The 54,436-nt window shown below is 66.1% G+C and carries 58 protein-coding genes, 5 tRNA genes and 1 pseudogene (3 of these 64 running past the window's edge); 31 read left to right on the forward strand and 33 right to left on the reverse strand.

The genetic code is table 11. From position 1 onward, the window contains the following. Together BM013_RS31500 and BM013_RS31505 are read right to left on the reverse strand one after the other, a co-directional pair. A protein-coding gene (locus BM013_RS31500) for a tetratricopeptide repeat protein (RefSeq protein ID WP_093132477.1) crosses the window boundary here: on the reverse strand, positions 1–769 show its 5' portion. The gene continues 620 nt to the left of window position 1, outside the view; 769 of the gene's 1,389 nt are visible here — the first part of the coding sequence; it begins with the start codon at positions 767–769; the stop codon falls past the left edge of the window. A 65-nt stretch (positions 770–834) separates the two neighbouring features. Continuing rightward, complete coding sequence (locus BM013_RS31505) at positions 835–1,233, reverse strand: tautomerase family protein (protein ID WP_093132479.1); 399 nt, start codon at positions 1,231–1,233, stop codon at positions 835–837. Positions 1,234–1,344: 111 nt separating this feature from the next. Between BM013_RS31505 and BM013_RS31510 the strand changes: the two genes are divergently transcribed. Further along, the gene (locus BM013_RS31510; RefSeq protein ID WP_093132481.1) at positions 1,345–2,208 is read left to right on the forward strand and encodes a LysR substrate-binding domain-containing protein; all 864 of its coding nucleotides are present in this window, start codon (positions 1,345–1,347) and stop codon (positions 2,206–2,208) included. Between the two features lie 76 nt (positions 2,209–2,284). Beyond that, complete coding sequence (locus tag BM013_RS31515) at positions 2,285–2,911, forward strand: YitT family protein (protein ID WP_093132483.1); 627 nt, start codon at positions 2,285–2,287, stop codon at positions 2,909–2,911. Between the two features lie 58 nt (positions 2,912–2,969). Here BM013_RS31515 and BM013_RS31520 read toward each other — a convergent pair whose 3' ends face one another. From BM013_RS31520 to BM013_RS31550, 7 genes are all read right to left on the reverse strand, one after another. Beyond that, entirely contained in the window at positions 2,970–4,364 is a 1,395-nt protein-coding gene (locus BM013_RS31520) for an amidase (protein WP_093132485.1), read from the reverse strand. After that, positions 4,355–5,842 carry an ABC transporter substrate-binding protein gene (locus BM013_RS31525; protein WP_093132487.1) on the reverse strand — a complete coding sequence of 496 codons (1,488 nt, stop codon included), beginning with the start codon at positions 5,840–5,842 and terminating at the stop codon, positions 4,355–4,357. Before BM013_RS31525 ends, BM013_RS31520 begins: the two co-directional genes overlap by 10 nt. A gap of 252 nt (positions 5,843–6,094) precedes the next feature. After that, positions 6,095–7,588 (reverse strand): ABC transporter substrate-binding protein, encoded by a 1,494-nt coding sequence (locus BM013_RS31530; RefSeq protein WP_093132489.1) that lies wholly within the window; start codon positions 7,586–7,588, stop codon positions 6,095–6,097. Positions 7,589–7,708: 120 nt separating this feature from the next. Beyond that, positions 7,709–8,539, reverse strand: a complete 831-nt coding sequence (locus tag BM013_RS31535) for an ATP-binding cassette domain-containing protein (RefSeq protein WP_093132491.1) — start codon at positions 8,537–8,539, stop codon at positions 7,709–7,711. Beyond that, complete coding sequence (locus tag BM013_RS31540; protein ID WP_093132493.1) at positions 8,536–9,525, reverse strand: ABC transporter ATP-binding protein; 990 nt, start codon at positions 9,523–9,525, stop codon at positions 8,536–8,538. The genes BM013_RS31535 and BM013_RS31540 overlap by 4 nt, the downstream gene beginning before the upstream one ends. A gap of 5 nt (positions 9,526–9,530) precedes the next feature. Continuing rightward, positions 9,531–10,406 carry an ABC transporter permease gene (locus BM013_RS31545; RefSeq protein WP_093132495.1) on the reverse strand — a complete coding sequence of 292 codons (876 nt, stop codon included), beginning with the start codon at positions 10,404–10,406 and terminating at the stop codon, positions 9,531–9,533. Next, positions 10,403–11,353, reverse strand: coding sequence for an ABC transporter permease (locus BM013_RS31550; protein WP_093132497.1), 951 nt, complete (start codon positions 11,351–11,353; stop codon positions 10,403–10,405). The genes BM013_RS31545 and BM013_RS31550 overlap by 4 nt, the downstream gene beginning before the upstream one ends. 103 nt (positions 11,354–11,456) lie before the next feature. On the opposite strand from BM013_RS31550, the gene BM013_RS31555 reads away from it, so the two are divergent. Then, positions 11,457–11,732 (forward strand): YfhL family 4Fe-4S dicluster ferredoxin, encoded by a 276-nt coding sequence (locus BM013_RS31555; RefSeq protein WP_093132499.1) that lies wholly within the window; start codon positions 11,457–11,459, stop codon positions 11,730–11,732. Positions 11,733–11,766: 34 nt separating this feature from the next. Here the strand turns inward: BM013_RS31555 and BM013_RS31560 are convergent, their stop codons facing one another. From BM013_RS31560 to BM013_RS31595, 8 genes are all read right to left on the reverse strand, one after another. Continuing rightward, complete coding sequence (locus BM013_RS31560; RefSeq protein ID WP_177225625.1) at positions 11,767–12,273, reverse strand: hypothetical protein; 507 nt, start codon at positions 12,271–12,273, stop codon at positions 11,767–11,769. Positions 12,274–12,309: 36 nt separating this feature from the next. Continuing rightward, positions 12,310–12,942: an aminoacyl-tRNA hydrolase gene (gene pth, locus BM013_RS31565; protein ID WP_093132503.1), complete on the reverse strand. Its 633-nt coding sequence runs from the start codon at positions 12,940–12,942 to the stop codon at positions 12,310–12,312. A gap of 80 nt (positions 12,943–13,022) precedes the next feature. Then, positions 13,023–13,703 carry a 50S ribosomal protein L25/general stress protein Ctc gene (locus BM013_RS31570; protein ID WP_093132505.1) on the reverse strand — a complete coding sequence of 227 codons (681 nt, stop codon included), beginning with the start codon at positions 13,701–13,703 and terminating at the stop codon, positions 13,023–13,025. Between the two features lie 95 nt (positions 13,704–13,798). Next, positions 13,799–14,773 (reverse strand): ribose-phosphate pyrophosphokinase, encoded by a 975-nt coding sequence (locus BM013_RS31575; RefSeq protein ID WP_093132507.1) that lies wholly within the window; start codon positions 14,771–14,773, stop codon positions 13,799–13,801. A gap of 139 nt (positions 14,774–14,912) precedes the next feature. Further along, positions 14,913–14,989 (reverse strand) — tRNA-Gln (locus tag BM013_RS31580). A 70-nt stretch (positions 14,990–15,059) separates the two neighbouring features. Further along, a complete protein-coding gene (gene ispE / locus BM013_RS31585; protein WP_093132509.1) occupies positions 15,060–15,956 on the reverse strand; it encodes a 4-(cytidine 5'-diphospho)-2-C-methyl-D-erythritol kinase in 897 nt (298 codons plus the stop codon). Beyond that, positions 15,953–16,489: a lipoprotein insertase outer membrane protein LolB gene (locus BM013_RS31590; protein WP_256221795.1), complete on the reverse strand. Its 537-nt coding sequence runs from the start codon at positions 16,487–16,489 to the stop codon at positions 15,953–15,955. Before BM013_RS31590 ends, ispE begins: the two co-directional genes overlap by 4 nt. Position 16,490: 1 nt before the next feature. Then, positions 16,491–18,347, reverse strand: a complete 1,857-nt coding sequence (locus BM013_RS31595) for a tetratricopeptide repeat protein (protein WP_093132511.1) — start codon at positions 18,345–18,347, stop codon at positions 16,491–16,493. Positions 18,348–18,430: 83 nt separating this feature from the next. Between BM013_RS31595 and mutM the strand changes: the two genes are divergently transcribed. The 3 genes from mutM (at position 18,431) to mutY (ending at position 22,374) form a co-directional block, all read left to right on the forward strand. Continuing rightward, positions 18,431–19,243 (forward strand): bifunctional DNA-formamidopyrimidine glycosylase/DNA-(apurinic or apyrimidinic site) lyase, encoded by an 813-nt coding sequence (gene mutM, locus BM013_RS31600; RefSeq protein ID WP_093132513.1) that lies wholly within the window; start codon positions 18,431–18,433, stop codon positions 19,241–19,243. 100 nt (positions 19,244–19,343) lie between these two features. Further along, positions 19,344–21,305, forward strand: coding sequence for a dynamin family protein (locus BM013_RS31605; protein WP_093132515.1), 1,962 nt, complete (start codon positions 19,344–19,346; stop codon positions 21,303–21,305). Between the two features lie 34 nt (positions 21,306–21,339). Beyond that, positions 21,340–22,374, forward strand: a complete 1,035-nt coding sequence (gene mutY / locus BM013_RS31610) for an A/G-specific adenine glycosylase (protein ID WP_093132517.1) — start codon at positions 21,340–21,342, stop codon at positions 22,372–22,374. Positions 22,375–22,401: 27 nt separating this feature from the next. Here mutY and rapZ read toward each other — a convergent pair whose 3' ends face one another. From rapZ to BM013_RS31630, 4 genes are read right to left on the reverse strand one after another with little or no spacing between them, the layout of a single operon-like run. Beyond that, positions 22,402–23,280 carry an RNase adapter RapZ gene (gene rapZ, locus BM013_RS31615; RefSeq protein WP_093132519.1) on the reverse strand — a complete coding sequence of 293 codons (879 nt, stop codon included), beginning with the start codon at positions 23,278–23,280 and terminating at the stop codon, positions 22,402–22,404. Beyond that, positions 23,277–24,959, reverse strand: a complete 1,683-nt coding sequence (gene recN / locus BM013_RS31620; protein ID WP_093132521.1) for a DNA repair protein RecN — start codon at positions 24,957–24,959, stop codon at positions 23,277–23,279. The genes rapZ and recN overlap by 4 nt, the downstream gene beginning before the upstream one ends. A gap of 1 nt (position 24,960) precedes the next feature. Then, positions 24,961–25,878, reverse strand: coding sequence for an NAD kinase (locus tag BM013_RS31625; RefSeq protein WP_093132523.1), 918 nt, complete (start codon positions 25,876–25,878; stop codon positions 24,961–24,963). 10 nt (positions 25,879–25,888) lie between these two features. Continuing rightward, positions 25,889–26,152, reverse strand: a complete 264-nt coding sequence (locus BM013_RS31630; protein ID WP_093132525.1) for a hypothetical protein — start codon at positions 26,150–26,152, stop codon at positions 25,889–25,891. 134 nt (positions 26,153–26,286) lie between these two features. On the opposite strand from BM013_RS31630, the gene BM013_RS31635 reads away from it, so the two are divergent. The 14 genes from BM013_RS31635 to greB all read left to right on the forward strand — a co-directional run bounded on the left by BM013_RS31635 (position 26,287) and on the right by greB (position 34,823). Continuing rightward, on the forward strand, positions 26,287–26,580 hold the full coding sequence (locus tag BM013_RS31635) for a single-stranded DNA-binding protein (RefSeq protein ID WP_093132526.1): 294 nt from the start codon (positions 26,287–26,289) through the stop codon (positions 26,578–26,580). Positions 26,581–26,591: 11 nt separating this feature from the next. Further along, positions 26,592–26,786, forward strand: coding sequence for a hypothetical protein (locus tag BM013_RS31640; RefSeq protein ID WP_093132527.1), 195 nt, complete (start codon positions 26,592–26,594; stop codon positions 26,784–26,786). A 133-nt stretch (positions 26,787–26,919) separates the two neighbouring features. Next, positions 26,920–27,069, forward strand: coding sequence for a hypothetical protein (locus BM013_RS41430; RefSeq protein ID WP_177225626.1), 150 nt, complete (start codon positions 26,920–26,922; stop codon positions 27,067–27,069). Between the two features lie 196 nt (positions 27,070–27,265). Further along, complete coding sequence (locus BM013_RS31645) at positions 27,266–28,201, forward strand: rolling circle replication-associated protein (protein ID WP_256221796.1); 936 nt, start codon at positions 27,266–27,268, stop codon at positions 28,199–28,201. A gap of 422 nt (positions 28,202–28,623) precedes the next feature. Further along, the gene (locus BM013_RS31650) at positions 28,624–28,842 is read left to right on the forward strand and encodes a major coat protein (protein ID WP_093132531.1); all 219 of its coding nucleotides are present in this window, start codon (positions 28,624–28,626) and stop codon (positions 28,840–28,842) included. A gap of 1,285 nt (positions 28,843–30,127) precedes the next feature. Next, entirely contained in the window at positions 30,128–30,445 is a 318-nt protein-coding gene (locus tag BM013_RS31655; protein ID WP_093132533.1) for a hypothetical protein, read from the forward strand. After that, the gene (locus tag BM013_RS31660; protein ID WP_093132535.1) at positions 30,445–30,804 is read left to right on the forward strand and encodes a hypothetical protein; all 360 of its coding nucleotides are present in this window, start codon (positions 30,445–30,447) and stop codon (positions 30,802–30,804) included. Before BM013_RS31655 ends, BM013_RS31660 begins: the two co-directional genes overlap by 1 nt. After that, positions 30,801–31,685 carry a zonular occludens toxin domain-containing protein gene (locus BM013_RS31665; RefSeq protein WP_093132537.1) on the forward strand — a complete coding sequence of 295 codons (885 nt, stop codon included), beginning with the start codon at positions 30,801–30,803 and terminating at the stop codon, positions 31,683–31,685. The genes BM013_RS31660 and BM013_RS31665 overlap by 4 nt, the downstream gene beginning before the upstream one ends. Before the next feature lie 353 nt (positions 31,686–32,038). Then, positions 32,039–32,668 (forward strand): recombinase family protein, encoded by a 630-nt coding sequence (locus BM013_RS31670; RefSeq protein WP_256221797.1) that lies wholly within the window; start codon positions 32,039–32,041, stop codon positions 32,666–32,668. 53 nt (positions 32,669–32,721) lie between these two features. Beyond that, entirely contained in the window at positions 32,722–33,729 is a 1,008-nt protein-coding gene (hrcA, locus tag BM013_RS31675) for a heat-inducible transcriptional repressor HrcA (RefSeq protein WP_093132541.1), read from the forward strand. 31 nt (positions 33,730–33,760) lie between these two features. After that, a tRNA-Ile gene (locus BM013_RS31680) sits at positions 33,761–33,837 on the forward strand. A gap of 83 nt (positions 33,838–33,920) precedes the next feature. After that, positions 33,921–33,997: transfer RNA gene (locus tag BM013_RS31685), tRNA-Arg, on the forward strand. A 116-nt stretch (positions 33,998–34,113) separates the two neighbouring features. Next, a tRNA-Arg gene (locus tag BM013_RS31690) sits at positions 34,114–34,190 on the forward strand. A 57-nt stretch (positions 34,191–34,247) separates the two neighbouring features. Next, positions 34,248–34,823, forward strand: coding sequence for a transcription elongation factor GreB (gene greB, locus BM013_RS31695; RefSeq protein ID WP_093132543.1), 576 nt, complete (start codon positions 34,248–34,250; stop codon positions 34,821–34,823). A 13-nt stretch (positions 34,824–34,836) separates the two neighbouring features. Here greB and BM013_RS31700 read toward each other — a convergent pair whose 3' ends face one another. The 4 genes from BM013_RS31700 to BM013_RS31715 form a co-directional block, all read right to left on the reverse strand. After that, positions 34,837–37,092, reverse strand: a complete 2,256-nt coding sequence (locus BM013_RS31700) for a RelA/SpoT family protein (protein WP_093132545.1) — start codon at positions 37,090–37,092, stop codon at positions 34,837–34,839. A 93-nt stretch (positions 37,093–37,185) separates the two neighbouring features. Continuing rightward, complete coding sequence (gene rpoZ, locus BM013_RS31705) at positions 37,186–37,389, reverse strand: DNA-directed RNA polymerase subunit omega (protein ID WP_007835875.1); 204 nt, start codon at positions 37,387–37,389, stop codon at positions 37,186–37,188. 39 nt (positions 37,390–37,428) lie between these two features. After that, complete coding sequence (gene gmk, locus BM013_RS31710) at positions 37,429–38,049, reverse strand: guanylate kinase (protein ID WP_093132547.1); 621 nt, start codon at positions 38,047–38,049, stop codon at positions 37,429–37,431. Between the two features lie 11 nt (positions 38,050–38,060). Further along, the gene (locus BM013_RS31715) at positions 38,061–38,984 is read right to left on the reverse strand and encodes a YicC/YloC family endoribonuclease (RefSeq protein WP_093132549.1); all 924 of its coding nucleotides are present in this window, start codon (positions 38,982–38,984) and stop codon (positions 38,061–38,063) included. Between the two features lie 91 nt (positions 38,985–39,075). Here BM013_RS31715 and BM013_RS31720 point away from each other — a divergent pair, with 91 nt between their 5' ends. The 6 genes from BM013_RS31720 (at position 39,076) to BM013_RS31745 (ending at position 43,821) form a co-directional block, all read left to right on the forward strand. Continuing rightward, a complete protein-coding gene (locus BM013_RS31720) occupies positions 39,076–40,083 on the forward strand; it encodes a serine/threonine protein kinase (RefSeq protein WP_093132551.1) in 1,008 nt (335 codons plus the stop codon). Positions 40,084–40,087: 4 nt separating this feature from the next. Then, a complete protein-coding gene (locus BM013_RS31725; RefSeq protein WP_093132552.1) occupies positions 40,088–40,993 on the forward strand; it encodes a PP2C family protein-serine/threonine phosphatase in 906 nt (301 codons plus the stop codon). A 56-nt stretch (positions 40,994–41,049) separates the two neighbouring features. Further along, positions 41,050–41,781, forward strand: coding sequence for a ribonuclease PH (gene rph / locus BM013_RS31730; RefSeq protein WP_093132554.1), 732 nt, complete (start codon positions 41,050–41,052; stop codon positions 41,779–41,781). 48 nt (positions 41,782–41,829) lie between these two features. After that, positions 41,830–42,429, forward strand: a complete 600-nt coding sequence (rdgB, locus tag BM013_RS31735; protein WP_093132555.1) for an RdgB/HAM1 family non-canonical purine NTP pyrophosphatase — start codon at positions 41,830–41,832, stop codon at positions 42,427–42,429. Beyond that, on the forward strand, positions 42,429–43,691 hold the full coding sequence (hemW, locus tag BM013_RS31740; protein ID WP_093132557.1) for a radical SAM family heme chaperone HemW: 1,263 nt from the start codon (positions 42,429–42,431) through the stop codon (positions 43,689–43,691). Before rdgB ends, hemW begins: the two co-directional genes overlap by 1 nt. A gap of 42 nt (positions 43,692–43,733) precedes the next feature. Continuing rightward, positions 43,734–43,821: transfer RNA gene (locus BM013_RS31745), tRNA-Ser, on the forward strand. 46 nt (positions 43,822–43,867) lie between these two features. On the opposite strand, the gene BM013_RS31750 is transcribed toward BM013_RS31745, so the two are convergent. Next, entirely contained in the window at positions 43,868–44,266 is a 399-nt protein-coding gene (locus tag BM013_RS31750) for a hypothetical protein (RefSeq protein ID WP_256221798.1), read from the reverse strand. A 2-nt stretch (positions 44,267–44,268) separates the two neighbouring features. Here BM013_RS31750 and BM013_RS31755 point away from each other — a divergent pair. Further along, positions 44,269–44,919, forward strand: a pseudogene (locus BM013_RS31755) (phage portal protein); the annotation flags it as partial. Positions 44,920–45,160: 241 nt separating this feature from the next. On the opposite strand, the gene BM013_RS31760 reads toward BM013_RS31755, so the two are convergent. Both BM013_RS31760 and BM013_RS31765 read right to left on the reverse strand, forming a co-directional pair. Further along, entirely contained in the window at positions 45,161–45,637 is a 477-nt protein-coding gene (locus BM013_RS31760; RefSeq protein WP_093132561.1) for a RidA family protein, read from the reverse strand. Between the two features lie 181 nt (positions 45,638–45,818). Continuing rightward, positions 45,819–46,784 carry an SDR family NAD(P)-dependent oxidoreductase gene (locus BM013_RS31765; RefSeq protein WP_093132563.1) on the reverse strand — a complete coding sequence of 322 codons (966 nt, stop codon included), beginning with the start codon at positions 46,782–46,784 and terminating at the stop codon, positions 45,819–45,821. 128 nt (positions 46,785–46,912) lie between these two features. Here BM013_RS31765 and BM013_RS31770 point away from each other — a divergent pair, with 128 nt between their 5' ends. Both BM013_RS31770 and BM013_RS31775 read left to right on the forward strand, forming a co-directional pair. Further along, entirely contained in the window at positions 46,913–47,539 is a 627-nt protein-coding gene (locus BM013_RS31770) for a TetR/AcrR family transcriptional regulator (RefSeq protein WP_093132565.1), read from the forward strand. A 961-nt stretch (positions 47,540–48,500) separates the two neighbouring features. Beyond that, the gene (locus BM013_RS31775; RefSeq protein ID WP_256221799.1) at positions 48,501–49,496 is read left to right on the forward strand and encodes a class I SAM-dependent methyltransferase; all 996 of its coding nucleotides are present in this window, start codon (positions 48,501–48,503) and stop codon (positions 49,494–49,496) included. 18 nt (positions 49,497–49,514) lie between these two features. Here the strand turns inward: BM013_RS31775 and BM013_RS31780 are convergent, their stop codons facing one another. Then, positions 49,515–50,123: a hypothetical protein gene (locus BM013_RS31780; protein ID WP_143098423.1), complete on the reverse strand. Its 609-nt coding sequence runs from the start codon at positions 50,121–50,123 to the stop codon at positions 49,515–49,517. A 115-nt stretch (positions 50,124–50,238) separates the two neighbouring features. On the opposite strand from BM013_RS31780, the gene BM013_RS31785 reads away from it, so the two are divergent. Next, on the forward strand, positions 50,239–50,598 hold the full coding sequence (locus BM013_RS31785) for a FlxA-like family protein (protein WP_093218651.1): 360 nt from the start codon (positions 50,239–50,241) through the stop codon (positions 50,596–50,598). 21 nt (positions 50,599–50,619) lie between these two features. Here BM013_RS31785 and BM013_RS31790 read toward each other — a convergent pair whose 3' ends face one another. Beyond that, positions 50,620–51,162, reverse strand: coding sequence for a MarR family winged helix-turn-helix transcriptional regulator (locus BM013_RS31790; RefSeq protein ID WP_093132571.1), 543 nt, complete (start codon positions 51,160–51,162; stop codon positions 50,620–50,622). A 203-nt stretch (positions 51,163–51,365) separates the two neighbouring features. Here BM013_RS31790 and BM013_RS31795 point away from each other — a divergent pair, with 203 nt between their 5' ends. Then, positions 51,366–52,352 (forward strand): tripartite tricarboxylate transporter substrate-binding protein, encoded by a 987-nt coding sequence (locus tag BM013_RS31795; RefSeq protein WP_093132573.1) that lies wholly within the window; start codon positions 51,366–51,368, stop codon positions 52,350–52,352. Between the two features lie 188 nt (positions 52,353–52,540). Here BM013_RS31795 and BM013_RS31800 read toward each other — a convergent pair whose 3' ends face one another. Then, positions 52,541–53,707: a mandelate racemase/muconate lactonizing enzyme family protein gene (locus BM013_RS31800; RefSeq protein ID WP_093132575.1), complete on the reverse strand. Its 1,167-nt coding sequence runs from the start codon at positions 53,705–53,707 to the stop codon at positions 52,541–52,543. Between the two features lie 36 nt (positions 53,708–53,743). Continuing rightward, positions 53,744–54,436, reverse strand: partial view of an SDR family NAD(P)-dependent oxidoreductase gene (locus BM013_RS31805; RefSeq protein ID WP_093132577.1) — the 3' portion only. Its footprint extends 9 nt past the window's final position; 693 of the gene's 702 nt are visible here — the last part of the coding sequence; its start codon lies beyond the right edge, outside the window — the gene reads right to left on this strand; its stop codon occupies positions 53,744–53,746. After that, a protein-coding gene (locus BM013_RS31810; protein ID WP_093132579.1) for a Bug family tripartite tricarboxylate transporter substrate binding protein crosses the window boundary here: on the reverse strand, positions 54,435–54,436 show a 2-nt sliver of it. 967 nt of this gene lie beyond the right edge of the window; only 2 of the gene's 969 nt are visible here; its start codon lies off the right edge, out of view; its stop codon straddles the right edge of the window (only 2 of its three bases are visible, at positions 54,435–54,436). The genes BM013_RS31805 and BM013_RS31810 overlap by 11 nt, the downstream gene beginning before the upstream one ends.

Genomic DNA, 54,436 nt, shown 5'->3' on the forward strand with positions numbered 1-54,436 from the left:
CGGCGTCGCGGCCCAGGTCGATCAGGAACAGCGCCACGTGCCACCAGTTGTGCGTGACCATGAAGGAGTTGAGCCCGGTCCACGTGTCGCTCACGCTTTGCATGAAGGCCAGCCCTTCGGCGAGCCGGCCTTCGGTGAGCATCACGTGCGCCAGCGCGTGGTGCGCCCACGGCTCCTTGCGGCACATGGCGACGGCGCAGCGCGCGCTGGCCTCGGCCTCGCGCATCAGGTGGCACTGCTCGTAGCCGAAGGCCGCCATGCCGTGCACGTAGGGCACGTCGGCCGCGTGCGGCAGCACGGCCAGTGCGAGGCGCAGCATGCCGGGGCAGTCGCCGGTGTTGAAGCAGTGGTACTGGCCGAGCTTGACCGACACCAGGTCGCGCGGATGTGCGCGCGCCTGCTCGGCGTGCAGCGCAATGGCGCGCGCGATGTCGCCGTCGGCCCAGGCCTCGATGGCCGCGATGTAGCGCTGCTCGCGCGGCGTGGCGCGTGCGGCGCCTGCCCGGGCCTTCTCAAGAAACGGCCGCGCGTTGGCCACGGCCTCGCGCGACTCGGCGAACAGGTGCAGCGTGGCGCAATAGGCCTGCACGATGGGGCTCGCATCGGTGGCGGCCACCGCGAGCAGGTTGACCGCGCGCGCCTCGGTCGAGATGAAGCCCATGACGAAATCGTCGACCAGCGGCAAGCTGGCGGGGTCGTCGAGGGTGAGCGGATTGCCGAGGCTGTCGGCGGCGTGTGGGGTGTTGTTCGAAGGGGTTCCGGCGGGCATGGCGCATGGTGCCATGCCCCCGGCGTTGCTTCAACGGCGCCGGTCGCACGCCGATCGGAGGCCGGTCAGACCCCGGCCTGCTGGTGGCGGTACTCCTGCGTCTTGCCGCCGTAGCCGTACGCAGCGCCGCGCGCGTCGATCACGTGGATGTACGACACCTCGTGCAGGTCCGGCCGGATCCTGGCCATGGCCGCATGCACCTCGCGCAGGTAGCGCGCCTTCTCGGCCTTGGTGTTGGTCTCGTCGGTGATGCTGATGTCCAGGTGAAAGGCCGACTTGCCGAGCGAGGCCAGCGTCTGCCCGCCGATGAACCAGGCGTCGGCGGCGATGTACTGCACGGTGATGGCGATCACCGGCAGCTGCTTGCCGAGCACGCTCTGCGTGAGTTCGGCGACCGTGTCGACGGTCTTGCGGGTGAGGGCGGCGTCGGGTTGGCCGGAGAGGTGGACGACGATGTGGGGCATGGCGGACTCCTGGGTGAATGAGTGGTCGATGGGGTGATTGTGGGAACTCGCTGGTCATCGGAAAAGCGGGAAGATATGATGGATTCCATCGGATTAACGGATGGATGTGCCATGCAAGGTTTCGATCTGGAGCAGCTGCGCACGCTGGCCGCGGTTGTCGATGCGGGCAGCCTCACGGCCGCTGCGCCGCGCGTCTTCCTGTCGCAGTCGTCGGTGAGCGAGCAGATCCGCAAGCTGGAAGAGCGCGCCGGCCAGTCTCTGCTCACGCGCAGCAAGGCGGGCGTGTCGCCCACCGAGGCGGGCCTGCGGCTGCTGGGCTATGCCCGGCGCATCCTGGCGATGAGCGACGAGGCGTTTCGCGACCTGCACGGCGAAACGCTGGAGGGCGAGCTGCACCTGGCCGTCACCGACTATTTCCGGCCCGGCGACCTGACGCAGCTGCTGGCGCGGCTGGGCGAGAGCTATCCGCGGGTGCGGCTGCACGTGAGCATCCTGAAGAGCGACGCGATGCGCGCGGCCTATGCGCAGGACGAGTTCGATGTCGGGCTGGCGATGAACATCGCGGGCGTGTCCGCCGCCGAGCCGCGGGCGTCCGCGGTGATCCGCCGCGAGTCGCTGGCCTGGCTCGGCGCGGCCGGCATGAAGGTGGTGCGCGGGGAGCCCGTGCGGCTGCTGGTGTTGCCCGACACATGTTCGCTGCACCAGTTCACCGTGGCCCTGCTGCGGCGCCGGCGCGTGCCGTACGTGCTGGCGCATGTGGCCTCGGGCGTGGCGGGGTTGCAGTCGGCACTGGCCGCGGGGCTGGGCGTGGCCTGCCTCAACGAGTCGGCCATCAGCGACGGCGTGGCGCGGCTGGCCACGCCGCACGGGCTGCCGGCCTTGCCGCGCGTGGCGTTCCAGTTCATGCCGGGGCGCCGGGGGGAAACGGCCTTCGTCACGCGGGCGCGCGAGATGCTGGCCACGCAGCTGGGATGATTTCCGAGGGAAAGAGGCGAAGAAGCGAAGAAGCGAAGAAGGGGCGGGGTGGCGCGGGATTTGCGTCTGCCATGCCATGGACGCGCCACCTCCCACGACCCCGCAGAACCTGCTGCGCCATTCGCACTTCGACGACGCGCAGGCGATCTTCTCGGGCACGCTCTTCGTCGCCATCGCCATGATGCTGTTCGGCCAGGCGGGCCTGCTCACGGGCGGCACGGCGGGCATCGCGTTCCTGCTGCACTACGCCACGGGCATGAGCTTCGGCAAGCTGTTCTTCCTGATCAACCTGCCGTTCTACTGGTTCGCATGGCGCCACATGGGGCGCGCGTTCACCGTCAAGACCTTCTCGGCGATCGCGCTGCTGTCGGTCATGACCGACTGGGCGCCGCGCTACCTGTCGATCGGCCTGCTGCACCCGGCCTTCGCGGCCGTGCTCGGCGGGCTGATGCTGGGCACGGGCTGCCTGTTTCTCGCGCGCCACCGCGCGAGCCTGGGCGGCGCGACGGTGCTGACCCTCTACCTGCAGGAAAAGCGCGGCTGGCCGGCCGGCAAGGTGCAGATCGCCATCGACTGCACGGTGGTGCTGCTCGCGCTGTTCGTGATTCCGCCGCAGCGCGTGGGCTGGTCGGTGATGGCGGCGGTGGTGATGGGGCTCTTTCTCTGGATCAACCACAAGCCGGGGCGGTACGCGGCGACCTGAGTTCGGGGCGTGTGCACAGGGCCCGCCGTGGGCGGGATCGTGCCCTGAACGACGCGTTCTAGGCCGGCACGGGCCAGGGCCTCTGCGGCTCCCGGATCTGCTCGAACGCACGCGCCACGCGCAGCACGCCCAGGTCGTCGAAACGCTGCCCTGCGATCTGCAACCCGATCGGCAGGCCCGACGCCGAGTACCCGCAGTTCACCGAAGCGGCAGGCTGCTCCGACATGTTGAACGGCACCGTGAACCCGATGTGTTCCAGCGCACGCAACGGATCGTTGGTGGGCGAGGGCGCCTCCGCGGCCGCCGGCATGTTCGGCGACACGGGCGAAATCACGTAGTCATAGCGCGCGCATGCCGCCACCGTGGTCACGCGCGTGGTGTGGAACTGGCTGAAGCTGCGAAACACATGCTCGCCGCTGAACTCGGCCGCGCTCTCCGCCCATTCGCGGATGTACGGCAGCACCTTCGCGCGCTGGTCCGCGCGCAGGCCCTTCATGTCCACCAGCGAGCGCATGCGCCAGAGGTGGTCCATGCCGTCGAGCATGGCTTGCGACATGAACGGCTGCATCGGCTCGATGACCGCGCCGGCTTTCTCCAGCCAGCGCGCGGCGTCTTCCACCGCGGCCTGGATCTCGGGCTCGACGGCCAGGCCGCAGCCCGCGTCGAGCAGCAGCCCGATGCGCACGCCGCGCAGGTGGTCGGGCGACACGTCGAAGCCGGCCCAGTCGATGTCCTGCGGCGGCAGGTTCATGCTGTCGCGCGCGTCGGGCTTGGACAGCGCCTGCATCAGCAGCGCCGCATCGCCCACGGTGCGCGTCATCGGCCCGGCCGCGCGGCCCATGTAGGGCGGATCGATCGGAACGCGCCCCAGGCTCGGCTTCAGCGTGAACACGCCGCACCAGCTCGCGGGCAGGCGCAGCGAACCGCCGATGTCGGTGCCCAGGTGCAGCGGGCCGTAGCCTGCCGCCGTTGCGGCGCCGGCACCCGCGCTGGAACCGCCCGGCGTCAGCCGCAGGTCCCAGGGGTTGCGCGCCAGCGTGTGAAAGCTGGAGAGGCCCGACGACAACATGCCGTAGTCGGGCATGGTCGTCTTGCTGACGATGACCGCGCCGGCTTCCCTCAGACGCGCGGCCGGCGGCGCGTCGGCCGTGGCGGGCCGCAGGTCGACCGCGGCGGTGCCGGCGGGCATCGGGTCGCCGCGCGTGGCGATGTTTTCCTTGATCGTCGCCGGCACGCCGTCGAGCGGGCCGAGCGCATCGCCGCGCTGCCAGCGTGCCTGCGATGCGCGCGCCTGGTCGAGCGCGGCTTCGGGGCGGAACAGCCAGGTCGCCTGCAGGTGCGGCTCCCAGCGTTCGATCTGCGCGATGACCGCCTGCGTGACCTCCACCGGCGAGAGCTTGCGGTCGCGGTAGGCGGCGGCAAGCTCCTGCGCGGAAAGGTCGTTCAGCCCCACGACAGGGCCGACAGGTCGTTCACGAAGATCGGGTTTTCCTTCCAGATGCCCTTGACGTTCTTCTTCGCCACGGTCGGGAACTGCGGCTGGTACAGGAAGCCGTTGGCCGCGTCGGTGGCCAGCATCTTCTGCGCGTCGCCCAGCAGCTTGTTGCGCTCGGTGGCGTTGCCGGTGCTCTTGATCTTGTCGAACAGCGTGTCGAAGGCCTTCGACTGGTAGCCCCAGTAGTAGTCCGACTTGGCGTAGTTGCCGAGGTCGAAGGGCTCCACGTGCGACACGATCGACAGGTCGTAGTCCTTGTTGCCGTAGGTGCCGCTGAGCCACTGCGCCCACTCGACGTTCTGCACCTTCACCACGATGCCGATCTTGGCGAGCTGGGCCACGATCACCTCGCCGCCCTGGCGCGCGTACGGCGGCGGGGGCAGGGTCATCTTGAGCTCGAGCGGTGTCTTCACGCCGGCCTCGGCCAGCAGCTTCTTGGCCTTCTCGATGTCGAAGGGGTTGATGCCCGTGGTGTCGACATAGCCCGCCGCGCCCGGCACGTAGTGGCTGCCGATGGGCACGCCGAAGCCGTCGGCCGCGCCTTCGATGATGGCCTTGCGGTCGATGGCCGCGAGGATGGCGCGGCGCACGCGCACGTCGTCCAGCGGCTTCTTCCTGTTGTTGATCGACAGGATGGTCTTGGCGCGCGAACCGGCCAGGATCACCTGGAACTGCGGGTTCATCTTGAACTGCGGCACCACGCGCGTGCCGATGCGCGCGAACACGTCGACGTCGCCCGACAGCATGGCCGCGGCCTGCGCGGCCGTGTCGGAGATGAAGCGGAAGGTGACCTTGTTGATCTTGGCGGTTGCGGGGCTGCGAAAGCCCTCCCACTTGCTCAGCGTGAGCGAGGAGCCCTTGGCCCATGCGTCGAGCTTGTAGGGGCCGGTGCCGACCGGCTTGTTGGCGTTGGTGTCGGCGCTCTTGGGCTCGACGATCACGGCCGTGGCCTGGCCCAGCACGAAGGGCAGGTCGGGGTCGATCTCCTTGTTGATGACGACCACCGTGTAGTCGTCCACCGCCTGGGTGCTGAGGTTGGCGAAGGTGCGCTTGTCCTTGTTGGTGCTCTTCTCGCCGCCGGCGCGGTCGAACGAGAACTTGACGGTGGCCGCGTTGAAGGGCTCGCCGTTCTGGAACTTCACGCCGCGCCTGAGCTTGAAGGTGTAGGTCTTCAGGTCGGGCGAGACTTCCCAGCTCTCGGCCAGCAGCGGCGTGACGCTGCCGTCGGCATTGATCTTGGTGAGCGTTTCCAGGATGTTGTACTGCACCACCTCGGCGATGGCGGCGGCGGCGCCCGAGGTCGGGTCCAGGCCCGGCGGTTCGAGCGCCATGCCGATCACGATGGCGTCCTTCCTGCCCTGCGCCATGCCGGCGAGCGGGGTGGCCAGCGCAACGGTGGCGCCAGCGGTGGTGAGAAGGGTGCGGCGGTTCAACATACGTGTGATCTCCGGAAAAACGGGCCTGGGTCGAATGACTGCTTCGGCGCGCGCCATGCCCCGAAGGGAGGCGCAACGCCACGAAAGACTCGACACGCAGCACGAAAGATGCCACGTGCGCAGCCGGTCATTCTCTCGCAGCGCACCCGCCGCCGTGCGGCCCGCGGGGCGGTTTTTCCTCGGGACGTTCCCGTAGGGCGAGGCGCCGCGAGCGCTTGCTTCAGCTTCGGCTCGATCCCGTTCAGCCCTGGCTCAGCCCCAGGACAGCGCCGCGATGTCGTTCACGAAGATCGGCGTGTCCTTCCACAGCCCGCGCAGGTTGCGCGAGGCCACCGTGATGAACTGCGGCTGGAACAGGAACACGTTGGCCGCGTCCTCCGCCAGCAGCCGCTGCGCGTCGCCGAGGTAGCGCAGCCGGTCGGCCGGACGCGCGGCGTTGCGCGCCTTGTCGAACACCTCGTTGAACTTTGCCGACTGGTAGCCCCAGTAGTACTCGGGCTTGGTGTAGTTGACGAGGTCGAAGGGCTCGACGTGCAGGATCAGCGAGAGGTCGTAGTTCTTGTTGCCGTAGGTGCCGCTGATCCACTGCGCCCACTCGACGTTCTGGATCTTCGCGACGATGCCGATCTTGGCCAGCTGCGCGGCAATGAGCTCGCCGCCCTGGCGCGCGTACGGCGGGGGCGGCAGCACCAGGTCGAGCTCGAGCGGCGTCTTCACGCCGGCCTCGGCCAGCAGCTTCTTCGCCTTCTCGATGTCGAAGGCATTGATGCCGGTGGTGTCGACGTAGCCCGGCGCGCCCGGCACGTAGTGGCTGCCGATCGCCACGCCGCGGCCGTCCACCGCGGCCTCGATCACGGCCTTGCGGTCGATGGCCGCGGCGATGGCGCGGCGCACGCGCACGTCGTCCAGCGGCTTGCGCTTGTTGTTGATGGCCAGGATGGTCTTGCCGCGCGAGGCGTTGAAGACGATCTGGAAGCGCTTGTCGTTCTGGAACTGCGACAGGCTGCGCGACACCGAGGCATGCGGGAACAGGTCGACGTCGTTCGACAGCAGCGCGGCGGTCTGCGCGGCGGGTTCCGAGATGAAGCGGAAGCTGGCCTTGCGGATCTGCACCGCGCCGGCATTGCGATACCCGTCCCACTTGGCCAGCACGATGCTCGAGCCCTTGGCCCAGGTGTCGAGCCGGTAGGGACCGGTGCCGACCGGCCTGGTGGCGTTGGTCTCGACCGTCTTGGGCTCGACCAGGATGGCGGAGGCCTGGCCCAGCAGGAACAGCAGGTCGGGCTCGATCTCCTTGTTGATCAGCACCACCGTGTGTTCGTCGACCACCTGCGTCGCGATGTTGGTGAAGGTGCGCTTGTCCTTGTTGGTGCTGTTGGCCGCGGCCGCGCGCTCGAACGAGAACTTCACGCTCTGCGCATTGAAGGGTTCGCCGTTCTGGAACTTCACGCCGCGCTTGAGCCTGAAGGTGCAGGTCTTCAGGTCGGGCGAGAGGTCCCAGCTTTCTGCCAGCAGCGGCGTGACGCTGCCGTCGGAGTTGATCTTGGTGAGCGTCTCGAAGACGGTGTAGAGCACCACCTCGGCGATCTCCGCGCCGGCCTTGGCCGTGGGGTCCAGGCCCGTCGGCTCCAGCGTGAGGCCGATCACCAGCGCGTCCTTCTTTCGTTGCGCGAGCGCCAGCGTGGGCAGTGCCAGCGGTGTCAGGGCTGCGGCGCCGGTGGCGAGCAGGGTGCGTCTTTTGAGCATGAAGCGATGTCCTCCGAACAAGGGGCAAGCATCATCCGCGAGACCGGGGCGCGCGCGCAACCAGATGCTTATGACCCACTCATCCTAAGCATTGCAGCAAAGCGAGAAGACGCTTCGGTGTCAGGCGGGCAGCAGCGTGCCGCCGGCGGGCGTGCGCGGCACCGCCTCGAGCAGCGTGCGCGTGTACGGGTGCTGCGCATGCTGGAACAGCTCGGCGGGCGGCCCCTGCTCGACGATCTTTCCCTTCCACACCACGCAGACGTCGTCGCACAGGTGGTTGACCACCGCGAGGTCGTGGCTGATGAGCAGGTAGCTGATGCCGAACTGCTGCTGCAGGTCCTGCATGAGGTTGAGCACCTGCGCCTGCACCGACACGTCGAGCGCGCTCACCGGCTCGTCGGCGACGATGAGCTTGGGCCGCGTGATGAGCGCGCGCGCGATGGCGATGCGCTGCCTTTGGCCGCCCGAGAACTCGTGCGGATACTTGTCCATGTCGGTGGTGCGCAGGCCGACGGCGGCGAGTGCCTCGGTGGCGCGCTCGCGCTGTTCGGCGCGGCTGGTCTCGGCCAGGGCTTCGAGCGGCTCGGCCACGATGCGTGCCACGGTCTGGCGCGGGTCGAGCGAGCCGTACGGGTCCTGGAACACCATCTGGAAATCGCGGCGCGCGGTGCGCAGCGCCGGCCTCGACAGCGTGTGCAGGTTGCGGCCTTCGAGCGAGACGGTGCCCGATGTCGGCACGTCGAGCGCCATCACCAGGCGCGCAATGGTCGACTTGCCCGAGCCCGATTCACCGACGATGCCCACGCTGCGGCCGGCCTCGACCTTGAAGCTCACGCCGTTGAGCGCCTTCACGGTCGGCGGCGGGCCAAAGAGTTTCTCGCGCGGCAGTGCGTAGTGGCGCACCAGGTCGGTGACCTGCAGCAACGGGGCGGCTGGGTTCGGTGCGCTCATGATGCGACGGCCTCCTGCGCGGCGATGTCTTCGAGCCGGATGCAGCGCACCGCATGGTCGTGCGGCAGCATCGTGGCCGGCGGCTTCGTGGTCTTGCAGGCGTCGACGGTGTAGCTGCAGCGGCCCGCGAACGGGCAGCCTGCCGGCAGGTCGACCAGCTCGGGCACGCTGCCCTTGATGGTGGCCAGGCGCAGGCCGCGCGGCGCGCCGATGGCGGGGCGCGCGGCGAACAGGCCTTGCGTGTAGGGGTGGGCGCGGCGCGCGAACACGGCCTCGGTCGGGCCGCTCTCGACCACGCTGCCGCCGTACATCACGAGCATCCTGGAGACTGTCTGCGCGATCACGCCGAGGTCGTGCGAGATCAGGATCAGCGCCATGCCGCGCTCGGCCACGAGGCTCTGGATGAGTTCGAGGATCTGCTTCTGGATGGTGACGTCCAGCGCGGTGGTGGGCTCGTCGGCAATCAGCAGGTCGGGACCGCAGGCCAGCGCCATGGCGATGCCGATGCGCTGGCGCTGGCCGCCGGAGAACTGGTGCGGATACGCATCGAGGCGCGAGGCCGCATCGGGAATGCCCACGCGCTCGAGCAGCGCGAGCACTTCCTTGCGCGCGTCGGCCTTCGACAGGCCGCGGTGCAGCCGCAGCGGCTCGCCGACCTGGCGCACGATGGTGTGCACCGGGTTCAGCGCCGTCATCGGCTCCTGGAAGATCATGCCGATGCGGTTGCCGCGGATCTTGCACATCGACTTCTCGTCGCGGCCGACCAGTTCGGTGTCGTCGAACCTGATGCTGCCGGTGACCTTTGCGGTCGAGGGCAGCAGGCCCATGAGCGACATCACGGTGATCGACTTGCCGCAGCCCGATTCGCCGACGATGCCCAGCGTTTCGCCGCGCTCGAGCGAGAACGAGATGCCGCGCACGGCCTCGGCGGGGCCGCGTTGCGTTTGAAGTTCGATGTGCAGGTCCTTGACCTGGAGCAGTGGCATCTGGATTACCTCGCCCGGGCAAGTCGTGGATCGAGCAGGTCGCGCAGGCCGTCGCCCAGCAGGTTCAGGCCGAGCACCGCGAACGCGATGGCCATGCCGGGGAACACCGCGAGCAGGGGCGACTGGAACATCAGGGTCTGCGCCTCGCTGAGCATGCGGCCCCACGAGGGCTGCGGCGGTTGCGTGCCCAGGCCGAGGTAGGAGAGCGCGGCTTCCGCCAGGATGGCAATGGCGAAGCGGATGGTGATCTGCACGATCAGCACGGCCGAGATGTTCGGCAGCACGTGCTGCATGGTGATGGCGAAGCTGCCCTTGCCGCAGGCGCGCGCGGCGGCCACGTATTCGCGCGACCAGATGGCGTTGGCCGAGGCGCGCGTGATGCGCGCGAAGGTCGGGATGTTGTAGATGCCGATCGCGATGATCGCGTTGACGATGCCCGCGCCGAACACGGCCGTCAGCATGATCGCGCTGAGGATCGCGGGGAAGGCCAGCGAGAAGTCGGTGAGCCGCATGATGGCCTCCTCGACCCAGCCGCGCCGGGCGGCGGCGAGCAGGCCCAGCGCGGTGCCGACGAGGAGGCCGATGCCCACCGCGATCACGCCCACCAGGATGGACGCGCGCGCACCCACCAGCAGCAGCGAAGCCACGTCGCGCCCGTAGGTGTCGGTGCCCAGCCAGTGCGAGCCCGAGGGCGGCATGAGCTTGTGGGCCATGTCCATGTCGTAGGGCGACCATGGCGTCCATACCAGCGAGACGCCGGCGGCCAGCAGCAGCAGAAGCGTCAACACGCCGCCCAGCACGAAGCTGCGGTGCTGCAGGGCGCGGCGCCAGAAACCCGGCACCTTGAGCGCGGCGGCGCTCGGCACTGTCACGGTGCTCATATGTCGCTGGCCTTGATGCGCGGGTCGATCACGGCGTAGAGCACGTCGACCACGAAGTTCACGATGACCACCATGGCCGCGAGCAGCATCACGCAGTTGCGCACCACGATCAGGTCGCGGTTGCTGATGGCCTGGAAGATGAGGCGGCCCAGGCCCGGCAGGTAGAACACGTTCTCCACCACGATGGTGCCGGCCAGCAGCTCGGAGAACTGCATGCCCATCACGGTGATGACGGGGATCATCGCGTTGCGCAGCACGTGGGTCCACAGCACCATGCGCTGCGACACGCCCTTGGCGCGCGCGGTGCGCACGAAGTCTTCGCGCATCACCTCGAGCACGGCCGAGCGCGTGATGCGCGCGAGGATCGCGGCCTGAACAACGGCGAGCGACAGCGCGGGCAGCAGCAGCGACTTGAGGCCCGCGAAGATGCCTTCGCCCCAGCCCTCGAAGCCGCCGGCGGAGAACCACTGCAGCTGCACCGAGAACACGAGGATCAGCAGAATCGCGAACCAGAAATTCGGAATCGCGATGCCGACCTGCGCCATGCCCATGAGGCCGACGTCGCCCAGCTTGTTGTGGCGCGCCGCTGCGGTCACGCCGACCAGCAGCGCAATGACGACAGTGAGCGCCATCGCCATCATGGCCAGCGGCACGGTGAGCGCGAGGCGCTCCAGGATCAGGTCGAGCACCGGCGAGCTGTAGGCGTAGCTGTCGCCGAGGTTGCCGGTGAGCAGGCCGCCGATCCAGTGCCAGTAGCGGGTCCACGCGGGTTGGTCGAGGCCGAGCTTGGTGGCCAGGGCCGCGACGGCTTCGGGCGATGCGTCGGGGCCCATGAGCATCTGCGCGGCATTGCCGGGCAGGATCTCGAGGACGAGGAAGACGATGACCGAGGCGCCGATCAAGGTGCCGATCAGCGTGGCAAGGCGCTTTATTAGGAACAGACTCATGGGGCGGGGCGCAGCATAACTGACTCGTGCAACAAGTGTGCCGTGAATGTGGCCTTTGTCATTCACGGGCTGCCCGTGTGTCCGGCCCCGCGATAATCGGGGGATGGCCCTCATGATCACCGACGAATGCATCAACTGCGATGTCTGCGAGCCCGAGTGCCCGAACGATGCGATCTACATGGGCGAGGCGTTCTACGAGATCGACCCGCACAAGTGCACCGAATGCGTGGGCCACTTCGATGAGCCGCAGTGCGTGCAGATCTGCCCGGTGGCGTGCATTCCGCTGAACCCCGAACACGTGGAAAGCCGCGAGACGCTCATGCAGAAGTACGAGCGTCTCACGGCGATCAAGGTGACGACGGCTTCGACCGGCGCCTAGTTCGCGTTCTTTGCGCTCCTGGCGCTCTTCGCATTCACTCGGCCGACTTCCGCTTCTTTTTCTTGCGCTCCGGCGCATCGCCGCCAGCCGCCTTCGCGCCCGGGCCGCCGCTGAAACTCATGCTGGACTTGCGCGGCTCGCTGGCCGCCTTGCGTGCGCGCTCCCGCTCCTTCTGCTCCGACATGGCGAGCCGCCGCTCGGCCATTGCGGCGCTCCTGCCTTCCCGTGCGGCCCGCTGGTCGCGGTCGTGGGCGGCCTTTTCCTGGGTCAGCCTCGTGCGCTCCAGATGGTCGGCGTGGGTTTGCGCGCTGCGGGTTCCGGCGTCGGCCGCCCGGCGGTCCTGGTCGCTGCGCTGGTCTTCCACCTTCACCGTCTTGCCGCCGTCGCAGGGCCGGTCGGCATAGGTGTTGCCGCAGCGCCAGGTTTGCGCGGCATTTTGGGCTGACACGCCCATGGAACAAACGCATGTCGCTATCAAAAATATAGCAATTCGGCTTCTTCTCCCCGCCGCCGTGCTTCCTGTTCTCTTCTTCTTGCTCATTTTTATTTCTCTCCCTCCCTGCACTCCGGTGGCCGGCTAGGTGGCGGCAGGCGTGCCCCCTTCGCCGGGCTCCCGCCGCGGCGGTTTGGGCCGGGGCGGTTTGCTCGTGTGAATCAGCAGCGTCGCCTTCTCCATCTCGCCCGCGATCAGCGCGGGCACCGCGTGGAGGGTGCGCACGATGGCGTCGTCGATGGCTTCACGTTGTTCCTTGAGCGGCTTCTTCAGCACCCAGTTGACGACCTCCGACTTCACGCCGGGGTGCCCGATGCCCAGGCGCAGACGCCAGTAGTCGCCGGTGCCCAGTTGCGCATGGATGTCGCGCAGGCCGTTGTGGCCCGCATGGCTGCCGCCGAACTTGAGCTTGACCTGGCCCGGCACCACGTCGAGCTCGTCGTGCACCACGAGGATTTCCTCGGGCGCGATCTTGAAGAAGCGGGCGAGCGCGCCGACCGACTTGCCCGACAGGTTCATGAAGGTCTGCGGCTCCAGCAGCCAGATGCTCTGGCCGCCGATGCTGGTGCGCGCCGCGAGGCCGTGGTAGCTCCGCTCGGGCACGAGGTTGAGCTTCCAGTCGCGCGCGAGGGCGTCGATCCACCAGAAGCCCGCGTTGTGGCGCGTGGCTTCGTACTCAGGGCCCGGGTTTCCGAGGCCGACGAACAGCTTGATCATGGTCGTGGATTATCCCGTCCGCCAAAAGCAGAAGGCCCGCACGGGGCGGGCCTTCATACCGACAGACGCGAGGAAGTTGATTACTTCTTGGCGGTCTTGGCAGCGGGGGTCTTGGCGGCGGGAGCAGCCTTGCCACCCTTGCCTGCGGGAGCTGCTGCATCTGCAGCGGCTGCGCCTTCGGCGGGAGCTTCGACTTCTTCGGCGGCCGGAGCGACGGCCGAAGCCAGCACCGGGTTCACCTTGCCGTGGCTGACCCACTTCACGCCGCGGGGCAGCTTGATGTCTTTCAGCGTGACGGTGCCGTTCTTCTTCAGACCCGACAGGTCCACTTCGATGAACTCAGGCAGTTCTGCGGGCAGGCAGTTCACTTCCAGTTCGGTCGTGACGTGGTTGACCAGGTTTTGCTCGAGCTTGACGGCATCGGACTCTTCCTCGCCCTTGAAGTGCAGCGGCACCTTCATGGTCATGCGGGTCTTGGCATCGACGCGTTGGAAGTCGATGTGTTGCACCAGCTGGCGGAACGGGTGGTATTGCACGTCGCGCAGCAGAACCTTGCTGACGCTGCCGCCCATTTCCATTTCGAGCACGGTTGCGTGGAAGGCTTCCTTCTTCAGGGCGTGCCACAGCGCGTTGTGATCGATCTCGATCAGTTGTGGCTGGGTGTCGCCACCGTAGACGATGCCAGGGGTCTTGCCCGAGATGCGGAGACGGCGGCTCGCACCCGTACCCTGCTTTGCGCGCTCAAAAGCGACGAATTTCATAACTAGCTCCTGTAAGAGTCCACCGCGACCAGTGCGACTCCGGTTCAACAAGGGCGCCGGTCCGGAATGGAAGGGGCGCCCGCTTTTTGCTCAGATCAGAACAGGTTGTCCTGGTCCGAGAACAAACTCATCACCGACTCGCCCTTGGCAATGCGCTGGATCGTTTCGGCGATCAGCGGTGCCACGGAGAGCTGGCGGATCTTTCCGCAGCCCAGGGCCGCGTCGGAAAGGGGAATGGTGTTGGTCACGACCACTTCGTCGAGGGCCGAGCCCTGCGTGATGCGCTCGATGGCCGGGCCCGAGAAGATCGGGTGCGTGCAATAGGCGTAGACGCTCTTGGCGCCGCGTTCCTTCAGCACTTCGGCCGCTTTGACCAGCGTGCCGGCCGTGTCGATCATGTCGTCCATGATCACGCAGTTGCGCCCGTCGATCTCGCCGATCACGTTCATGACTTCGCTGACGTTGGCCTTCGGGCGGCGCTTGTCGATGATGGCGAGGTCACAGTTCAGTTGCTTGGCCAGCGCACGGGCACGGACCACGCCGCCGACGTCGGGCGAGACCACGATCAGGTCTTCGTAGTTCTTGGCGCGCAGGTCGCCCAGCAGCACGGGCGAAGCGTAGATGTTGTCGACGGGAATGTCGAAGAAACCCTGGATCTGGTCGGCGTGCAGGTCCATCGTGAGCACGCGCTCGACACCGACGGTTTCCAGCAGGTTGGCCACGACCTTGGCCGAGATCGGCACGCGGCTCGAGCGCGGGCGGCGGTCCTGGCGGGCATAGCCGAAATAGGGGATCACGGCGCTGATGCGTTCGGCCGAGGCGCGCTTGAGCGCGTCGACCATGATCAGCAGTTCCATCAGGTTTTCGTTGGTCGGCGCGCAGGTCGACTGCACCACGAACACATCGCGCGCCCGGACGTTCTGGTTGATCTCGACGGTGACTTCACCGTCGGAGAAGCGACCGACGCGAGCGGCACCCAGCGAAGTGCCGAGGTTGTGCGCGATTTCTGCAGCAAGGCCAGGATTGGCGTTGCCGGTGAAAACCATGAAGTCAGGGTGATTAGCCTGCATGAGCGCGTCCCGGCAGTGCAAGTTGGCTTAGGAAGCCGCCAAAGGTTTGTGATGCATGGCGACCGGTAGGCCGCCGATTATTGCAGCGGGTGGGCTGCAAATGAAGACTGCGGCCGTTGGGCCGCAGTCTTTGAAGATTTGGCAGGGGAGAAAGGATTCGAACCTTTGCATGCTGGAATCAAAATCCAGTGCCTTAACCAGCTTGGCGACTCCCCTACACGGGTCGATGGTTTTCACCACCAACCGATATATGTCGCATCGAATCGAATGAACGATCCGATCATCTTCAGGTTGCCCAACCGCACAGCGGATGAACTTCCAGATTGCTGCATTGACGAACCTGCCAGCCCTTGGGGGCCTTCAGCAGTTCCGCTTCCTGCGGCGCTTGCGGCAACTTCGCGAATACCGAACTTCCGGAGCCGGTCATTCGGGCCTTCAATCCTTGGGCGCCGAGCCATTCGATGGCGTCGGTGACCGCGGGACAAAGTCGCTGTGCAACCGGCTGCAGGTCGTTGTGACCGAAGTCGAAAACCGAAGCACTCAGAACCGAGTTTTTCAGGTTTGTCGCTTCGAGCGATTCGCTCTCTGCAGCAAAGCCTGTGATTATAGCAACAGGAGTTGAACGTTCAAGATCTGTTGCTGAAAAAATTAATCGGGTATCGAGTCCTTCGGGAGGTTTGACCACCGCGAAGTGCGCGGGAAGGAGTGTAACCGGAGTCAGTTGCTCTCCGACGCCCTCGACCCACGCATTGCGGCCACCCAGAAAAAAAGGCACGTCGGCGCCCAGCTTCAGCCCGATATGGGCAAGGCGCGAGAGCGGCAGGTTCAGACCCCACAGGCGGTTCAGCGCGAGCAGGCAGGTGGCCGCGTCCGAGGAGCCGCCGCCCATGCCGGCCTGCGCCGGCACGTGCTTGGCCACGCCGATGTGCGCGCCCTGGCCGGGCGCGGCGAAGGCCTGCAGGGCGCGCGCGGCGCGCAGGACGAGGTCGTCGGCCGGCAATTCCGTCGTGAGGTCTTCACGGCTCAGCTGGCCGTCGCGGCGCAGCTCGACGTGCAGCGTGTCGCACCAGTCGATCAGCATGAACACCGACTGCAACAGGTGGTAGCCGTCGTCGCGCCGGCCGGTGATGTGAAGGAAGAGGTTGAGCTTGGCCGGCGCGGGAAGGTCGTAGATCGCCTTCATGACCGTTCGAACACGATGCGCAGGTCCGCGCGCGGGCTTGGCGATTCGCGCACGGCCTGCAGGCGGCCGTTGGCGAGCTGCCCCAAGTCGGGCTTCCAGCCGGGCACCGGGTCGTTGCGGCCCGCGAGCCAGCCGAACAGCGCGCCGACCGGAATCACCGCGCCCGTAGCCGCTTCGATCAGCGCATCGACCGAATCGAAGCGCCGCGTGCGGCTGCCGTCCTTCAGCAGGGCTTCGCCGGGCGCCCAATGCAGTTGCGCGAGCGTGCTGCCGATCGGTGTCGTCAGCGTGAGGTCACCGGCTTCGGCCGAGCCGCGAAGCTCGAACAGCGCTGCGAAGGTCTGCACCGGCTCGCTCTCGATGCGCAGCGACATGCGCCCGCTCCAGCTGTCCGAGCGCGTGGGTGCCGAGGAGCCGCCCGACAGCTGGGCGCAGCCCGCCATCAGGAGAATGGCCGCGCCGCCCGCCGCCAGCAGGGTGCGGCGGCCGCGATCGACGGAGGTGGCTGGCGCCAATGCGCTCACTTGCACCACGTCAGGGCTTCACCCGCAGGCGCTTGAGGGTTTCCTGCAGCGTCTCGTTCTCGGCGTCGCTCAGCAGCGCTTCCTTCCAGATCGTGACCGCGCGGTCCTTCTGGCCGGTCGCCCACAGCACTTCGCCGTAATGCGCGCCGATTTCCGGGTCGGGACGCGTCTTGTACGCGGCCTCGAGGATGCGGATCGCCTCGTCGGTGTTGCCGAGCCGGAATTCAACCCAGCCCAGGCTGTCGGCGATGAATGGATCGTCCGGCGCCAGCTGCACGGCCTTCTTGATCAGCGTGTGCGCTTCGTCGAGGCGGATCTTGCGATCGGCGAACGAATAGCCGAGCGCGTTGTAGGCGTTCTGGCTCTCCGGCTTCAGCTCGATCAGGCGGCGCAGCAGCCGCTCCATGTCGTCCAGGCGGTTGAGCTTCTCGGCGACCATGGCCTGGTCGTAGACGAGATCGCTGTCCTCGGGCGATGCCACGGAGGCCTGGGCCAGCATGTCGTAGGCCGCCTGGTATTGCTTGGCGTCGCGCAGCAGCTGCACTTCGGCGAGGAACTTCTGCTTCTTGTCTTCCGCGGTGCGCTCGGGCAGGGCGCGAATCACTTCGCGTGCCTGCGGCAGCTTGCCCTGGCGGGCCAGCAGCGCGGCGCGGCGGGTCTGCGCGGCCACGATCTCCTCGGCGCCGCCGTCGATGCGCGAGAGCCAGCGCTCGGCGCCCGCGTAGTCCTTGCGCCGCTCCGCCAGCTGCGACAGCGCGAAGTACGCCTGCGACACGCCGCGCTTGCGGTCGGAGGCGTCGGTGTCCTTGTTGCTCGGGCTGTTCGACAGCTCGATGAAGCGCTTGATCGAGGTCTCGGCGGCGGCGTCCTGCTTGGCCTGCATCTGCAGGCTGCCGAGCAGCAGCCACGGCTCGGCGAGTTCGGGGCGCGACGAGGTGACGGCCTGCAGCTGCGTGGTGGCGTCGCTGTAGCGGCGGTTCTCGACCAGCACGCGGCCGTAGGCGATGCGCAGGTCGGGCGCGGCCTTGGGGTTGTTGCTCAGATAGCGCGTGACGATCGGCTCGGCAAGCGGCTGGCCGGGATCGATCATCTCGAGCGCCAGCACGGCCGGCGCATCGGAGGCCGGGTCGATCTCCTGGCCCTTGCGGGCGGCTTCCAGCGCGCCGGAAGCATCGCCCGCGTTGAGGCGCAGGCGCCCGACGGTGGCCCAGGCCAGCCCGCCGGTGGCCGGGTTCTTGAGTTCGTCGGACAGTGCCTGCTCGACCACCGAGGCCGCGAGCTTCTTGTCGGTGGCGCGCGAGTAGTTGCGCGCAATCACGGCCATCAATAGCGGACGCTCGATCTGCGAGGTGGCCGCCACTTCGGCGCGCAGCGGCTCGACGGTTTCGCTGATGCGGTTCAGCGCGATGAGGATCTGCAGCTCGATGCGCCGCGCTTCGCGCGACGCCGGCAGCGTTTCCTGCCAGGCCCGTGCCGCGGCAAGCGCCGCGTCGCCGGAGCGCGATTGCAGTGCGATCTCGACCGCGCGCTGGAACAGCTTGCCGTCGCGCAGCCGGCGCGCGGCGTCGAGCACGAGCGCATAGCCGGAGCCGGGGTCGCCAGAGCGGGTCGTCAACTCGCCCATCAGGATTTCGTAGAACAGATCGGCCGTGAGCGCGGACGGTTCCACAACCACAGCTTCGGCAGCCGGCTTGGCCGCGGCCACCACGCGGGGCCTTGCCGGCGGCTTCGCCGGCGCGGAGCGCTCGATGACCGGCGCGGGGCTGGCGGGGGCTGCGGGATCGGACGTTTGTGCGTGGACCGCACAAGCCATCAAGGCGAGAGACGCGGCCGCCGCAAGGCGGTGTCGGCGGGGCGAAAAGTTCATCTGGCCATAATAATCCAGGCTTTTGAACGAGCACCGCGTGGGGCTTCGTCGCCGCAGGCGTTTGCCGGAGATTTACTTTTTTCATGCCCGAACTACCCGAAGTCGAAGTCACCCGGCGCGGTTTTGCCGACCGCATCGCCGGTGCGCGCATCGACGCGGTGCGCATCGGCAAGCCTTTGCGCTGGGCGCTCATGGTGGTGCCCGAGGCGTTGGTCGGACGCCGGGTGCTCCAGGTGCGCCGCCGCGGCAAGTACCTGCTGATCGACCTGGATCACGGCATCCTGCTGCTGCACCTGGGCATGTCGGGCAGCCTGCGTTTCGACGCGGCGCTGCCGCCCGCCGGCACGCACGATCACTTCGACCTGGTGACCGACCGCGGCACGCTGCGGCTGAACGATCCGCGCCGCTTCGGTGCCGTGGTCTACGTCGAGCACGAAGACGCCCCGTGGGCGGTCAAGCTGCTCGGCGGCCTGGGCATGGAGCCGCTGGGCGACGCGTTCGACCTCGATGCCTTCCATGCCGGCCTGAAGAAGCGCAAGACGGCCGTCAAGCAGGTGCTTCTGGCGGGCGACGTGGTGGTGGGCGTGGGCAATATCTATGCGTCCGAGGCGCTGTTCCAGGCGGGCATCCGGCCGACGCTGTCGGCGGCGCGCATCAGCCGTCCGCGCGCGGCCAAGCTGCATGCGGCGGTGCGCGAGATCCTGGCGCGGGCGGTGGAGAAGGGCGGCAGCACGCTGCGCGATTTCTCCAACGTGGACGGCCAGAACGGGTATTTCCAGCTCGAGGCGACCGTCTACGGCAGGGCCGGCGAGCCATGTCGGGTTTGCGCAACGCCGATCCGGCTGCTGCGCCAAGGGCAGCGCTCCACCTATTACTGTCCCAATTGCCAGAAGTAAGCATGACCGAGGCCTGCGAAGACCGTGATGGAATGCACAAGAAACGGTTGCTGAACGCTTCCCGATGCTATATTTGTAAGCTCTTTCTTACATATCTCCCTTGAGCCGCTCCTTCAACCAACAACTCGATCAGCACGGTGCCTGGCGGAGCAACTTCGCGCGCCGGCTGCAGTGGCTGTCCCGCTGGCTGAGCGAGAACGAGCTGCTCGACCAGGCGGTGGCCGAGCGGCTGCGCGGGCTCGAGACACAGATCCGCACCAGCAAGGTCATGGTCGCCTTCGTGGCGGAGTTCTCGCGCGGCAAGTCGGAGCTGATCAACGCCATCTTCTTCGCCAGCTACGGGCGCCGCATCATGCCGGCGAGCGCGGGCCGCACCACGATGTGCCCGACGGAGCTGGGCTACGACCCCGCGCAGGCGCCCAAGCTGCGCCTGCTGCCGATCGAGACCCGCCTGGAGCCGCACTCGCTCGTGCACTGGCGCGACAAGCCGACGCGCTGGACCGAGATCGCCATCGACGTGGGCAACGCCGAGCAACTCGCGCTGGCCATGGGCAAGGTGGCCGAGGTTCGCTGGGTCAGCAAGGAAGAAGCGCGCACGCTGGGCTTCTGGAACGACGAGACACCCGACGACAACCCGGTGCAGGACGCCGAAGGCCGCGTCGAAATCCCGCGCTGGCGCCATGCGGTGCTGAACATGCCGCATCCGCTGTTGGAGCAGGGGCTGGTGATTCTCGACACGCCAGGCCTGAACGCGATCGGCGCGGAGCCCGAACTCACGGTGAGCCTGATCCCGCAGGCGCATGCGGTGGTCTTCATCCTGGGCGCGGAGACCGGCGTGACGCGCTCCGACCTGTCGATCTGGCGCGAACACCTGATCACCGAGGACGAAGGCAACGACACGCGCTTCGTGGTGCTCAACAAGATCGACACGATGTGGGACACGCTGAGCACGCCCGCGCACATCGAACAGCAGATCGAACGCCAGCGCGAAGGCGCGGCCCGCCTGCTCGAAGTGCCGCTCGCGCAGGTGTTGCCAGTGTCCGCCCAGAAGGGGCTGCAGGCCAAGATCCAGCACGACGCGCAGCTGCTGCAGGCCAGCCGCCTGCCGGCGCTCGAAACGCTGCTGGCCGAAGGTGTGCTCGGCAAGCGCGAGACCATGCTGCGCCTGGCGGTGGATGCAGGCATGACCGCGCTGCGCGCCGAAGCCGAACGCATCCTGAAGGTGCGCCAGCGCGACCTGTCGGAGCAGGCGCTCGAGCTGCAGGGACTGCGCGGCAAGAACGTCTCGGTGATCCGCCACATGCGTGCGCGCATCGACCAGGAACACGCCGAATTCGAAGGCAGCAACACGCGCATCCTGGCGCTGCGCTCGGTGCAGGGCAAGCTGCTGCGCGAGGTGTACGCCGTGCTCGGGCGCACCGCGCTGAAGGCCGACATGGTGCGACTGTCGGCCGCGCTGAAGCGCCCCGGCGTCAAGCTCAACGTGCGCAAGGTGTACGGCGAGACTTTCGATTCGCTGCGCAACAACCTGCGCGAAGTGCAGGCGACCACGGCCGAGATCCAGTCGATGCTGCACGCCACCTTCCGTCAGCTCAACGCCGAGCAGGGCTTCACGCTGCAGGCGCCGGCCGAGCCCGACCTCACCGGCTTCGAGCAGGAGCTCAGCCAGATCGAGCGCAGCCACGTCCACTACCTGGGCGTGGGCAACCTGCTGAAGCTTGCGCAGGCCGATTTCTGCGACAAGCTGGTTCGTGCGCTGGCCAGCCGGCTGCGCCTCGTCAACGAGGCTGCGATGACCGAGGTCGAGCGCTGGAGCAAGGGTGCCAGCGCGCAGATCGATGCGCAGCTCAAGGAGCGCCGCCGCAACTTCAGCAAGCGCATCGAGGCGATCGAGCGCATCCAGAGCGCGGCGGGCAACCTCGATGAACGGCTGCTCGAACTCGCTGCGCAGGAGCGCGACCTGGCCGAGCTGCACGTGCGGCTGCGCGAGTTCACGTCGCTGATCGCGCAGCCGGGCAAGCCGCCTGCCACGGCGACCGTCGGCGAGCTGCGTGCGGCCTGAGTCTTCCGCCTCCACGGCGGCTGCGACATTGCAATTGCCCCCCGATTTCGCCGCGCAGGTCGTGGCTTGGCAGCGCAGCCACGGCCGCAGCCAACTGCCGTGGCAGAACACCCGCGACCCGTACCGCGTGTGGCTGTCGGAGGTGATGCTGCAGCAGACGCAGGTCTCGACGGTGCTTGGCTATTTCGCGCGTTTTCTCGAACGCTTTCCCGACGTGAAGGCACTGGCCGCCGGCACCGAAGACGAAGTGTTCGGCCTCTGGAGCGGCCTGGGCTACTACAGCCGCGCGCGCAACATGCACCGCTGCGCGCAGGACGTCGTCGCGCGTTTCGGCGGCGAGTTTCCGCGCACCGCCGCCGAGCTCGTCACCTTGCCCGGCATCGGCCGTTCGACCTCCGCCGCGATTGCCGCGTTCTGCTTCGGCGAGCGCGTGGCGATCCTCGACGGCAATGTGAAACGCGTGCTGACGCGCGTGCTGGGCTTTGCGGGCGACATGTCGTCGACCGCGCAGGAGCGCGCGCTGTGGGACCTTGCAACGCAGCTGCTGCCGCCCGCCGAACAGCGCGAGGCGATCGCGCACTACACGCAGGGGTTGATGGACCTGGGTGCCACCGTGTGCCTGCCGCGCAAGCCCAGCTGCATGATCTGCCCGGTCAACACGCCCTGCGTGGCGCGGCGCGAAGGCGCGCCCGAGCGCTATCCGGTGAAGACCCGCAAGCTCAAGCGCAGCGCCCAGTCGCTCTGGGTGCTGCTGGCGCGCGATGCGCAGGACCGCGTGTGGCTGGAGAAGCGGCCGGCCAAGGGCATCTGGGCCGGGCTGTATTGCCTGCCCGTGTTCGACAGCCGCGACGAGCTTCTGGCCGCCTTGCCCGCGGCCGCGCAGCGCGGCGTGAAAGACCTGCCGGCCTTCACCCACGTGCTGACCCACAAGGACCTGCACCTGCACCCCGTGCTGCTGCAAGGCAGCCAGCCGCAGGGCGAGGGTGCGCGTTGGGTCGAGGCGCAAGAATGGGCCCGGCTGGGCCTGCCTGCGCCGATGCGCAAGCTGCTGGAGAGCGGCGAGACCTGATGAACAGCTGACCGGCTGTTCGGCAGATCAGCTCGCGTCGAGCTCGCGGTGCCGCTTCAGCGCACCCCAGCGCGCGCCGAACGAGCGCGCCAGCTGCTCGACCAGGAACACCGAGCGGTGCTGCCCGCCGGTGCAGCCGATGGCCACCGTGACGTAGCTGCGGTGGTCGCGCGCCAGTGCGTCGAGCCAGTGCGACAGAAACTGCTCGATGTCGTCGTACATGCGCGCCACGTCGTCGTGCTCGCGCAGCCATTCGATCACCGGCTCGTCGCGGCCCGTGAGCGGGCGCAGCGCCGGCACGTAGTGCGGGTTGGGCAGCATGCGCACGTCGAACACGTAGTCCGCGTCCAGCGGCACGCCGCGCTTGAAGGCGAACGATTCGAACACCAGCGTCAGCGCGCTCTGCGGTGCCGAGATCAGCGACTTGATGTAGCTCTGCAGCTGCGCCGGCCGGATCAGGCTGGTGTCGATCACGTCGGCGCCGTCGCGCAGGTCGGCCAGCAGCTCGCGCTCGAGTTCGATGGCCTGCATCAGCACGCGGTGCTGCTCGGGCACGTCGGTGCGGCCTTCCTGGCGCGACAGCGGGTGGCGGCGGCGGGTTTCCGAATAGCGGCGCAGCAGTGCGTCGGTGGTCGCGTCGAGGAACAGCGAGCGCAACGAGATGCCGCCGTCGCGCCGCAGCGCTTCGAGCTGCTGCGGAACGATCGGCAGCGACACGCCGCTGCGCACGTCCATGGCGATGGCGACGCGCGGCGTTTCCTGCTCGTGCTGCAGCGCGATGAACGGCGTGAGCAGCTCGGGCGGCAGGTTGTCGACGCAGTAGTAGCCCGCGTCTTCCAGCGCATGCAGGGCGACCGACTTGCCGGAGCCCGACATGCCCGTGATGAGCACGAGGTCGAGGTTCATGGCGCGATCGCCGAGGCCTGGTGCCCCAGCATTTCCCGTGCGTGCGCGAGCGAGGTCTGCGAGACCTTCTCGCCGCCGAGCATGCGGGCGATTTCCTTGGCGCGGTGGTCGTCGTCGAGGCGCGACACGCCGCTCTCGGTGCGCGGGCCTTCCTTGCCGGCCGCCGCCGTCTGGCGCTTGGCGACCACGAGATGGTGGTCGGCGCAGGCCGCAACCTGGGGCAGGTGGGTCACGGCGAGCACCTGCCGGTCGCGCCCGAGCTGCTTCATGAGGCGGCCGACCGTCTCGGCCACCGCACCGCCTACGCCGGCGTCGACCTCGTCGAAGATCAGCGTCTGCGCGGCGCCGAGCTGGCTGGTGGTGACGGCAATGGCCAATGCAATGCGCGACAGTTCGCCGCCCGAGGCCACCTTGCCGATGGCGCGCGGCGTGCTGCCGGTGTGGCCGGCCACGAGGAAGGCCACGTCTTCGAGGCCTGCGCGCCCGGGCTGTGCCAGCGGCTGCAGCTCGACCTCGAAGCGCCCGCCCTGCATGCCGAGGCCTTGCATGGCGTCGGTCACGGCCTGGCCCAGTCGTGGCGCCGCCTGCTTGCGGGCCTTGCCGAGCGACTTGGCTTCCTTCATGTAGACCTGCTGGGCGGCCTGCTCGGCACGCTCGAGGCCGTCGAGATCGCTTTGCGCATCGAGCGCCTGCAGTTCAGCCTGCCAGCCGGCCAGCAGCGCCGGCAGGTCGGCCGGCGTGCGCTTGTAACGGCGCGCGAGCGACATCCACAGGCCCATGCGTTCGTCCAGGTCGGCCAGGCCGCGTGGATCGGCGTCGGTGTCGCGCAGGTAGCCGTGCAGCGAATGGGCCGCGTCGGAGGCCTGTGCCACGCAGGAGGCGAGCACCTCGCCCAGGTTGCGGAACTCGGGCTCGATGTGTTCGCAGTTCTGCAGCAGCGTGGCCGCGCGCGTGAGGGCGGCGAGGGCGCCGTTGTCGTCGTCTTCCAATGCCTGGCTGGCGCCCTGGGCCGCGTCGATCAGCGCCTGTGCGTTGGAGATGCGTGAATGGTTGGTCGACAGCTCTTCCCACTCGTCCACGCCCGGTGCGAGCTTGGCGACTTCGGAGATCTGCCACTGCAGCCGTTCGCGCTCGCGTTGCAGCGAGTCTTGCGCCGAGCGCGCATGTTCGAGCGCGGAAAGCGCTTGGCGCCAGCCTTGCCAGGCGGCGTCGAGCGCATCGGTGCGCACGCCGGCGTAGGCGTCGAGCAGGCCGCGCACGGCTTCGGGCCGCGTCAGGCTCTGCCAGGCGTGCTGGCCGTGGATGTCGAGCAGGCGGTCGCCAAGCTCGCGCAACTGCGTGGCCGTGGCCGGGCTGCCGTTGATCCAGCCGCGGCTGCGGCCCTGCAGGTCGACGGTGCGGCGCAGCAGCAGGGCGTCGCCGGCTTCGAAACCGCCGTCGTCGAGCCACGCGGCCAGCGCCGGGTCGGCGTCGAACTCGGCGCTCACGTCGAGCCGTTCGGCGCCTTCGCGCACCGCGCCGGCATCGGCCCGGTTGCCGAGCGCCAGCTGCAGCGCGTCGATCAGGATGGATTTGCCCGCGCCGGTTTCACCGGTCAATACCGTGAAGCCGCCGGACAGGTCGAGTTCGAGTGATCGCACGATCACGAAGTCGCGCAGTGCGATGCGTCGCAGCGCCATGTCAGGAGCCCCCTTCGTTCCAATGAAGTTTCTTGCGCAATGTGTCGAAGTAGCTCCAGCCGCGCGGGTGCAGGAAGCGCACGCGGAAGTCGGAGCGGCGCACCACCACGCGATCGCCGATCGCGAGCGAGGCCAGCGACTGCATGTCGAAATTGGCGCTGGCGTCGCGCCCGCCGACCAGCTCGATGACGATCTCGTCGGCATCGGGCAGCAGCACCGGGCGGTTCGAGAGCGTGTGCGGCGCGATCGGCACCAGCACCCAGCCCGGCACCGCCGGATGAAGCAGCGGCCCGCCGGCCGACAGCGCGTAGGCGGTCGAGCCGGTGGGGGTGGCGATGATCAGGCCGTCGGCGCGCTGGTTGGCCACGAAGTGGCGGCCGACGGAAACGCGCAGCTCGACCATGCCCGAGGTGGCGCCGCGGTTGACGACCACGTCGTTCATCGCGAGCGCGTCGAACACGCAGGCACCGTCGCGCATGACCTGCGCATGCATCAGGCTGCGGTGGTCTTCCTCGTATTCGCCGGCCAGCATGGGAATCAGCGTGGCCTGGTAGTTGTCGAGCGGGATGTCGGTGATGAAGCCGAGGCGGCCGCGGTTGATGCCGATCAGCGGAATGCCGTAGCTGGCGAGCTGCCGGCCGATGCCGAGCATCGTGCCGTCGCCGCCGACCACGAGGCCGAGGTCGCAGCGCTGGCCGATTTCCTCGACCGACAGCGCTTCATAGCGCGGATGGGCGGGAGCGCCTTCGTCTTCCTCTTCTTCCTTGCAGGTCGAGCGTTCGACGAAAACCGTGCAGCCTTGCGATTCCAGGAAGGCGCCGATGCCCTCCATCACGCCGTCGCGCGCATCCGCCTGCGCTCGGGCGCCGGAAGCCTGGTATTTGCCGATCAGGGCGACATGGCGAAAGCGAGAGGTCATATCTCACAAATTACAACATCAAAACCTTGCCCATTCGCTTGACCATGCGTGTTTTGCACGCGCTGTCTCGCTCCGACTCCAGGGCGGCGACAACGATCCATTCTTTTGGGTCCTGGCCGAGTTCTTCCGCCAGTGCCCCGGCGATGGCTGGCGACAGGTGCCCACGGTCCCGCGCGTTGTAGAGCGCTTGTGCCGACAACCCCAGCTTCTTCGTCCATGCAGGGATCGGCTCTACCTTCAGGGCTGTGGCTAGCAGATTCATGGTGTTTTGCATATCAGTCGATTCCTCATGTTGTGTAGGCGCTACTCAAGCTGAGTAATTGTAGAAAAGTGCTTGCTACTCAGGGTGAGTAGATCGTAGGCTCCGTTGCACTACTCACATTGAGTAGCAATTCTAGGAGCCACCCAATGATCAAAGTCAGCATTCCGGCTGTCGTGACACGCAACATGACCGGCGTCGGCAAGACGTCGAACAAGCCGTACAACCTCGAATTCCAGACGGTCTACGTGCACACCATCGGCAAGGACGGCAAGCCCGCTCCTTTCCCCGAGAAACTGGAAATCATCCTCGACCGCAACGAGCAGGGCCAACCGCTGGTCTACGCCGTTGGTGAGTACCTCCTGCACCCCTCCAGCTTGTACGTGGACCGGACCGGGAGCCTCGCGGTGGCTCCGCGCCTCGCTCCGTTCGCCAAGAGCTGAAGGGGTGCACCATGCTCGTCACTCCTGACGCGCTGCACGCCGCCCGCTTGGCTCTGCTGTCGGCTGCGGTCGAAGCCGCGTTCAAGGCTGCGATTGAGGATGGCTACGACGGCATCAGCATCGAGGCCACGGTTGATGACGGCGTGACAGCCATCGACCTGACGTACACGCAACGCGGCGTGCCGATGGGAGGGCAGTCGCTGTGAAGCCGCTTCCTACTCCCCTCGCCGACCAGTTCAAGAACCCGGCTGGCTTCTGGTATCGCGTTCATCCGAAGTGCAGGCGCGTTCCTGTCCTCAAGGTGAGCAATGCGCGTGATGCGCGCATCGAGCGTCGGGCATGAGCAGCCAAGCCCGCGCCTTCCTCCGCCTCCGTTACTGGCTTGAAGGCCGTGACGGTGCGGAGCTTCGCTCTCTCTCCCCCTACGAACAGGTCATCGCGCGCAATGTGCGTGTGCTGGCCGCATCGCTCATCGAGGCATCGCTATGAACGTGACTCACGACCTTGTGCGCACTCGTACGGGGCAGTTCAAGCGCGGGAGTTGGGCGTTTGTGGGAATGCTGACGCGGCCTGCTGGCTGTTGGGTCGCGTTGCATCGCCCTGGTGGTCGCAAGCATCCGTGCCGCTTGTTGGTTATCACGCCGTTTCCTGTGCTTGGAACGGCTACTGTTGAGGAGCGCCGAGCATGACCTACCTCGGCGTCCGACAAGCAGAGGTCAATGCCGCTCGTGCGGCCTCCATGGATGCGCTGCGCGCGTTCTCGCAGCGTCAAACCGCGCGCGATATGGAGGTCGCAGAAGCGCGCGCAGCGCGCGGGCTTGTCTCAGTATCAACAAGTGGTTTTGCATGCCTTCCTACCGCCATGCGGTGGGCTGAGGAATGCATAACCATCGACCGTCATCAAGCGCGTGTCACGCGCTTGCGCAAAGGTGTCGGCGTCGGCGCAAAGGCGCTTCTCAACCTGGCTGAAGGCCCCGGCGAGAACAACGTGATGGTGACTCTCACGTATCGGGGCGACAACAACGATTGGAAGCCGCGCCACGTGTCGGACTACATCCGCAACGTGCGCGCTTGGTTCAAGGACCGCTGCCCCGGCGAGCGCCTTCGTTACGTGTGGGTCGCTGAGCTGCAACAGCGTGCCGTCATCCACTACCACGCCGTTTTCTTTCTGCCCGCAGGGGTTCGCATGCCGCAGGCCGACCGGCGCGGCTGGTGGCCCCATGGGATGACCAACACGCTCAAAGCGACTGCACCTGTTGCGTACCTCATGAAGTACGCCAGCAAGGTCGAGAGCAAGAACATCGGAGGCTTCCCCCGTGGCTCACGTATTTACGGCATCGGAGGCTTGGATGCTCCTGGCGCTGCTTTCAAGCGCTGGGTTCTGTGGCCTGCGTATGTGCAGGGCAATGCTTCGGTTCAAGACCGCTTCCGACCTGCGGAGGGAGGCGGCTACATCAATGCTGAGACCGGCCAGCTTCTCGAGGCTGAGTTCGCACCAACAGGCGGCGGTTTTCAGAGCTTTATCCGAGTGCGGACCAATGCGCGCTTTGACTTCGGGAACGAGGCCGGTGTACCTGCTGGGCCGTTCTCGTGGCTCGCCGAGTCCGTCACGGTGCATTGAGGAGCTGCGATGACCACCGATCAGTTTGCAACGCTCATGGACGTGCTCTACGCCGTCTCGACCGTCATCACCTTCGGCCTTGGCTATCTCGCAGGGGATACCGCATGAAAGCCCGGATCACTGCATGGGTCGTCGTGGTGGGCCTCGCGTGGGGTGCTGTGCACCTGGTCTCGAAGTGGAAGAACCCGTGGCAGGCGGCGGTACCTGTCACTTCTGTCATGCCCGCGATGCATGGCTGTTCGAAGGAGTGCACCGAATGACCATGGTCGGCGTATTTTTGCTGGCGTGGATGACTGGCTACGTCCTCGGCTGGAAGGTGAGGGCGATCAAGCGAACGCTTTACGCAGCCTGAGGTTTCAGCGCTGAGCCTTGCGTGCAGGGCTCAACGCCGCAACGTCGCGGTTTTTTATGGAGTAGAAGACATGAACAAGCAATTTCGTTTCGCCCCCTTGGTCGGCCTGGCTGGCGCACTTGTTGCCGGTGCTTCCCACGCAGCCGATCCTACCGATGCGCTCGCGGCTGTCACGGGTCTGAGCACCAGCGCCACGGGCTTCGGCCCCGTCATGTTCGGCCTGGCTGTCACGGTCGTGGGCATCATGATCGGCGTGAAGTGGATCAAGCGCGCTCGCGGCGCGGCCTAAGCATCAGCCTCGGGCCTTTTCTGTTGTGCACCCTTCGGGGTGTGCAGTGGTAAACGTCTGGAGCCACTATGGACCGCATCGCGCTCGCCTTTCTTGTTCTCGCTCTCGTTGCCTGTGCAGCCACCAACCGGCCAGCCGATCCGTTCAAGGATCGCATTCGCGCATGTGGCACGGTCATCGGCACCTGCGGGAGTCAGGTATGGTGAGGTGGTTGGTTGTTGCCGCGCTGTTCTGGTGTGGCCTGGCCAATGCGTTGGTGCCTACGTTGCCGACGTACTTGTACGGTGCTGCGGCTGTGAATCAAAGTACGCCGCCGCAGGATGACTATCGGTCCACACTTGAGGCGGCGTGTGCTGCTGGCTTGGCGCGGTCTCTTGTGCAGAATTCGGCCACGTTTAGCTCCGGGGTTGTCACTTCGTGCGTGGTCGGTAATGCGCCTTCGGCTGGCGTGAAATATCTGATGCAATGTACGGCCTCTGCCGGTTGCGGATCTCTTGAGCGGTTTTCAAACGTCTACCAGCAATCTACCGGCAATGCATGTCCTGCAAACAGCACGCCTGTAGCTGGTGGCTGTCAGTGCAACCCTACTTACGATGAGAGCGGCGGGCAGTGTGTTCCTCACACAAATCAATGCACGTCTAAGACCGGCTTTGTCGGCGTCTTGAGTTGGACAGAGGGCTACACCCGGACGCCCGATGAGGGGGACCGGCAGGCTGTCGGCGGCATCATGACGCCACCTGTGAGCGGTGAGGTCTGCGATAGCGGATGTGCGGTGTCTCTCCAGATCAGTGGTCCTGGTGTTCAGCCGTATGTGAGTCAGTCGCCAACCGCGAACGGCTTGTATAGGCGCTCGGTCGATTACCCTAGTCTGGGCCTGGGGAAAGAGTGCACGATGGGCACGGCTGATACCGGTGCCAAGAAGGATGCGCCGCCTCCCGACTGCCCGGGTTCCGTTGGCGATCTGGGCAATGGCAAGCCTGTGTGTGTCGGCACTGCTGCGAAGCCGATTACGCCAACGCCGCTAGGTGCTGCACCTGGTGCAACCCCCATCGCTGGTAACCCTCCCGCAGGTGCCAAACCTGCGACTGGTGAGGGTTCCGGTACCGGCAGCGCGGGACGAACTCCTACTACCGGGAGTGGGACGGCCACTGGTGGTCCTGCTGCTGCCGGTGCGGGGGGCAAGGGCGGCGGTGCTGGCGGTACTGCGACGGGCACCGGTGTTAGTGGAGTTGGCGCAGACCAAAAGCCTGACGCCTGCGGTGCGCCTGGTCAGCCGATCTGCAATGTGAAGGTCGATGAGACGGGTACGCCGCAGACGGTGTCGTTTGCCGAGGCCGATCAGAAGATTGACGACTACAAAAGTAAGGCCGACGCTCAGCGCACGCTTGCTGCTGGCACTGCTGACAAGGGGATGTTTGAGGGATTCAAAGCGCTCTGGTCCGCCCCTCCGGTCCAAGCCTGCGAAGCCTTCGTGTTGCCTGCCCGTTTCGCGCAGAGCATTGACCCGTGTCCCGTCGCAGACGGCATGCGCGCGGTCATGGCTTATATCTGGGCTGCGGCTGCGCTCTTTCTCTGTTTCCGGTGGATTAAGGAGGTTCTCTGATGCCATTACTTGCTACTTTTCTCGGCTGGGCTGTCGTTGCGCTCGCCAATTTCTTTGGCCGCTGGATGCTGGCTCAGACTGCGATGCGCATCGCTGGCTACGTTGTCTTTCTTAGCCTTGTCACCGGGTTCACGCTCGCTGTAAGCGGCTGCTTGACTCTGCTGTCTGGCTACCTCACGGGCGGTTCTGGTGGCGGTTCCGGTGGCGAGTCGAACTGGTCGCGGTATTTCTGGATTGGCCTCGGCATCTTCATTCCGGCGAATGCGGGCGGCATCATGTCTTGCTTGGCCTCGGTGTGGGTCGCCTGTCAGGTCTTCAAGATGCAGAAAATCGGCGTGTTGTACTGGGGTCGCGGATGACCGATTACGCGCTGACCGGGAAGAAGGGCACTGGCAAGAGCAAGAACGCCGTTCGCTTGTTCAGGGATCGCTACCTGAAGCGTAAGCGCAGGTGTGCGACGAACCTCGACATTGACCTCAAGGCCATGTTCGGTGTGCACTCGAAACAGACCTACGTTCGTGTGCCCGACAAGCCCACCGCGTTCGATCTGCTTGCCGCGGGCCATGGCAATCCCGAGAGCTACGACGAAGATCTCAACGGCGGGCTGTTCCTCGATGAAATGGGCACCTGGCTGAACACGCGCACGTTCGCGGACAAGGAACGCGCCGCTACGCTCGACTTCTTCGCTCACGCGCGTAAGCATGGGTGGGACACCTACTACATCATGCAGAACGTGCTTCAGGTCGATAAGCAGTTGCGCGAGTCGTTCATTGAGCAGACGGTGCGCCACACGCGATTCGACAAGGTGCGTATCCCATTCGTCGGCTGGTTGCTGGCGCTTCTGTTCGGCGACAAGGCGGGCTATCTGCCGCGCTTTCACCTGGCTGTCGCCCGCATGGGCACCAACCCGCAGGAGATGGCGGCAGATCGCGCCACCTACACCGGCAAGGACCTTGAGGGCTGCTACGACACCCGACAGGTCTTCAAGCAGGACTATGCGCACGGCTCGCACTCTGTCTTGTCCCCCTGGCATGTCGAGGGGCGGTTTCTCGCGCCCGAGAAGCTCGGTTTCTGGGCTCGGGCATGGCTAGCCCTCACCAAGCCTCAGAAACCCGCCAAGCAGGCCCCGAAGACCTTTGACCCGGGGTGGGCACGCGTCGTCAGCCTGTGCCGTCAGTTGCCGCCCTCGCAACGCCTCGACGTCATGGCTCGATACGCGAGGGCAAGCGCGGGCCGGTAGCCCTGCGCTAGCGGGGCGGACGGTTCGCGTGCCGCCTTCGCCGAACGTGTCAGTTCGTCACCCCCTTTCGTCCGCCCCATCATTGCTAAGCCTGAAGTTCGGGGACCCGCTTGCGGGGGGAGACCTTCGCCCACCCTGTACCCGGCGTTTCGGCACGAGGCTCAAGCAATCTGTGTATCTAGGCGTTACATTGATGCCATGCCAAAGCGCTTTTTCGGCTTGGTCATCTGGTTGCTCGCCACGACCGCAGTTTCGCAACCATACGACCCGCGTGATGGTCTTCGCCTTCGTCGTCACTGTGGGTTGTCCAGTCCGCCAGAGTGTCGTTTTGAGGCTCAACGTTTGCTTGAGCGGTGCAAGAAGATGCCGCCAAAGGATCGAGGGAAAGAATGCTCATCGGTTATGCCCGAGTCTCCACCAGCGAGCAGGAGACCAGGCTTCAACTCGACGCGCTGAATGGCGCCGGTGTTCGTTGCATCTATGCTGAAAAAACCAGTGGAATAGGCCCCCGCCCTGAGTTGCAGCGTGCTCTCGCTGCGCTGAGACCTGGCTACACGCTTGTCGTTTACAAACTCGACCGGCTTGCGCGCAGCCTAAAGGATTTGCTGCATCTGCTCGACCGCTTGAAGGTGGCGGGCTGTTCAGTTAAGTCCCTCACTGAGCCGATCGATACTTCGTCTGCGATGGGTGAGTTTGTTCTGCAGATTTTGGGAGCCGTTGCTCAGCTTGAGAGGGCGATTATCCGGGAACGGTGTGAGGCGGGCCGTGTGGCCGCAAGGGCGCGCGGTGTGCTTTTCGGTCGACAACCGTTGGTCACTGATGATGTTGCCGACCTGGCTGCGCGGCTGTACCGAGAAGGTTTCACTCTGGGGGAAGTTGCCGCGTTGCTGGGCGTGTCGCCCACGGCTGTGAGGTCATCGCTGATCCGCGCAGGAATCGGGCGGCGTGGCTGGGGTGGGCCTCGGTATCGCAGAGTCGGCTAGTCTTTTCGTCGTCGGCGACCGAATTTTTTTACGTACAACACTAAAATCTTGCAATGCTGGACGACCGTGCCAAGTTGCTGCTCAAGACGCTCGTCGAGCGCTACATCGCCGACGGGCAACCCGTCGGCTCGCGCACGCTCTCGCGTTCGGCGGGGCTCGACCTGTCGCCCGCGACCATCCGCAACGTCATGTCCGACCTCGAGGCGCTGGGGCTGATCGCCAGTCCGCACACCTCGGCCGGACGCATCCCGACGCACCGCGGCTACCGCCTTTTCGTGGACACCATGCTGACCGCGCAGCGCGAGCAGATGAGCGCGCCGAGCCTCGCGCCCGACCAGCCGCAGAAGGTGATCGCCAATGCGGCGCACCTGCTGTCGAACATGTCGCAGTTCGTGGGCGTGGTGATGGCGCCGCGGCGCGCGTCGGTGTTCAAGCAGATCGAGTTCCTGCGGCTGTCCGAAAAGCGCCTGCTGGTGATCATCGTGTCGCCCGACGGCGATGTGCAGAACCGGGTGATCTTTCCGGAGGCCGAGTACTCGCAGTCGCAGCTGGTCGAGGCCTCGAACTACATCAATGCGAACTATGCGGGCCTGACGATCGAGCAGGTGCGCGACAAGCTCCAGTCCGAAATCGAGAAGCTGCGCGGCGAAATCGCCACGCTGATGCAGGCGGCGGTGCAGGTCAGCTCCGAAGTGCTGACCGAGGCGCAGGAAGACGACGTGGTGATCTCCGGCGAGCGCAACCTGCTGGCAGTGAGCGACTTCTCCAGCGACATGGGACAACTGCGCCGCGCCTTCGAACTCTTCGAGCAGAAGGCACAGCTGATGCGGCTGCTCGATGTCTCGAGCAAGGCCGAGGGCGTGCGCATCTTCATCGGCGGTGAGAGCCAGGTGGTGCCGTTCGAGGAACTCTCCATCGTCAGCGCCAACTACGAGGTCGATGGGCAGGTCGTGGGCACGCTCGGCGTGATCGGGCCGACGCGCATGCCTTACGAGCGGATGATCCAGATCGTCGACATCACGTCGCGCCTGGTGAGCAACGCGCTGAGCCATCGCAAGTAGGCGGCCGCGGCGAATAGAATCCGTGCCGCGTGGGCCGTTAGCTCAGTTGGTTAGAGCAGCGGACTCATAATCCGTTGGTCGATGGTTCAAGCCCATCACGGCCTACCACTGCCTCCTGTTGTCGTCATCCGGCAATGTTTGTGCATCACTTCGATGAATGAGCCAAGAAACGGGCTATAATCGGAGGCTCAGCGGCTGTAGCTCAGTTGGATAGAGTACTTGGCTACGAACCAAGGGGTCGTGGGTTCAATTCCTGCCAGCCGCACCAACTATGAATAAGCCCGGAAGATTCGTCTTCCGGGCTTTTTTCTTTTCAGGCTTTCGTGTCGATCGGCCTGATGATTCCAGAAAGACCGAGAAAAGCGGGCTATAATTGCAAGCTGTGCGGCTGTAGCTCAGTTGGATAGAGTACTTGGCTACGAACCAAGGGGTCGTGGGTTCAATTCCTGCCAGCCGCACCACTACATAAAAAGCCCGCAACGAAAGTTGCGGGCTTTTTTCTTTTTGGAGGAGTTTGCGTGAGCAAGGCATTCACCAAGGAATCAGACACCGACGGAGATGACGACGGCGCCGATGGCGGGTTGCCGCCGTTGCCCGCCGGCGGCAAGAACTACATCACCCCCGAGGGTTACGCGCGCCTGCGCGACGAGCTGCTGCACCTGATGGACGAGGAGCGGCCGAAGATCGTCGAGACCGTGCACTGGGCCGCCAAGAACGGCGACCGCTCCGAAAATGGCGACTACCTCTACGGCAAGAAGCGGCTGCGCGAAATCGATCGCCGCATCCGCTTCCTCACCAAGCGGCTCGAGATCGCGGAAATCACCGATCCTTCCGTGCATCACGGCCGGGACCAGGTCTTTTTCGGCGCCACGGTGCTTTACGCCGACGAATCGGGCGACGAACGCTCGGTCACCATCCTCGGCATCGACGAGGCGGAGAGCGCGAAGTCACAGGTCAGCTGGATTTCGCCGATCGCGCGGGCCTTGCTCAAGGCGCGCGAAGGCGATGTGGTGAAACTCGTGACGCCCGGTGGCGCGCACGAGGTCGAGATTCTGTCGGTGAGCTACCCCGCGCCAGGCCCGGCCGCGGCGTAGTCCACGGGCTGAGTCAGGGCGCTGGAACCGTCCGGGAGGCGGTCAGCACCGATGACGTTCGCCGCGCGGCGCGCAGCACGGCATCGAGGTGCGTGCGGTCGCGCACGGCGATCACGAAGCGCAGGTCGGTCGAGTCCTGCGGTGTTTCGTCGGCCATTTCCACATGCGTGATGTCGGCTTCTGCGTCGGCCAATGTGGCGGCGACGCGTGCCAGCACGCCCTTGTCGTTGCGCACGGTGATGACCACGCCGGTTTCGAAAGCCCGCGTCGGCTCGTCCGCCCATTCGACCGCGAAGAAGCGCTCGCTGTCCTTGTGGCGCAGCCGCTGGCCGACGCCGCAATCTTCCGTGTGCACCACCAGGCCTTCCCCATGTCCGAGGTAGCCGACGATCTGGTCGCCGGGAATCGGGCGGCAGCACAGCGCGAACCGCACCGACGAGTTCTCGCTGCCGTCGAGCGTGACCGCGCCCTGCGACACGGTTTCGTGCGAGATGAAGCGCTCGCGGCTCAGCAGCAACGCGTCGGGGCGTTCGCCCAACTCCGACAGCATCGACACGAGCCGCTTCGCCACGATGCTGGCGATGCGCTTGCCCAGGCCGATATCGGTGAGCAGCTCGGAGCGCGTGCGGTTGCCCGTGAAGCGCAACAGCTTTTCCCAAAGCGGCTGATGTTCCTCGTCGTTCTCGGGCAGCTTGCTCAGGCCTTCGGCGCGCAGCGCCTGCGCCAGCAGCTTTTCGCCCAGGCCTTCGGACTCGGCATGCGCCAGGGTCTTGAGGTAATGGCGGATCTTGGAGCGTGCCCGGCCGGTTCGAACGAACCCGAGCCAGGCCGGGTTGGGTGTGGACACCGGCGCAGTGATCACCTCGACCACGTCGCCGTTCTTGAGTTCGGTGCGCAGCGGCACCTGGTCGCCGTTGATGCGGGCGGCCGAAGTGTGGTCGCCGATGTTGCTGTGAATGGCGTACGCAAAGTCGACCACCGTGGCGCCGCGCGGCAGCGCCATGATCTGGCTCTTCGGCGTGAAGACGTACACCGCATCCGGGAACAGGTCGACCTTGACGTGGTCCCAGAACTCCGCGGCGTCGCGTGTCTCATCCTGGATGTCGAGCAGCGACTGCAGCCACTTGGTGCCCAGCCGGTCGTTGCCGGCCGCATTCTGCTCGGCCGCCTTGTACAGCCAGTGCGCCGCCACGCCGGATTCGGCCACCACGTGCATCGCCTCGGTCCGCAGCTGGAACTCCACGCTCACGCCGGCCGGGCCCACCAGGGTGGTGTGCAGCGACTGGTAGCCGTTGAGCTTGGCAATGGCGATGTGGTCCTTGAACTTGCCCGGCAGCGGCTTGTACATCTGGTGCAGGATGCCGAGCCCGGTGTAGCAGGCGATCACGTTCGGCACGATCAGCCGGAAACCGTAGATGTCGGTGACCTGGGCGAAGCTCAGGTGCTTTTCTTCCATCTTGCGGTAGATGGAGTACAGCGTCTTTTCGCGTCCCGCGATGCGCAGCGTCATGCTAGCGGCCGAGAACGCGGTCTCGACCTCTTTCTGCACCTTCTGGATCAGGTCGCGCCGGCGGCCGCGCGCCTTGGCCACGGCCTTCGACAGCGTGGCGTAGCGCCAAGGCTTCAGATGCCGGAACGACAGTTCCTGCAGTTCGCGATAGGTCTGGTTCAGTCCGAGCCGGTGTGCGATGGGCGCATAGATGTCGAGCGTCTCGCGCGAGATGCGGGCCCACTTTTCGCGCGGCGCATCGGCCAGCGTGCGCATGTTGTGCGTGCGGTCCGCCAGCTTGACCAGGATGACGCGCACGTCGCGCGCCATGGCCAGCAGCATCTTGCGGAACGACTCGGCCTGGTTCTCTTCGCGGGTGTTGAACTGCAGCTTGTCGAGCTTGGTGAGCCCGTCGACCAGTTCGGCGACCGGGGCACCGAAGCGCTCGATGAGTTCGGGCTTGGTGACGCCGCAGTCCTCGATGGCGTCGTGGAGCAGGGCGGCCATCAGCGCCTGCGCGTCGAGCTTCCACTCGGCGCATTGCGCCGCCACCGCGATCGGATGCGTGATGTACGGCTCGCCGCTGTTGCGCAGCTGGCCGAGGTGGGCCTCGTCGGCGAAGCGGTACGCGCGGCGCACCTGTTCGGTGTCTTCGGCGCTCAGGTAATCGAGGCGCGCCGTCAACGCAGCGAAGCTTGCGGCGGCCGCATTCAGCGCCGCCGGGCTGGGCTTGGGCGCGCCTTTGGGGGCGTGGGACTGAGATTTGGCTACCGCGCTCATGTCTATCACTTTAGCGTGACCGCTGTATGGACGCGTCCGGACATAAAAAAAGCACCGCTTTGCGGTGCCTTTTCGTTGCAGGGCTGCGTCAGATCAGCCCGGCACCTTCTTGAGCATTTCGAGGCCGATCTTGCCTTCGGCGATTTCGCGCAGGGCGGTCACGGCGGGCTTGTTCTTGCTCTCGATCTTCGGCGCATGACCTTGGCTCAACATGCGCGCACGGTACGTGGCGGCCAGGACGAGCTGGAAACGGTTCGGGATGTTGACGAGACAATCTTCGACGGTGATGCGGGCCATGATGAGAATCTTTCTGTCGGTGAGCGGTGAACTCGGATATCAGGGGATGTTCAGTGCGGCAAATGTGTCGGCACGCGCACGGCGTTGCGCGGAATACCGGAGCCGCTGAGCGTGGACGATCACCTTCAGATCGAAAAGCGCGCGCTCAAATACCTCGTTGATTATAACGAAGTCGAATTCCCCCGCCCGGGCCATCTCTTCGGCGGCATTCTTCAGGCGCAGTTCGATCACCGAGGCGCTGTCTTCGCCGCGCCGCTCGAGCCGCGAGCGCAGCTCTTCCCAGCTCGGCGGCAGGATGAAGATCATCACCGCGTTGGCGAAGGTCTTGCGGATCTGCAGCGCGCCCTGGAAGTCGATTTCGAGAATCACGTCCGCCCCCTGGGCGATCCGCTCTTCCACGGCCCGCTTCGACGTGCCGTAGCGGTGCCCGTGCACATGGGCCCATTCCACGAAGCCGTCGGCCGCGATCATGGCGTCGAACTCCGACGGCGAGGCGAAGAAGTACTCGCGGCCGTGCTTTTCCTGGCCGCGCGGCGACCGGGTCGTGTGCGACACCGAAGGCTGCACAGCCGAATCGAGCTCCATCAGCGCCTTGACCAGGCTCGATTTGCCGGCGCCGCTGGGCGCCGCCACCACGAAGATATTGCCGGGGTAGTCCATTCTTTCGCTCGTCATTCGATGTTCTGCACCTGCTCGCGCATCTGCTCGATCAGGACCTTCATGTCCACGCCGATGCGCGTGAGCTCCAGCGCCGCCGACTTCGAGCCCAGGGTGTTGGCCTCGCGGTGCAGCTCCTGGATCAGGAAATCGAGGCGCTTGCCGATCTCGCCGCCCTTCTTGAGCAGCCGCTCGATCTCGTCCAGATGCGAGTTCAGCCGGGTCAGTTCCTCGGCCACGTCGATGCGAATAGCAAAGGCGGTGGCTTCGGTCAGGGCGCGGTCCTGGGCGGCCTCGGGCAGGGTGCCGCCGGTGCCAGCGGTCAGGCCCATGGCCTCCTGCCAACGCTCCAGGAAGCGGGTGCGCTGCTGCTCGACCAGCTGGGGGACCAGCGGGCCGGCCTGCTGCACCAGGGTGCGCAGCTGGGCCAGGTGGGCCTCGAGCATCTTGGCCAGCCGGGCGCCTTCGCGCTGGCGGGCAGACATCAGGCCGTCGAGCGCCTTGCCGGCAACCTCGAGCAGGTCGGCGCTCCAGTCGCCGCGGGCGGCGCTGTCGCCGCCGGCCAGGCGCAGCACATCGGCCACGCTCAGCTCGCGGGCGCTGGGCAGCCAGGCCTTGATGCTGTCCTGCACCCCGTTGAGCCGCTGGAGCAGCTTGACGGAGGGCTCGACAACGCCGGCCTGCGCCGTGGTCTCGATGGCCGCCCTGACTTCGACCTTGCCCCGCTTGAGCTTGCCCGTGAGCAGCTCGCGCAGGGCGGTTTCATGCTGGCGGAGTTCTTCCGGCAGCTTGAAGGTCAGGTCGAGGAAGCGGCTGTTGACCGAGCGGATTTCGACCCCGAGTCGACCTGCGGCGGCAGGCCGTGCCTCGGCTTCGGAGTGGCTGCCTGCGGACCCGTTCTGGCCGCTGGCGTAGCCGGTCATGCTGTAAACTGGCATTGCGCCTCACTGTGGTTTTGCTTGCATGCACCGAGGCGTCGGCACGGCGTTCGCTTGCCGCACCATCGCCTTCGGGCGAAACTCCCGGATTATGTCAAAGGTCAAGCCTACGCCCCTGTTGCCCGATACGGTCATCGGCGGATACCGCGTCATACGCCGGCTTTCAGCGGGTGGTTTCGGCGTCGTGTATCTCGCCATCGACTCCAATGGGCAGCAAGTTGCCATCAAGGAATATCTGCCCTCGTCGCTCGCCACGCGCGGGCCGGGCGAGCTCGCACCGCAGGTGCCGCCCGAGAAGCTGTCGCTCTACCGGCTCGGCCTGAAGAGCTTTTTCGAGGAAGGCCGCTCGCTCGCGCAGATCTCGCACGCCTCGGTGGTCAGCGTGCTCAATTTCTTTCGCGAGAACGAGACCGTCTACATGGTCATGAACTACCTGGAGGGCGCGACCCTGCAGGATTTCGTGGTCACGGCGCGCGACCTCAAGAAGCAGAAGGTGTTCCGCGAATCGACCATCCGCTCGCTGTTCGACGAAATCCTTCGCGGCCTGCGCATCGTCCACCAGTACAAGATGCTGCACCTGGACATCAAGCCGGCCAACATCTTCGTCACCGACGACGACCGCGCCGTGCTGATCGACTTCGGCGCCGCGCGCGAAGTGCTCAGCAAGGAAGGCATCTTCATCCGCCCGATGTACACCCCCGGCTTTGCCGCCCCCGAGATGTACCGGCGCGATTCGTCCATGGGCCCGTGGACCGACATCTACGCCATCGGCGCCTGCATCTACGCCTGCATGCAGGGCTACCCGCCCAACGATGCGCCGCGGCGCATCGAGAAAGACCGGCTCAGCCTGTCGCTGTCGCGCCTGCGCGGCGTGTACTCCGACAACCTCATCGAAGTGGTCGAGTGGTGCATGTCGCTCGACCCGCTGTCGCGCCCGCAATCGGTCTTCGCGCTGCAGAAGGAGCTCAGCCGCGAGGGCGAGCGCCGCTACACCAAGCTCACGGTGGGCGAGAAAGTGCGCCTGTCGTTCGACAACATCCGCTCTTTCGACAAGAAGAGCCTGCCCAAGGCTGCTGCGCCCACCACGCGCCCTGCATGACATCATGAAATTCTCCGTCTTCCAGGTCAGCCGCAAGGGCGGTCGTGTCAAGAACGAAGACCGCATGGGCTATTGCTACACGCGGGAGTCGGGCCTGTTCGTGCTGGCCGACGGCATGGGCGGACACCCGGAAGGCGAAGTGGCGGCGCAGCTCGCGCTGCAGACCATCGCCGCGCTCTACCAGCGCGAGGCGCGCCCGACCGTGAAGGACGTGAAGGCTTTCCTGGCCGAATCGGCCATGGCCGCGCACCAGCAGATCATGCGGTACGCCAGCCACAAGGCCATGCTCGACACGCCGCGCACCACCGTCGTCGCGGCCGTGCTGCAGAACGCCACCGCCACCTGGATGCACTGCGGCGACTCGCGCCTGTACGTGGTGCGCGACGGCCGCCTGCTGGTGCGCACGCGCGACCACTCGCACGCCGAGCGCCCCAAGCCCACCGGCTCCGACGCGCCCGTCAACCGCAACCTGCTGCTGACCTGCCTGGGCTCGCCCACCACCCCGCTGTTCGACGTGGCGCCCCCGCTCACGCTGCAGCGCGGCGACCGCATCATGCTGTGCTCCGACGGCGTCTGGGGCGTGCTCGACGACGAGCTCATCGTCCACACGCTGTCCTCCGGCAAGCCCGTGTCCGACGCCGCGCCCGACCTCGCCGAGATGGCGCTGCGCAAGGGCGGCGCCCACAGCGACAACGTCACGCTCATCGCGCTCGAATGGGAAATGCCCGACAGCGCCGACGACCGCAGCGGCGTGTCCACCGAAACCATCGAAGACGGCGTGTTCGCCTCGACCATCCAGGCCGGCATGCCCTCCGACAGCGAGATCGACGACCTCGACGAAGACGCCATCGAGCGCTCCATTGCCGAGATCAACGAGGCCATTCGCCGCTCTGCCGCCCGCAAGACCTGAGCCTCACCGGGCTTGAGCGCGCGGCTTTTACTTTTTCCTTTTCCGGTTCCCAAACAATGACCGTTTTCACACGAAGCGGCGGCCGTGCCGCCGACCAGCTGCGCGCCGTGCGCATCACCCGCGGCTTCACCATCCACGCCGAGGGCTCGGTGCTCATCGAATTCGGCGACACGCGCGTGCTGTGCACCGCCTCCGTCGAAGAAAAGGTGCCGCCGCACAAGAAGGGCAGCGGCGAAGGCTGGGTCACCGCCGAATACGGCATGCTGCCGCGCGCCACCCACACCCGCAGCAGCCGCGAAGCCGCCAAGGGCAAGCAGACCGGCCGCACGCAGGAAATCCAGCGCCTCATCGGCCGCTCGATGCGCGCCGTGTTCGACCTGGCCGCCCTGGGCGAACGCACCATCCACCTCGACTGCGACGTGCTCCAGGCCGACGGCGGCACGCGCACCGCGGCCATCACCGGCGCCTTCGTGGCCGCGCAGGACGCCGTCAACAAGCTGCTCGCCGCCGGCACGCTGAAGGCCTCGCCCATCAAGGGCCACGTGGCCGCCATCTCGGTGGGCATCGTCGACGGCACGCCGCTGCTCGACCTCGAATACACCGAAGACTCGGCCTGCGACACCGACATGAACGTCGTCATGACCGGCGCCGGCCATTTCGTCGAGGTGCAGGGCACGGCCGAAGGCGTGGCCTTCACACGCGAGGAAATGAACATCCTGCTCGGCCTGGCCGAAAAGGGCATCGGCGAACTCGTGACCCTGCAGCAGCAGGCGCTGCTATCGAACTAATAGCTACTGGCGCACGTCGAACGTGCGTCACAGCCACTTTGACTGTCTATGAAACTGGTTCTGGCCTCCAACAACGCGGGCAAGCTCGCCGAACTCCAGCAGCTGTTTGCCGGGCTGTCCGTCACCCTGGTGCCGCAGTCGGCGCTGGGCGTGGGCGAGGCTGAGGAACCCTTTCGCACCTTCGTGGAAAACGCGCTGGCCAAGGCGCGCCACGCCAGCGCCGCCACCGGCCTGCCGGCCATTGCCGACGATGCCGGCCTGTGCGTCGATGCCTTCGGCGGCCTGCCGGGCGTCGACACCGCCTTCTACGCCACGCAATTCGGCTACGCCAAGGGCGACGCCAACAACGTGAAGGCGCTGCTCGAGCAGCTCGACGGCGTGGTCAACCGCCGCGCCGCGCTCGTGAGCACGCTGGTGGCGCTGCGCAGCCACGACGACCCCGAGCCGCTCATTGCCGTGGGCCGCGTGGTCGGCGAGATCGCGGCCGAGCCCGTCGGCGACAACGGCTTCGGCTTCGACCCCGTCATGTACCTGCCGGACTTCGGCAAGACCTTTGCGCAACTGACGAGCGAAGTGAAGAACGCCAACAGCCACCGCGGCCGCGCCGCGCAGGCCATGCTGGCGCTGATGCGCGAACGCTGGCTGTAATGGCAACCGTCTTCCCTATCCAACCGGCGCAGCCCACCGGCGCGCCGCAGGCCAACGACGTGCTGCACTGGATGCGGCCCGGCCCGCTGCAGCTGTCCGCGCTGCCGCCGCTGTCGCTGTACATCCACCTGCCGTGGTGCCTGCGCAAGTGCCCGTACTGCGACTTCAACTCGCACGAATGGCGTGCCGCCAGCGAGGCCGACATCGACGGCATTCCCGAGCAGGCCTACATCGATTCGCTGATTGCCGACCTCGACGCCGCGCTGCCGCTCATCTGGGGCCGCAGCGTGCACACCATCTTCATCGGCGGCGGCACGCCCAGCCTGTTCTCGCCGCAAGCCATCGACCGCCTGCTGGGCGACGTGCGCGCGCGCCTGAAGCTCACGCCCGACTGCGAGATCACCCTCGAGGCCAACCCTGGCACCTTCGAGCGCAACCGCTTTCGCGCCTACCGCGCGGCGGGCGTCACGCGGCTGTCGGTGGGCGTGCAGAGCTTCAACGACGAGCACCTGAAGGCCCTGGGCCGCGTGCACGACCGCGCGCAGGCCATCGCCGCGCTCGAAGAGGCCGCGCACGCGTTCGACACCTTCAACCTCGACCTGATGTACGCGCTGCCGGGCCAGACCATGGAAGGCCTCGACGCCGACCTGACCCAGGCCCTGGCGCTTGCGCCGCCGCACATCTCGATCTATCACCTGACCATCGAGCCCAACACCTGGTTCGCCAAGTTCCCGCCCGTGCTGCCCGAGGACGACATCGCCTACGCCATGCTCGACCGCATCACCGAGCGCACCGGCGTTGCCGGCATGTCGCGCTACGAGGTGTCGGCCTATGCGCGCGAGGGGCACCAGTGTGCGCACAACCTCAACTACTGGCAGTTCGGCGACTACCTGGGCATTGGCGCCGGCGCGCACAGCAAGCTGAGCTTTGCGCACCGCATCGTGCGCCAGGTGCGCTATCGCGAGCCGCGCCTGTACATGGACAACGCGCGCGCGGGCGCCGCCGTGTCGCAGAGCGACGAAGTGGCGCTGGCCGACCTGCCGTTCGAATTCATGCTCAACGCGCTGCGGCTGAAGCAGGGCTTCACGCTGCCGCAGTTCAGCGAACGCACCGGGCTGGCCATGACCTCGATCCAGCGCGGGCTGGAAGAAGCCGAGCGCAAGGGGCTCGTGGCGCGCGACCTGTTTCGCGTGTGGCCGACCGAGCGCGGGCTGGATTTTTTGAGTGACTTGCAGGCGATGTTCTTGCCTGATGCGGACTGAGGCGAATGAGGGTGGCGCCAGCGGCTTAGAATCGCCGGCTCCGGAGAGTTGGGTGAGTGGTTTAAACCAGCAGTCTTGAAAACTGCCGACGTGAAAGCGTCCGTGAGTTCGAATCTCACACTCTCCGCCAAGACAAGCATTTTCAAGATGCCAGAACGCGCCTCAGGGCGCGTTTTTCATTGGTGAAATGCATAGACTCTGCCGTTCTGAGCAGCCGTAACACACCGCGCAAGCGCTTTTGGGATGGCCTGTTGTATGGCCGGTAGGAAGCAATGCCGAAGCGATCTCGTGAACTGTCTGCGATGGAGGTTGTCCGCGCGGCCGTAGGCGAGGGTTATCTCGAAGTCGAAGATCCCCCGCTGGATCCGCATCCACTGGGCGCGCGCGACGGCCAGGGCATCCGCTTCGCTGGCGAAGGTGGTACGCAGTTCTTTGGCTTTGCCGCTGATGCCGGCCACCACCGCCTTGCGGCCCCCGGTCTTCAGGTTGTTGTACCAAGCGCGCACGCCACTGTATGCATCGCGGTCAGCACGGCTCCAGCGGTGTTGGTCGCCATCGCCGCGGGTGATGAGCACGGGTGGCCAAGTTCACCCGGCGCGGGCAGGAGCCAGGGAGCTACTTTTTCGTGCGCGGCTGGTTGCAGGAGCATGAGTTTGAGCCTGGCTCGCTGTTCCATCTTCGCGAGGACGACGTCAACCAAGAAATCCATGGGCTGCCCGAGTACATCAGCGCGCTGCAGTCGGCCTGGCTCAACGAGGCGGCCACGATGTTCCGGCGCAAGTACTACGCCAACGGATCGCATGCGGGGTTCATCCTGTACCTGTCGGATGCGCAGGTCAGCACTGCCGACGCCGACGCGCTGCGCGAAGCCCTCAAGGGTGCGAAAGGTCCGGGCAACTTCCGCAACCTGTTTCTGCATGCGCCTGGGGGCAAGGCCGACGGCCTGAAGCTGATACCGGTCAGCGAGGCGGCGGCCAAGGACGACTTCGCGGCCATCAAGAACGTCAGCAAGGACGACGTGCTCGCTGCTCACCGCGTGCCGCCCGGCCTGCTCGGCATCGTGCCCACCAACGCCGGCGGCTTCGGCAATGCGCCCGACGCACTCGCGGTGTTCGTCGAGAACGAGATCCTGCCACTGATGCAGCGCTTCCGAGAACTCAACGACTGGGCCGGGGAGGAACTGGTGCGGTTCGTCTTGCCGCCGCGGCTGGCTGCGGAACGTCAATGAACCTTAGCGTTTAAAACCTCGGGGCCATCCTTCGATTGCACCGCCCGCGCAACCCAATTTGCGCGTAGCGCGTCGTTGAACCTTCGCAAATTTCGATCGCGCCATCGGATCCACTCGTGTGTGGCGCGCTTGCATCGACCTGCGGGCTCGCGACTGGCGCAAATCTGAATGAATCCGAGGTGAGCGATCGGCGAGCGGGCCCATCCACTTGGCACAACGCCGAGGGGCACGTCACCGACGCTCAGGGCACTCTGACGACCATCTCGACCTCGAGTTGATAGTCCGGCGCAAAGAGCGCCTGCACGCCAATTGTGGAGATGCTCGGCTTGCCGCCGCTGAACGTATCGCGAAGTGGCGCGAGCGCCTGTTGAAAGCGTTCGGTCGTTGCGTTCACCACGTAAAGCCGGACCATGACGACGTCGCTTGCCGAGGCGCCCAATTCAGTCAGCACCTTCTTGAGTTGAGCGGCGACGACGTGTGCTTGGGAGGCAAGATCGGGCGGCATGTGTTCCCCCTCGGGGGCGCCTGCGACCTGGCCCGACAGGAACGCCAAGCGGCCGGGTTCCGCCACGCTGATCTGCGCGAAGCCTCGCGCGGACATGTCGAATAGAAATGACGGGTGGAGACGGGTGACCGATACATCAGCGTCGTTCGTTGGTTCTGTTGGCATGTTCTCTCCGGTGTTGAATCTGCGAGGTGGTTGCGCGCGGTTGCCCATGGATGTCGAGACAACAGGAATACGGCCTGCAGGTCGCGCAAGTCACGGGCAAGCAAGTTTTGAACTGTTTAATTCAGAATGCTGCAAGTCCGAGGGTCGATCTTGCAACTCCGCAATGGCATGGTGATTCCGGTCGCCGCGACCCTTTCACAGCGGCCGGCGCGCGTTCAGAATACTGTGCTCAAAGCTCACGGGGCAACAAGCCCACTCCTGAGACATTAACGACCGCCTGCCACGCGGCTTCCTGGTTGGCGCCATCGAGAAGATGTGGTTGGAGCTGCACTTCCATCGGCCCTGAGAACTTCCCTTGAGCCGAGGCGAAGAATTGCCCTGAGGCGTCCGTTCCGAACTCCGACGCCTGGAGGTACCGACGGGCCGCAGTCTCCGGCGCCTGATTCATGCCGGGAATGAGGTTCACGATTGGAATCATCAGATACTTCAACAACGGGCCAGCGTTTCGCGCCACATTGGTGGCGTTCGACGCACCGGGCGAGACAGCGTACACGGCCATGCCGGAGGGTAGCCGGCGCGCCAGCGCCGCGGCCCACCACGCGACAATGAGCTTCGCGTCGGCATATGCATTTTTGGGCGCGTACTTCACGTGCGGCCCGCTGCGTATCAGGGCTTCGACAGCGGCGGTTTGGTCGCCCCGGAAGTATTTGGCCGCGAAGGCGAACGCGTCGGTGTACTTGAACATGGGCACGCCCCCGCGGGCAGGCTCCGCGCTGGTGATAACGATCCGTGCGTTGGGGCTCAGCAGGTTGGCGCGAAGCAAACCAACAGTCAGTTGATGATGGCCAATAAGCGGGGCCTGAGAAGCCTCGATGCCAGTCGCAGTGAGCACGCGTTTCTTGCCTGGAACCATTCCGGCATTGAGCAGCAGGAAGTCGATCGGCCGACCTCGCTTGACGAGTTCAGCGAGGGCGGCCTGAACGCTGGACGCCTCGTCCAGCTCCAGCTCCAGCTCCAGCGGCGTGAAGACCTTTCTTTTGGCCTCAGCCGAGAGCTGAGCGGCCGTTGCCTGGACCTGAGTCAGGCTGCGCCCGGTAATGATGATCTCGCGCCAGCCCTCTTCGGCAAGAGAGCGGGCTGCAGCATGACCAAGTCCCGAAGTGGCTCCGGTGACGAGCGCGATCGAATGTTCCAATGGGTAGCTCCTTTGTGAGGGGTAAAGCCAAGTCGAAAGGACCCACGAGGCATCGTTTTGACTTGCTAATTTAGAACTATTCAGTTGTATATTGATGCGATGATGACTGTCAATGAGTTTTGAACCAAATGATTCAAAATACTGTTAGGCCAAGGGGTAGACCGCGCAGCTTCGATGAGGCGGAGGCGCTGCACAAGGCGACTCAGGTTTTTCGGTCAAAGGGATACGATGGAGTGACGATCGACGATCTCGTCGCTGGGATGGGCGTGGGACGTCCGAGCCTCTACGCCGTCTTTGGGGACAAGCGGGCGATATTTTTGCGGGCTCTCAAGGCGTACGCAGAGAGGAAGGGTGCTCTCGCAGCCAAGGCACTCCTCGCGCAGGGCACCCTCCGCGACTCGCTCGCAAGTTTCCTCAGGCAGGCCGTAGACAGTGCAACCGAGAAAGGTTCTGCCCCTGGCTGCCTTCTCTTGTGCGTGGCGCCTCTTGTGGACGACGCTGAGGTCCGAAAATTCCTGCAGAACGCGGCCGCTGGTGGAGCGGCACTGGTTGAAGGTCGCTTCCGGGACGGGATCAGCGCGGGAGAAATTCCATCTGACTTTCCCGTAGCCACGCGCGCAACCCAAGTCACGGATTTCGCGCGCGGGCTGACCATGCGTGCGCAGATGGGCATGCCGCGCAGGACGCTCCTCAAGGATGCTGAGGAAGCGGCCGACTTGGTGCTCCTTCCGCGACGCGGAAAGCGCGGGACTTGAAAGTTGACGCCGGCATTAGGGGGCGTTGGGGGCAGTAGGCTTTGATGTCCTCTGACTCAACGACCACTTGTGGCCGAGGTTGCGTGAGAACTCGCGATTGGCGTGTTTTCGGGGGGTACTCAAACCCTTCCCTCGTCTTGGATCGTCGATCCTTGATCGATCGGAGAGGTCCACTTCCGATATGGCCAGTAGCGCGATGAGTTTTCACACAGCCTTGGCGGTTCCGGCTGTTGGTCGCATTCTGCACGTGCCGTGCCGTGCCGTGCCGTGCCGTGCCGTGCCGTGCCTGGCCGCAGCGCCAATCGGGCGACCCTTCGCGCCGGCCGACGAACGCTCAATGGCGCATTGACGAAAGAACAGTGTCGTTCCGCACTGACCAAAGCAGCCTGAAACCCTTCACCGCAAAGACCAGAGGGCGCGCATAGCGCCCTTTTTTCGTGCCTGTGTCTTCGCGCCCCGCGTTAGTCCGCTCGGCCTCTCCACGGGGCTGCCACGGGCCTCGCCGCGCCCCGCCGCCACGAGGGCCGGCCGCGCCGGGGGCGGGCCGCCCCCCCGCCGGCGCGCGGTCTAACCCCCACCGAGCCCGCTCGCTTCGGGTCGTTGTTTTTACGAGCCGGTCGGCGAGGTTCTAAGCCCCGCAAGTACTGGAGCCGCGGGTACCCTCCGGGGGGGCGCCTTATCACCCGTTTTTACGGGTCTCGGTCGCTTTATTCTTCAGTGCGTGCCCTTGCAATCGCTGACCTCGAGCAGGGCGTGAGAGTGGCGGAGATGCTGCTCGAACGAAAATTAGGCATGAGTTACGAACACGAAGGCAACTTGACGGTCGGTATTGGGTGGACCTGACGGCTCTTCCTGCAATGCGAGCGTCCCGTAGACCTGAGCAATGACCCAGAAATCTTGAAGGGTTGGCAAGGACTACCAGGATTTTTCGAACTCACGAGAGGGGATATCCTTCAGCCCCATGCTCAAGACCCTCACCAAGAACGTTCTACACCCGATGTGGGCGCCTGTGCGCCGCCGCATCGATGCCCGCGTTGACAGCAAAATCGCCGCCGCGCTTGAGCACCACCAATCCCAGATCGATGCGCTGCGCTTTGAGCTTAAGAACTCGCGCTACTCGACGTTCTCCCCGAACCCAAGCTTCGACCAGGTGCCGGCAGAAACGCCTTTCCTCCAGTATTCCAACTGCCAGGCTGCCGACTTCTACCACCCGCGCTTCATCCAACTGTGCAAGCTGATCGATGAGCGGCCTCGGTTCCACCGCAAGCAATGGGAATGGGTGTTCGTGCTGCACAAGCTGCTGGAGTCGGGTGCTGTCCAGTCGGGGTCTCGTGGCCTCGTGTTCGGCGTGGGGCGGGAGCCGCTGCCCGCAGTGTTCGCCTCGCTCGGTGCCAACATCACGGCGACCGACGCCCCGTTGGATCTGGCAACCACTTCCTCATGGACATCGACCAATCAACACAGCGCGGCGCTTGAGGGGCTGAGCTACCCGGCAATCGTGCCCGACGAAAAGCTGGCGCAGCATGTGACGCACGCCTACTGCGACATGAACGCCATCGGGCCGGAGTTCACGGGCTACGACTTCAATTGGTCATCCTGCTGCTTCGAGCATCTGGGCTCCCTGGATGCCGGACTACAGTTCGTGGTCAATGCGGTGGAGACGACCTTGAAGCCTGGCGGCGTAGCCGTACACACCACCGAGTTCAATGCCTCCTCAAACGATAGGACCGTAGAGAGCGGCGATACCGTGATCTATCGGCGCCGCGACATGGAAGCGCTGGTGCAACGGCTGCGGGACCGTGGGCACGATGTCGAGGAGTTCAGGATAGGGCCGTTCGCGCACGCCCTCGACTTTCATGTCGATGTGCCGCCTTACTCCGGCGATGTCCACCTTAAGCTGTTACTTGCTGGCCACACATGCACATCGGTGGGCATCGTGGTGCGACGCGGTACCTGACTTGTGGGGTGTCGCCTGTTATCGCCGCAACTCACCCAGTGCACGCCGACTTCGAGCTTCTTTGTGCATGCTTACCGGTGTCGCGCGAAGGACGCGCGTGACCATTGCGGCGAGGAAGCGGCTTGCAGCGAGTTCATTCGGTATTTTTTCTTCCAGAATCTTTACTTTAGGCAGAGTTGAGATTGCGCGGTCGACATCGTCGGCGTCGAGCTCAACGGCCGGCGCAACCTCCTCTCCGGCTTCGGGCCCGGGTTCCGGCACGACGGCCGCTGGTGCCTCTTCGCCGGTGTAAGGGGTCGCGACCTCGTTCGAGTACTCCATCAAGAGGAGGCAGGTGGCGTGGTATGCGTCGTCCTCTAGTCCGAGCTTGCCGAGCAGGTCGAACAACCATTCGGCTGGCCGTGTGCGACAGCGGGCGTGCGCCTTCGTCGTGAGGTACCTCCAGGCTCGTGCCGAAGAGAACTTGCCCCAGTCCGGGCAGGTCGAAGCGGCGTTGCTCTTCTGGGTGCGGCGCGTGTCCGGGATGGCCCCGTTCAGCGGAGTCCGTCCGCGGACGACCACTGCGCTGAGTAACAGCTGCGCCATTCCAGTTCCCCGGCGGTGATTGGGGATGACGAAGTCGATCAAGCTGGAAGGAAGTGCGGCACGCACAGGAGATTGCGGCACATGCGCGCGCCAGCCCCTTCACTTTTCCTCCCCCCTGCCGATAGTCCTCTATCCACCACACAACAAGAGGATTCACATGCTGACTGCCATCGGTGCTTCGAGCACCTCCGCGAGCGGAAGCGGCACGGCCGCGGAGGTCGCGAAGATCACGCGCCAGATCACCGCGACGCAAAAGCAGATCACGGCCACGCAGAAGACGCTGGTCGAAACGCCCGAGGGCGATGCGCGCAAGGCGGTCGAGCAGCAGCTGCAATCGCTCACGACCCAGCTCGCCATGCTGCAGGCACAGCTGAAGGCCGTGCAGGCCGCGGCCCTGCAGAAAAGCGCGGAGGCCAAGGAGGTCAAGGCGGTGGAACAGGGCGCTTCGCCCTCGAACGCCTTCCGCACCAACGCCAACGGCGTGCCCATCGGCGGCACGCTGAACGTCGAGGCCTGAGCCCGGCGCGGCCTTGCCGCGTCAGTTGCGTTCGGGCCACCGGTGCCGGGTACCGCCCGAGCGCCGGTCGGCCTTCTCGGCGATCGTGCCCTGCGCGATCAGTTCGTCCCCGCGCTGCTCCAGGTGGCGCAGGCACTGCAGAAGAATGTCCAGGTGCGCCGGCTCGATGCCTTCGAGCAGGCCGGTGTTCAGCCCCGCAATGCGCGGAAACAGCTGGCCGAAGAGCTGCAGGCCCGAGTCGCTCAGGCGCACGTGCACCTCGCGCCGGTCCTCGGCGTCCTGGCGCCGTTCCACCAGCTTCTTCTCGACCAGGCTGCGCAGCCCGCGCGAAGTGCGCACGCGGTCGAGGTTGAGGTGCGTGGCCAGCGTGGACGACGTCATCTCGCCCTCCTGCGCGAGCGTGGCGATCATTCCCCACTCGCGGCGCGTGATGCCGAAACCTCCTTCGACCAGCCGCGTCGCCATGCCGCTGCCCGCGCGCATGGCGCGCGCAAGGCGGTAAAGAAGCAGGTCGGTCAGTGCGCTTGGCGCGCGCAACGCGGCGGCGTTGGGGAAGGCTTGCATACGGATGGATTAATGAAGGCGGCGAATGTGGTCGGTTCGCCTCGGCGCACAAGTGATGGATTAGATCAACTGTTTGCTGCGTACGTATAACTCCGTCACAAATTTGCACGAACAGCAACAACTTGGCGGTGCTCGATTCTCGCCGCGAAGACGCCGCGCAACTCGCGCGTGCCCACCCACTACAACTGCCCGCAGGAGACTCCATGCCCGCATTCTTTTCACGGCGAAAGCTCATGGCATGGGGCGTTGCCCTGTCCGCCTGCGCACCGCTGATGCACACCGCCCACGCGCAGACGCCCGCGCTCGACGGACCGCTGGCCCTCGTGGTCGGCTACGCGCCCGGCGGCAGCACCGACCGCATGGCGCGCCTGATCGCCGAACGCCTCGCCCCCAAGCTCGGCGTGAAGGTGACGGTCGAAAACCGCCCCGGTGAAGGCGGCCGGCTCGCGGCCAAGGAAGTGAAGCGCACGCCCGCGGGCCAGAACGCGCTGATGCTGGGCAACCCCGCCGTGATGGTGGTGGCGCCGCTGGTGTTCAAGGACGCGGGCTACGACCCCGACAAGGACTTCGTGCCCGTCTCGCAGGTCAGCAGCTACGACTTCGCGCTGGCCGTGGGCACCAAGCTGCAGCTCGACCGCGCGATGTTCCTCGTGGGCCGGCTCTGGGCGCATCCGGAAGAGGCCGTGTTCGGCGTGCCCGCCACCGGCAGCCTGCCTCACTTCTTCGGCCTGATGGTGGGCGACGCACTCAGCGTGCAGCCGCAGATCAAGGGCTACGGTGGCTCGGCGCCGCTGACGGCCGACCTGATCGGCGGCAACCTGCCGATCGCCATCGACACGCTCGACTCGGTCTATCCGCAGCACGTGGCCGGCAAGATCCGAATCCTGGCGGTGTCGGGCAAGAAGCGCGCAAGCTTCGCGCCCAACATCCCGACCTTCCGCGAAGCCGGCATGAAGATCGATGCCGATGGCTGGAACACCTTCTTCGCGCCCAGCACCATGGCACCCGCGAAGGTGCAACTGCTGTCCAGTGCAATCCACGACGTCATGAAGGACCCGGGGCTGCAGAAGGCGGCCGACGCGCTCTACATCACGCCAGTGGTCAGCACCGCGGCCGAAACCGCGCAGATGCTCAAGACCTACCGCCAGCAATGGGAGCCGGTGGTGCGCCGCTCGGGCTTCCAGCCATAGCTCAGACTCGCCCCCCAGGCTTCGCGCGCTTCGCGTCGCTTCTCCAACCCCCTGCTGGGGGCAACACCGGCGGCCCGGCAAAGCCGGTTCCGCGGTGTTCCTGGCCTTTGCCGTGCCGGTTTCATGCGCCGCGCCTCTAGCGTCTAACGTCTGGCGAAGCACGGTGGGCGGATCGAGGTTTTCCTGCCTCAGCCGGCAAGCGCCCGCATCTCCGAAATGAGATCGGCCTTGCCCTCGAAGCCGATGCCCGGCAGCGGCGGCAGCGTGACGTAGCCGTTGTCGACCTTCACGCCGTCGGGGAAGCCGCCGTAGGGCTGGAACAGGTCGGGGTAGCTCTCGTTGCCGCCCAGGCCCAGGCCCGCCGCAATGGCCAGCGACATCTGGTGGCCGCCGTGCGGAATGCAGCGCGAGGGCGACCAGCCGTTCTCCTTCAGCATGTCGAGCGTGCGCAGGTACTCCACCAGGCCGTAGCTCAGCGCGCAGTCGAACTGCAGCCAGTCGCGGTCGGGCCGCATGCCGCCGTGGCGGATGAGGTTGCGCGCGTCCTGCATCGAGAACAGGTTCTCGCCCGTGGCCATGGAGCCGGCGTACACCTCGCCCAGCTTCGCCTGCAGTTCGTAGTCGAGCGGGTCGCCGGCTTCCTCGTACCAGAACAGCGGGTACTGCGACAGCGCGCGGCCGTAGTCGACGGCCGTCTGCAGGTCGAAGCGGCCGTTGGCGTCCACCGCCAGCTGCTGGCCCGGGCCAAGGATCTTCAGCACCGACTCGATGCGCTCGCAGTCCTCGGCCAGCGTGGCGCCGCCGATCTTCATCTTCACCACCGAGTAGCCGCGCTCCAGGTAGCTGGTCATCTCGCGCTGCAGGCCTTCCACGCCCTTGCCGGGGTAGTAGTAGCCGCCCGCGGCGTACACGAACACGCGCGGGTTCGGCGTGCCGGTGCCGTAGCGCTCGGCCAGCAGCTGGTACAGCGGTTGGCCCGCGATCTTGGCGGTGGCGTCCCACACAGCCATGTCGATGGTGCCCACGGCCACCGAGCGCTCGCCGTGGCCGCCGGGCTTCTCGTTGATCATCATGCGCGCCCAGATCTTGTGGGGGTCGAGGTTCTCGCCCGTCTCGTCGAGCAGCGACGCGGGCTCGGCCTCGAGCAGGCGCGGCAGGAAGCGCTCGCGAATCAGCCCGCCCTGGCCGTAGCGGCCGTTGGAGTTGAAGCCGTAGCCGATGACCGGCTTGCCGTCGCGGATCACGTCGGTGACCACGGCCACCAGGCTCAGGGTCATCTTCGAGAAGTCGATGTAGGCGTTGCGGATGTCCGACTTGATGGGACGCGTGGACTCGAGGATGTTGACGATTTTCATGGTCGGGTTCAATGAAAAGGAAAAGGGGAAAAGCGTTCAGCGGTTCAGCGACGAGCCGCCGCAGATGGCGACGTCCTGCCCGGTGATGGCCGCGGCCGGCGGCGACAGCAGGAAGCCCACGAGCGCGGCGATTTCCTCGGGCTGGATCAGCCGGCCGATGGGCGGCAGGCGCGGTGCGCTGCCCGCGCGCGCCGGGTCCTGCAGCATCGAGGTCTGCGTGGCGCCGGGCGACACCACGTTGACGGTCACGCCCTGGGCCGCCACCTCGGCCGCCCAGCTGCGCGCGAGCGCGATCAGCGCGGCCTTGGTCGCGGCGTACTGGCCGCGACCGGGCAGGCCCTGCGCGACGCGGCTGCCGACGAACACCACGCGCCCGTGGCCGCGAGCGGCCATGGCGGGCACGAGCGCGTCGGCCAGCCGCGTGGCGGCATCCACATGCAGGCGCCACATCAGCGCGCCGCCCGCATGGTCGAGCGCGCCCAGCGGGCCCACGCGCAGCACGCCGGCCGCATGCACCAGCGCCTGCGCGTCCTGCAGGCCGGCTGCCGCGCGCGCGATGGCATCGGCATCGCACAGGTCCACCGCCACATGCGCGAAGGCTTCGTGGGCCAGCGTGGGCGCGGCCAGGTCGAGCCCGCTCACGCGCCAGCCTTGCGCGAGCAGCTGCGACGCGATGGCGCGGCCGATGCCGCCGCTGCTGCCGGTCACCACGGCATGCGGGGCGGACTC

This window comes from Variovorax sp. OK605 (genome assembly GCF_900115445.1).
Taxonomy (GTDB): domain Bacteria; phylum Pseudomonadota; class Gammaproteobacteria; order Burkholderiales; family Burkholderiaceae_C; genus Variovorax.

Coding starts and splice junctions, on each gene's coding strand:
- BM013_RS31510 (WP_093132481.1), top strand. CDS start 1,345: ATGCAAGGTTTCGATCTGGAGCAGCTGCGCACGCTGGCCGCGGTTGTC.
- BM013_RS31800 (WP_093132575.1), bottom strand. CDS start 53,707: ATGAAAATCGTCAACATCCTCGAGTCCACGCGTCCCATCAAGTCGGAC.
- BM013_RS31645 (WP_256221796.1), top strand. CDS start 27,266: ATGACCTACCTCGGCGTCCGACAAGCAGAGGTCAATGCCGCTCGTGCG.
- gmk (WP_093132547.1), bottom strand. CDS start 38,049: ATGGACTACCCCGGCAATATCTTCGTGGTGGCGGCGCCCAGCGGCGCC.
- BM013_RS31505 (WP_093132479.1), bottom strand. CDS start 1,233: ATGCCCCACATCGTCGTCCACCTCTCCGGCCAACCCGACGCCGCCCTC.
- BM013_RS31575 (WP_093132507.1), bottom strand. CDS start 14,773: ATGCAGGCTAATCACCCTGACTTCATGGTTTTCACCGGCAACGCCAAT.
- hemW (WP_093132557.1), top strand. CDS start 42,429: ATGGCAACCGTCTTCCCTATCCAACCGGCGCAGCCCACCGGCGCGCCG.
- BM013_RS31595 (WP_093132511.1), bottom strand. CDS start 18,347: ATGAACTTTTCGCCCCGCCGACACCGCCTTGCGGCGGCCGCGTCTCTC.
- BM013_RS31530 (WP_093132489.1), bottom strand. CDS start 7,588: ATGCTCAAAAGACGCACCCTGCTCGCCACCGGCGCCGCAGCCCTGACA.
- BM013_RS31555 (WP_093132499.1), top strand. CDS start 11,457: ATGGCCCTCATGATCACCGACGAATGCATCAACTGCGATGTCTGCGAG.
- rdgB (WP_093132555.1), top strand. CDS start 41,830: ATGAAACTGGTTCTGGCCTCCAACAACGCGGGCAAGCTCGCCGAACTC.
- BM013_RS31660 (WP_093132535.1), top strand. CDS start 30,445: ATGCCATTACTTGCTACTTTTCTCGGCTGGGCTGTCGTTGCGCTCGCC.
- BM013_RS31540 (WP_093132493.1), bottom strand. CDS start 9,525: ATGCCACTGCTCCAGGTCAAGGACCTGCACATCGAACTTCAAACGCAA.
- BM013_RS31715 (WP_093132549.1), bottom strand. CDS start 38,984: ATGCCAGTTTACAGCATGACCGGCTACGCCAGCGGCCAGAACGGGTCC.
- BM013_RS31640 (WP_093132527.1), top strand. CDS start 26,592: ATGCTCGTCACTCCTGACGCGCTGCACGCCGCCCGCTTGGCTCTGCTG.
- BM013_RS31550 (WP_093132497.1), bottom strand. CDS start 11,353: ATGAGTCTGTTCCTAATAAAGCGCCTTGCCACGCTGATCGGCACCTTG.
- BM013_RS31545 (WP_093132495.1), bottom strand. CDS start 10,406: ATGAGCACCGTGACAGTGCCGAGCGCCGCCGCGCTCAAGGTGCCGGGT.
- BM013_RS31650 (WP_093132531.1), top strand. CDS start 28,624: ATGAACAAGCAATTTCGTTTCGCCCCCTTGGTCGGCCTGGCTGGCGCA.
- recN (WP_093132521.1), bottom strand. CDS start 24,959: ATGGCGCTGCGACGCATCGCACTGCGCGACTTCGTGATCGTGCGATCA.
- hrcA (WP_093132541.1), top strand. CDS start 32,722: ATGCTGGACGACCGTGCCAAGTTGCTGCTCAAGACGCTCGTCGAGCGC.
- BM013_RS31525 (WP_093132487.1), bottom strand. CDS start 5,842: ATGTTGAACCGCCGCACCCTTCTCACCACCGCTGGCGCCACCGTTGCG.
- mutM (WP_093132513.1), top strand. CDS start 18,431: ATGCCCGAACTACCCGAAGTCGAAGTCACCCGGCGCGGTTTTGCCGAC.
- BM013_RS31720 (WP_093132551.1), top strand. CDS start 39,076: ATGTCAAAGGTCAAGCCTACGCCCCTGTTGCCCGATACGGTCATCGGC.
- BM013_RS31795 (WP_093132573.1), top strand. CDS start 51,366: ATGCCCGCATTCTTTTCACGGCGAAAGCTCATGGCATGGGGCGTTGCC.
- pth (WP_093132503.1), bottom strand. CDS start 12,942: ATGATCAAGCTGTTCGTCGGCCTCGGAAACCCGGGCCCTGAGTACGAA.
- ispE (WP_093132509.1), bottom strand. CDS start 15,956: ATGAAGGCGATCTACGACCTTCCCGCGCCGGCCAAGCTCAACCTCTTC.
- BM013_RS31775 (WP_256221799.1), top strand. CDS start 48,501: ATGCTCAAGACCCTCACCAAGAACGTTCTACACCCGATGTGGGCGCCT.
- BM013_RS31535 (WP_093132491.1), bottom strand. CDS start 8,539: ATGAGCGCACCGAACCCAGCCGCCCCGTTGCTGCAGGTCACCGACCTG.
- BM013_RS31665 (WP_093132537.1), top strand. CDS start 30,801: ATGACCGATTACGCGCTGACCGGGAAGAAGGGCACTGGCAAGAGCAAG.
- BM013_RS31635 (WP_093132526.1), top strand. CDS start 26,287: ATGATCAAAGTCAGCATTCCGGCTGTCGTGACACGCAACATGACCGGC.
- BM013_RS31515 (WP_093132483.1), top strand. CDS start 2,285: ATGGACGCGCCACCTCCCACGACCCCGCAGAACCTGCTGCGCCATTCG.
- BM013_RS41430 (WP_177225626.1), top strand. CDS start 26,920: ATGAGCAGCCAAGCCCGCGCCTTCCTCCGCCTCCGTTACTGGCTTGAA.
- BM013_RS31630 (WP_093132525.1), bottom strand. CDS start 26,152: ATGCAAAACACCATGAATCTGCTAGCCACAGCCCTGAAGGTAGAGCCG.
- rapZ (WP_093132519.1), bottom strand. CDS start 23,280: ATGAACCTCGACCTCGTGCTCATCACGGGCATGTCGGGCTCCGGCAAG.
- BM013_RS31625 (WP_093132523.1), bottom strand. CDS start 25,878: ATGACCTCTCGCTTTCGCCATGTCGCCCTGATCGGCAAATACCAGGCT.
- BM013_RS31760 (WP_093132561.1), bottom strand. CDS start 45,637: ATGGGCAACCGCGCGCAACCACCTCGCAGATTCAACACCGGAGAGAAC.
- BM013_RS31570 (WP_093132505.1), bottom strand. CDS start 13,703: ATGAAATTCGTCGCTTTTGAGCGCGCAAAGCAGGGTACGGGTGCGAGC.
- rpoZ (WP_007835875.1), bottom strand. CDS start 37,389: ATGGCCCGCATCACCGTCGAAGATTGTCTCGTCAACATCCCGAACCGT.
- BM013_RS31725 (WP_093132552.1), top strand. CDS start 40,088: ATGAAATTCTCCGTCTTCCAGGTCAGCCGCAAGGGCGGTCGTGTCAAG.
- BM013_RS31785 (WP_093218651.1), top strand. CDS start 50,239: ATGCTGACTGCCATCGGTGCTTCGAGCACCTCCGCGAGCGGAAGCGGC.
- BM013_RS31770 (WP_093132565.1), top strand. CDS start 46,913: ATGATTCAAAATACTGTTAGGCCAAGGGGTAGACCGCGCAGCTTCGAT.
- rph (WP_093132554.1), top strand. CDS start 41,050: ATGACCGTTTTCACACGAAGCGGCGGCCGTGCCGCCGACCAGCTGCGC.
- BM013_RS31560 (WP_177225625.1), bottom strand. CDS start 12,273: ATGAGCAAGAAGAAGAGAACAGGAAGCACGGCGGCGGGGAGAAGAAGC.
- BM013_RS31790 (WP_093132571.1), bottom strand. CDS start 51,162: ATGCAAGCCTTCCCCAACGCCGCCGCGTTGCGCGCGCCAAGCGCACTG.
- BM013_RS31700 (WP_093132545.1), bottom strand. CDS start 37,092: ATGAGCGCGGTAGCCAAATCTCAGTCCCACGCCCCCAAAGGCGCGCCC.